This window comes from Psychromonas sp. (genome assembly GCF_047632955.1).
In the GTDB taxonomy this organism is placed as follows: domain Bacteria; phylum Pseudomonadota; class Gammaproteobacteria; order Enterobacterales; family Psychromonadaceae; genus Psychromonas.
Window position 1 is genome coordinate 173,015 of record NZ_JBLIED010000001.1, and the last position, 57,671, is coordinate 230,685.

Annotated in this window: 41 protein-coding genes and 1 tRNA gene (2 of these 42 running past the window's edge); 27 read left to right on the top strand and 15 right to left on the bottom strand. The window is 38.6% G+C overall.

The window, feature by feature from the left end:
- Positions 1 to 92, top strand: partial view of a YceH family protein gene (locus ACJAZP_RS00735; RefSeq protein ID WP_415228813.1) — the end only. 556 nt of this gene lie to the left of the window's left edge; only the last 92 of its 648 coding nucleotides appear in the window; its start codon lies beyond the left edge, outside the window; it ends in the stop codon at positions 90 to 92.
- 348 nt (positions 93 to 440) lie between these two features.
- Here the strand turns inward: ACJAZP_RS00735 and ACJAZP_RS00740 are convergent, their stop codons facing one another.
- Both ACJAZP_RS00740 and ACJAZP_RS00745 read right to left on the bottom strand, forming a co-directional pair.
- Positions 441 to 635, bottom strand: a complete 195-nt coding sequence (locus tag ACJAZP_RS00740; protein WP_415228814.1) for a hypothetical protein — start codon at positions 633 to 635, stop codon at positions 441 to 443.
- Positions 636 to 1,201: 566 nt separating this feature from the next.
- The gene (locus tag ACJAZP_RS00745) at positions 1,202 to 2,503 is read right to left on the bottom strand and encodes a DEAD/DEAH box helicase (RefSeq protein WP_415229015.1); all 1,302 of its coding nucleotides are present in this window, start codon (positions 2,501 to 2,503) and stop codon (positions 1,202 to 1,204) included.
- A 370-nt stretch (positions 2,504 to 2,873) separates the two neighbouring features.
- Here ACJAZP_RS00745 and ACJAZP_RS00750 point away from each other — a divergent pair, with 370 nt between their 5' ends.
- Positions 2,874 to 3,764: a pseudouridine synthase gene (locus ACJAZP_RS00750; protein ID WP_415228815.1), complete on the top strand. Its 891-nt coding sequence runs from the start codon at positions 2,874 to 2,876 to the stop codon at positions 3,762 to 3,764.
- A gap of 341 nt (positions 3,765 to 4,105) precedes the next feature.
- Positions 4,106 to 5,191 carry a sodium:calcium antiporter gene (locus ACJAZP_RS00755; protein WP_415228816.1) on the top strand — a complete coding sequence of 362 codons (1,086 nt, stop codon included), beginning with the start codon at positions 4,106 to 4,108 and terminating at the stop codon, positions 5,189 to 5,191.
- Positions 5,192 to 5,445: 254 nt separating this feature from the next.
- On the opposite strand, the gene ACJAZP_RS00760 is transcribed toward ACJAZP_RS00755, so the two are convergent.
- The 4 genes from ACJAZP_RS00760 to ACJAZP_RS00775 all read right to left on the bottom strand — a co-directional run bounded on the left by ACJAZP_RS00760 (position 5,446) and on the right by ACJAZP_RS00775 (position 8,674).
- Positions 5,446 to 5,685, bottom strand: coding sequence for a hypothetical protein (locus tag ACJAZP_RS00760; protein ID WP_415228817.1), 240 nt, complete (start codon positions 5,683 to 5,685; stop codon positions 5,446 to 5,448).
- Positions 5,686 to 6,250: 565 nt separating this feature from the next.
- Positions 6,251 to 6,871 carry a glutathione S-transferase family protein gene (locus ACJAZP_RS00765; protein ID WP_415228818.1) on the bottom strand — a complete coding sequence of 207 codons (621 nt, stop codon included), beginning with the start codon at positions 6,869 to 6,871 and terminating at the stop codon, positions 6,251 to 6,253.
- Between the two features lie 23 nt (positions 6,872 to 6,894).
- On the bottom strand, positions 6,895 to 7,926 hold the full coding sequence (locus ACJAZP_RS00770; protein WP_415228819.1) for an NADP-dependent oxidoreductase: 1,032 nt from the start codon (positions 7,924 to 7,926) through the stop codon (positions 6,895 to 6,897).
- 151 nt (positions 7,927 to 8,077) lie between these two features.
- A complete protein-coding gene (locus tag ACJAZP_RS00775) occupies positions 8,078 to 8,674 on the bottom strand; it encodes a TetR/AcrR family transcriptional regulator (RefSeq protein WP_415228820.1) in 597 nt (198 codons plus the stop codon).
- Positions 8,675 to 9,053: 379 nt separating this feature from the next.
- Between ACJAZP_RS00775 and ACJAZP_RS00780 the strand changes: the two genes are divergently transcribed.
- Complete coding sequence (locus tag ACJAZP_RS00780) at positions 9,054 to 9,827, top strand: sulfite exporter TauE/SafE family protein (RefSeq protein WP_415228821.1); 774 nt, start codon at positions 9,054 to 9,056, stop codon at positions 9,825 to 9,827.
- Positions 9,828 to 10,218: 391 nt separating this feature from the next.
- Here the strand turns inward: ACJAZP_RS00780 and ACJAZP_RS00785 are convergent, their stop codons facing one another.
- From ACJAZP_RS00785 to ACJAZP_RS00795, 3 genes are all read right to left on the bottom strand, one after another.
- The gene (locus ACJAZP_RS00785) at positions 10,219 to 11,334 is read right to left on the bottom strand and encodes an ice-binding family protein (protein ID WP_415228822.1); all 1,116 of its coding nucleotides are present in this window, start codon (positions 11,332 to 11,334) and stop codon (positions 10,219 to 10,221) included.
- Between the two features lie 797 nt (positions 11,335 to 12,131).
- Positions 12,132 to 13,124: a type I glyceraldehyde-3-phosphate dehydrogenase gene (gene gap, locus ACJAZP_RS00790; RefSeq protein ID WP_415228823.1), complete on the bottom strand. Its 993-nt coding sequence runs from the start codon at positions 13,122 to 13,124 to the stop codon at positions 12,132 to 12,134.
- A 321-nt stretch (positions 13,125 to 13,445) separates the two neighbouring features.
- Positions 13,446 to 14,351 carry a D-hexose-6-phosphate mutarotase gene (locus ACJAZP_RS00795; RefSeq protein ID WP_415228824.1) on the bottom strand — a complete coding sequence of 302 codons (906 nt, stop codon included), beginning with the start codon at positions 14,349 to 14,351 and terminating at the stop codon, positions 13,446 to 13,448.
- Positions 14,352 to 14,647: 296 nt separating this feature from the next.
- Here ACJAZP_RS00795 and malQ point away from each other — a divergent pair, with 296 nt between their 5' ends.
- The 4 genes from malQ to ACJAZP_RS00815 all read left to right on the top strand — a co-directional run bounded on the left by malQ (position 14,648) and on the right by ACJAZP_RS00815 (position 21,724).
- A complete protein-coding gene (gene malQ / locus ACJAZP_RS00800; protein WP_415228825.1) occupies positions 14,648 to 16,846 on the top strand; it encodes a 4-alpha-glucanotransferase in 2,199 nt (732 codons plus the stop codon).
- A gap of 35 nt (positions 16,847 to 16,881) precedes the next feature.
- A complete protein-coding gene (gene glgB / locus ACJAZP_RS00805) occupies positions 16,882 to 19,185 on the top strand; it encodes a 1,4-alpha-glucan branching protein GlgB (protein WP_415228826.1) in 2,304 nt (767 codons plus the stop codon).
- Entirely contained in the window at positions 19,186 to 21,294 is a 2,109-nt protein-coding gene (gene glgX / locus ACJAZP_RS00810; protein WP_415228827.1) for a glycogen debranching protein GlgX, read from the top strand. It abuts the gene before it with no gap.
- A 148-nt stretch (positions 21,295 to 21,442) separates the two neighbouring features.
- A complete protein-coding gene (locus tag ACJAZP_RS00815) occupies positions 21,443 to 21,724 on the top strand; it encodes a YeaC family protein (RefSeq protein WP_415228828.1) in 282 nt (93 codons plus the stop codon).
- Between the two features lie 114 nt (positions 21,725 to 21,838).
- Here the strand turns inward: ACJAZP_RS00815 and pyk are convergent, their stop codons facing one another.
- Entirely contained in the window at positions 21,839 to 23,269 is a 1,431-nt protein-coding gene (gene pyk / locus ACJAZP_RS00820; RefSeq protein WP_415228829.1) for a pyruvate kinase, read from the bottom strand.
- A gap of 72 nt (positions 23,270 to 23,341) precedes the next feature.
- Positions 23,342 to 24,196, bottom strand: coding sequence for a MurR/RpiR family transcriptional regulator (locus ACJAZP_RS00825; protein WP_415228830.1), 855 nt, complete (start codon positions 24,194 to 24,196; stop codon positions 23,342 to 23,344).
- Positions 24,197 to 24,545: 349 nt separating this feature from the next.
- On the opposite strand from ACJAZP_RS00825, the gene ACJAZP_RS00830 reads away from it, so the two are divergent.
- The 15 genes from ACJAZP_RS00830 to ACJAZP_RS00900 all read left to right on the top strand — a co-directional run bounded on the left by ACJAZP_RS00830 (position 24,546) and on the right by ACJAZP_RS00900 (position 48,144).
- The gene (locus ACJAZP_RS00830; RefSeq protein WP_415228831.1) at positions 24,546 to 25,508 is read left to right on the top strand and encodes a glucokinase; all 963 of its coding nucleotides are present in this window, start codon (positions 24,546 to 24,548) and stop codon (positions 25,506 to 25,508) included.
- 86 nt (positions 25,509 to 25,594) lie between these two features.
- Positions 25,595 to 25,682: transfer RNA gene (locus ACJAZP_RS00835), tRNA-Ser, on the top strand.
- 1,737 nt (positions 25,683 to 27,419) lie between these two features.
- The gene (locus ACJAZP_RS00840; RefSeq protein ID WP_415228832.1) at positions 27,420 to 27,728 is read left to right on the top strand and encodes an acyloxyacyl hydrolase; all 309 of its coding nucleotides are present in this window, start codon (positions 27,420 to 27,422) and stop codon (positions 27,726 to 27,728) included.
- Positions 27,729 to 28,142: 414 nt separating this feature from the next.
- On the top strand, positions 28,143 to 28,925 hold the full coding sequence (locus ACJAZP_RS00845) for an ABC transporter permease (RefSeq protein WP_415228833.1): 783 nt from the start codon (positions 28,143 to 28,145) through the stop codon (positions 28,923 to 28,925).
- Positions 28,922 to 29,587 (top strand): ABC transporter ATP-binding protein, encoded by a 666-nt coding sequence (locus ACJAZP_RS00850; protein WP_415228834.1) that lies wholly within the window; start codon positions 28,922 to 28,924, stop codon positions 29,585 to 29,587. The genes ACJAZP_RS00845 and ACJAZP_RS00850 overlap by 4 nt, the downstream gene beginning before the upstream one ends.
- Positions 29,577 to 30,782 carry a lipopolysaccharide biosynthesis protein gene (locus ACJAZP_RS00855; RefSeq protein ID WP_415228835.1) on the top strand — a complete coding sequence of 402 codons (1,206 nt, stop codon included), beginning with the start codon at positions 29,577 to 29,579 and terminating at the stop codon, positions 30,780 to 30,782. Before ACJAZP_RS00850 ends, ACJAZP_RS00855 begins: the two co-directional genes overlap by 11 nt.
- Before the next feature lie 432 nt (positions 30,783 to 31,214).
- Positions 31,215 to 31,625 (top strand): hypothetical protein, encoded by a 411-nt coding sequence (locus ACJAZP_RS00860; RefSeq protein ID WP_415228836.1) that lies wholly within the window; start codon positions 31,215 to 31,217, stop codon positions 31,623 to 31,625.
- Positions 31,626 to 31,627: 2 nt separating this feature from the next.
- Entirely contained in the window at positions 31,628 to 33,352 is a 1,725-nt protein-coding gene (locus tag ACJAZP_RS00865) for a polysaccharide biosynthesis/export family protein (RefSeq protein ID WP_415228837.1), read from the top strand.
- Between the two features lie 42 nt (positions 33,353 to 33,394).
- A complete protein-coding gene (tagD, locus tag ACJAZP_RS00870; RefSeq protein ID WP_415228838.1) occupies positions 33,395 to 33,814 on the top strand; it encodes a glycerol-3-phosphate cytidylyltransferase in 420 nt (139 codons plus the stop codon).
- Positions 33,815 to 34,139: 325 nt separating this feature from the next.
- A complete protein-coding gene (locus tag ACJAZP_RS00875; protein ID WP_415228839.1) occupies positions 34,140 to 37,982 on the top strand; it encodes a CDP-glycerol glycerophosphotransferase family protein in 3,843 nt (1,280 codons plus the stop codon).
- 238 nt (positions 37,983 to 38,220) lie between these two features.
- Positions 38,221 to 39,912 carry a glycosyltransferase gene (locus ACJAZP_RS00880; RefSeq protein ID WP_415228840.1) on the top strand — a complete coding sequence of 564 codons (1,692 nt, stop codon included), beginning with the start codon at positions 38,221 to 38,223 and terminating at the stop codon, positions 39,910 to 39,912.
- Between the two features lie 81 nt (positions 39,913 to 39,993).
- Entirely contained in the window at positions 39,994 to 41,241 is a 1,248-nt protein-coding gene (locus tag ACJAZP_RS00885; protein WP_415228841.1) for a CDP-glycerol glycerophosphotransferase family protein, read from the top strand.
- Entirely contained in the window at positions 41,234 to 43,753 is a 2,520-nt protein-coding gene (locus ACJAZP_RS00890; protein WP_415228842.1) for a CDP-glycerol glycerophosphotransferase family protein, read from the top strand. The genes ACJAZP_RS00885 and ACJAZP_RS00890 overlap by 8 nt, the downstream gene beginning before the upstream one ends.
- Positions 43,754 to 44,700: 947 nt before the next feature.
- Positions 44,701 to 46,830: a capsular polysaccharide biosynthesis protein gene (locus ACJAZP_RS00895; protein WP_415228843.1), complete on the top strand. Its 2,130-nt coding sequence runs from the start codon at positions 44,701 to 44,703 to the stop codon at positions 46,828 to 46,830.
- Between the two features lie 60 nt (positions 46,831 to 46,890).
- On the top strand, positions 46,891 to 48,144 hold the full coding sequence (locus ACJAZP_RS00900) for a capsule biosynthesis protein (RefSeq protein ID WP_415228844.1): 1,254 nt from the start codon (positions 46,891 to 46,893) through the stop codon (positions 48,142 to 48,144).
- Between the two features lie 710 nt (positions 48,145 to 48,854).
- Here ACJAZP_RS00900 and ACJAZP_RS00905 read toward each other — a convergent pair.
- The gene (locus ACJAZP_RS00905) at positions 48,855 to 49,913 is read right to left on the bottom strand and encodes an SPFH domain-containing protein (RefSeq protein ID WP_415228845.1); all 1,059 of its coding nucleotides are present in this window, start codon (positions 49,911 to 49,913) and stop codon (positions 48,855 to 48,857) included.
- A 2-nt stretch (positions 49,914 to 49,915) separates the two neighbouring features.
- Positions 49,916 to 51,628 (bottom strand): hypothetical protein, encoded by a 1,713-nt coding sequence (locus ACJAZP_RS00910; RefSeq protein WP_415228846.1) that lies wholly within the window; start codon positions 51,626 to 51,628, stop codon positions 49,916 to 49,918.
- Positions 51,629 to 52,082: 454 nt separating this feature from the next.
- On the opposite strand from ACJAZP_RS00910, the gene ACJAZP_RS00915 reads away from it, so the two are divergent.
- Entirely contained in the window at positions 52,083 to 52,535 is a 453-nt protein-coding gene (locus ACJAZP_RS00915) for a host attachment protein (protein WP_415228847.1), read from the top strand.
- A gap of 87 nt (positions 52,536 to 52,622) precedes the next feature.
- Here ACJAZP_RS00915 and ACJAZP_RS00920 read toward each other — a convergent pair whose 3' ends face one another.
- Positions 52,623 to 53,780 (bottom strand): GGDEF domain-containing protein, encoded by a 1,158-nt coding sequence (locus ACJAZP_RS00920; protein WP_415228848.1) that lies wholly within the window; start codon positions 53,778 to 53,780, stop codon positions 52,623 to 52,625.
- A 311-nt stretch (positions 53,781 to 54,091) separates the two neighbouring features.
- Positions 54,092 to 54,715 (bottom strand): thiol:disulfide interchange protein DsbA/DsbL, encoded by a 624-nt coding sequence (locus ACJAZP_RS00925; protein ID WP_415228849.1) that lies wholly within the window; start codon positions 54,713 to 54,715, stop codon positions 54,092 to 54,094.
- A gap of 469 nt (positions 54,716 to 55,184) precedes the next feature.
- On the opposite strand from ACJAZP_RS00925, the gene ACJAZP_RS00930 reads away from it, so the two are divergent.
- The 3 genes from ACJAZP_RS00930 to ACJAZP_RS00940 all read left to right on the top strand — a co-directional run.
- Complete coding sequence (locus ACJAZP_RS00930) at positions 55,185 to 55,841, top strand: response regulator (protein ID WP_415228850.1); 657 nt, start codon at positions 55,185 to 55,187, stop codon at positions 55,839 to 55,841.
- Positions 55,831 to 57,264 (top strand): ATP-binding protein, encoded by a 1,434-nt coding sequence (locus ACJAZP_RS00935; RefSeq protein ID WP_415228851.1) that lies wholly within the window; start codon positions 55,831 to 55,833, stop codon positions 57,262 to 57,264. Before ACJAZP_RS00930 ends, ACJAZP_RS00935 begins: the two co-directional genes overlap by 11 nt.
- A 106-nt stretch (positions 57,265 to 57,370) precedes the next feature.
- Positions 57,371 to 57,671 carry the 5' end (the start) of a DMT family transporter gene (locus ACJAZP_RS00940; protein WP_415228852.1) on the top strand. The gene runs 680 nt beyond the window's last position, so 301 of the gene's 981 nt are visible here — the first part of the coding sequence; its start codon is at positions 57,371 to 57,373; the stop codon falls past the right edge of the window.

The window sequence follows — 57,671 nt, forward strand, 5'->3', positions numbered from 1 at the left end:
GCGAGCAGCACATTGAACAATTAGAAAAAGAGTTGTCTGCACTGAAGAATGAAGTGTCTGAATTAAGGCGTCTTATTGAGCAGAATTTATAAAATCAATGACAGTTAGTTGGGCTGAAAAAATACGCTTTATTACGGAACACCGACTTAAAGCGTAGATTCAGAATGCATTGACAATATAAAAAACGCAAGCGCTAAGGGGAAATGGATGAAAAACAGCGGTTAATACTGCCGTATTTCAGTCCGTTTTTTCCGTACCCTCAGAAACCTGTAAGGTTATGCTGCTCGCTATTTATTTAAAAAAATATTATAACGCTTTCCGTGAACACCTTTTCTGAATGGGATCGGGTTGCAATTAAAGGGGCTTTGACTGGATTTAATCAATTCCGCTCTATAGCTTGACAATAGCCCTCTGCTCATGGAACGTTTGTTGCTAAGACATTACTTTGCTTGTCGACGTTTATCAATAACCTGTTGAGCGTGTGTTACTACACTTTCCATAGCAAGCTCTGTTGCTAGGTATCTGATACGGTACAAAGACATTAGTGGTAAATCTTCAACAGGCTGGTCAAGTAAGGCTTTAAGCTGGTTTCGTTCGCTGTTCGGGTTGATATCCTGATTGTTTAAATCTGACATTTATAGTTAGTTCCTTATGTTGTTAAAATAGTTACCCCAAAAGAGGGCTTGGGTATAACCGGTGTTGTGTATAAATTCGTTTTAGATACTACCTGAGGTTAAACATAAAAAGCGGGGTATACGCTAAATTTTATTATTATTTCCTCACGGATTGTCTGTACTGCCATAGATGTTTTTAAGCAGACATAAATTCCATGTGTATGTGATCTTTTGTAATAGGTGATCACTTTTTCAATTAATTTTACCTTACCACTACAAATAATCATAGCGTGTGATTGTGCTATATCTTGATTCGGCGAATATCATGCATGCTCAGAGCATGTTTTTCTGATAAAAAATTCAAATATTTACGTCAGTTATGGTTATTCGGCACAAATCATTAGTCATACCCTTTGCTTTTACACTTAGCTTTTGCTTAAAACATCTGATTTTTATTGATCACAATCAGATATTTTGACAGCATCTTAACTTAGTTTGTGCCCATGGCAAGTTACAAATTACAAAATCATGGTCATTTTCACTTGATCACTTACCGGGTTATTAAACAGGGTTAAATTTTATTAAGGTTAATCTTTTCTTAACCAGATATCTGCATTCACCTGCTCTTTATTTTTGCGTTTTTTCTTACCACTGCCTTCAGGCTTTGCGGTCGGCTTATCTGCGCCTGAAAATACATCTTTTATAAATTCAACGGTTTCAAAACCCGCTACTTGCTCTCGTTCAAGGCGCAGTTTGTTCTTCTTTTCAATGACGTTAAAATGGTGAAAATCTTCATGATCAATAATCGACAAGGCTAAACCCACTTCACCGGCACGGCCACTTCGGCCAATACGGTGCATGTAGTCCGATGGACTTCTTGGTAAGTCAAAATTGATTACCACGGGCAGTTTTTCGATATCCAGACCACGTGCTGCAATATCGGTTGCAATTAACACATCAATCTCGCCTGCTTTAAATGCCTCAAGGACACGGCTACGCGCACCCTGACCTTTGTCGCCATGAAATACTTCTGCGCTAATGCCTCGTTTAGAAAGTTTTTCAGCTAAGTGATTACAGCTGTTTTTTGCATTGACGAAAATCAGCGCTTGTTGCCATTGATGCTGCTTGATTAAATGTGCTAACAAGGCCGTTTTTTGCCCTTTGTTAACCGTAAAAACGCGCTGCACTAAGGTGCTGGCGTCGCTGCTTTGCAATTGTATTTCAACTGGATTGTTGAGCAATTCGCGGGTTAACGCCTGAACTTGTTCAGGAAAGGTCGCTGAAAAAAGTAGGATTTGTTTTTGCTTTGGCAATAATTCAAGCAGAGCAGATAACTCGTCAGTAAAACCCAGGCTTAACATACGATCGGCTTCATCGAGCACTAAGGTTTTAACCCGGTCGAGCTTAATGGCATTACTTGAAATTAAATCCAGTAATCGACCTGGCGTTGCCACCAAAATATCAGTGCCACCGCGTAATGCCAGCATTTGCGTATTTGCAGATACGCCACCAAAAACAGCCTGGGTTTTAATCGCGCCGTTAAAATGCACAGCATAGGATTTAATACTGTCAGCAACTTGCTTGGCAAGTTCTCGAGTAGGCACCAAGATCAGTGCGGTAACATAATTACCTTCACTACTTTTACGACTCAATGTTTTATTAATAGGTAATTGCTGTCCCAGTTGTTGTAAAAGTGGCAGTGCAAAGGCGGCAGTTTTACCGGAACCTGTATTTGCCCCTGCAATTAAGTCTCGTCCTGCTAATACGCTTGGAATAGCTTGTGCTTGGATAGGCGTTGGTTGCTGATATTCCAGCTCAGTTAACCGCGTTAACAGGGGGGAAATAAGGCCAAGTTCTGTAAAGTTGGCTGGTGCTGTGACAGTAGTCATTAATATAAAGTGCTCAAAGCGAAGATAATAGTCCACTATTTTAGCCTATTTATGCCCTGTTAAGTTAGTAAATAGTACAAACCCTTGTTAATGTCATTAAATCTCCGTAGCGATCGAGTTTGACGAGTCAAAAATAAAGCGCTATTAGATCTCGTTTATTATATTTCTAACTTTGCCAAAACGTTGATGAAATTCTGAATATTCACGTATCTTGTTGATTTTTGCAAAAAAGAGGGCGGTGACAAACAACTATCATTTATTGTCTATTCCACTTTTTTTAAAATCCATTAAAAGGATAATAAAACTTAAGCGGATAACTTACAGCCTGTCGTTATTAGCTTATGTTATAGTCCCAAGTTTGGTTCACTAAATGATAATATCCGAGCACCCCTCAAAGCTGAGTTTACCGCAGACTAACCCCGGCGTCGCCACCGTGCTGGAATACCTGATCATTAAATTCCCCTATATCGATGCTCAGATTTGGCGGCAACGGATCAATGATGGCAAGGTACACTGCCACGACGGCGCTCTGATAACTGCGCAATCACTTTTTATACCCCAGCAACGGATTTATTATTACAGGGAAGTCGAAAGTGAGCCCTGCATCCCCTATAAAGAAACAATCCTCTTTCAGGATGAGCATATTTTAGTCGCCTATAAACCCCACTTTCTGCCAGTAACCCCCGGCGGTATCTATGTTAATGAATGCCTGCAAAACCACTTACGAAGCACAACTGGTATTGATGCCTTACAAGCGGTGCACCGTTTAGATAGAGTGACAGCCGGTTTGGTGATGTTCTCGGTTAACCCGGAGACCCGTCATCGTTACCATTATTTATTTGAAACACGAAAAATACACAAAACCTACCAGGCAATTGCGAAAATCCGTGAAGGTGAAAACCTGATAGGTCTGGAGTGGCAAGTGAAAAATCGTATCGTACCATCCGAACCTCGATTTCGCATGCAGGTATCTGCGGGCGAGACCAATAGCCACTCTGTGATCCGCTGCCTGCAACAATCGACAACCAAGGCATTATTTGAATTAAACCCCGTGACAGGTAAAACGCATCAATTACGTGTTCACATGCAGGCACTGGGCTGGCCCATACTGAATGACAAATACTATCCGCAATTACAACCACTGTCTGCGGATAACTATTCAATACCATTACAGTTACTGGCAAAAGAGCTTGAATTTATTGATCCCGTGACGCAGCAACCAAGGTCCTTTTGTTACGACGGTAACTTATCACTGAAATGAGGTAAAACAAGCAACGGCGAATAAAAGGGAAATTCTCGAAGTAAGCGAGATATTCCCCGCTTATTGGCATTAATAGTGCTTTATTAACTCCTCCTGCTTTATGTTTTTATTTGACTGACCGACAAAATATAATTAGATTATCCTTTTTAATACAACAAGTAATAATTAAATTTGGTTTAAATATTACTCATTGTTTAGTTCATGAACTAAGCTCTTTGAAATAACTCAAGTTTGATTGAACAAGGTTATAATTTAATGGGCGAGAGCGATGACTAATTTACTAAAGTTGCAAATCCTTTTTCATGTTATTTAAACGCACTGAATATAATTAGAGAGATAAAATGAACACAATACAAAACCTATGGCCATTTTTATTAATTATTTTTTCATGTTATTTATTAAAATACGCATGTGATACTTTTGAGCAAGCCGCTTCTTATTTAGGGAGGAACTTCCCGCCGGGCGTGAAGGGAGCAACTGTTAATGCCATCGGTTCAAGTATGCCGGAAATGTGCGTAGTGATTGCAACTTTGTTCTGGTTTGGCGACCCGTCATTGGTGATGGTTGCATTAGGTGTGACAGCCGGCTCTGCTATATTCAACGGCTGTGTTATACCGGCGCTTTCTATTATTATGGCAAAAGATGAGAATGGCGTAAGGGTTCAATCAATTCAATTAACCAAACGAACCTTAATAAGAGACGTATTTTGGGTGCTAACGGCAGAAATTGCATTGATCATCTTTCTTGGTTTTAATCATTTTACGCTGTGGATGGCTGTCGTCTTAAACGTCATCTATTTCTTTTACGCCGTTCATCTATATATTGATGCAAAACGTCATCAGCAAGGTGAAGACATATATGAGTATGAAGAAATTGATGATCGCGGGGCGTTTCTAAATTTAATTACCTTTAACTTCAATACATTATTTTTCTCAAATAGACCCTTTACGCTGCTGCCGGCGCTGGTTGTTTTAAGTTTAGCGATTGCGGTTATTTCCGGCTCTTCCTATCTATTAGTTGAAGGTGTGTTGGGCAGTGCATCGGTGCTCGGTGTACCTGAGTTTTTTGCAGGATTAATATTTGGATCTGCAGCATCTTCTGTTCCGGATTTGATGTTGTCGGTAAAAGATGCGCAAAAAGGAGAATATGAAGATGCGGTGGCTAATCCGCTGGCATCAAATACTTTTGATACTACGGTTGCCTTTGCATTACCTTTGCTGGCTTGGTTTTTAATCAATGGTGTTGATTCATTACCCTTGGTTCAAGATCAAAGTTTGACCTTATTACGCTGGTCTATTGTCGGTATTACAGGAGCAGTCGCAGCAAGTTTACTTTTTAACTATAAAAAAGTAACTCGAAATGTTGCATACTTTCTGTTAGCCATGTTCTTTTTTTGGGCTGGTATTATGTATGTATTGATCGGCTAAGTTAATCAAATCAATCTGAGTGTTGGAGCTCCAATACTCAGATGTTTTAAAGGAGCATCTCATTCCTAAGTGCAATAAATAAACGGCTGTGCCAGTTAAAAACTATTGGGTATCTATTATTTGATGCGAATGTTTCAGACTTAACTAACAAGAATATGAACTGATACTAGAAAGGATGTTAATTCAACGCTGAAATATTGTATGCTAGTTGCAGTTAATAGCGACAGGGTTACCTTTAATTACGTCGCTATTTATTAGCTGTCGAGATAATATTCTACTAACTCTAAAATAGTGGAATCGGCTGATTGTAAGGCGTTAAACACCAACCAAAGATGAGGATCTTGCTCATACCAACGCAGACGAGTAGAGTCAAAACGAAAATTTGAAGCCTTTTCAAAAGTAAGAAGACTTGGTTGGTTTTTTTCCACCAAATCTATTATTCCGTTTAAAATAGGCTCTCTAATTTTTTGATCCATTTCTTTAAACTTATCCAATCGCTTTCCTAAACGAGGTCTTTTATCATACCATCTGCTCATTGGTTCCTACTTATATCCATATGAATCATATAAAAATCATTTAACAGTCAAAAAAAGACTATACCAGCATGCAATATAAAACAAGTTTTATATTCTATGAGTCGTTACTGAACATTTTACTATGGCCTAATACCTTGCTCTGTAAGGGGATAGATTCAATAGACCTAAAAATTCAAGGTGCCGAAAATTTTTGAACGGAGCTGTAGATAAAATTGTGGAATATTTATTAGCGTGAAAAAAGTTTTGAGTGTTTACACTTTTATTGTTAAAAATAATGGCGCGTAATATACGCATTATGTGAGGTTTTTACGCGGGCAGTTAAAGACGTTTGATGGTGCACATTAAATTGTTGTATTAAAGGAGGTGGTCAAAACAGCGAGTTAACGCTGTCAATAATTTACTTTATTAAGGCGCAGAAGAGCACAAATAACCGGCCAAAATCCCCCATTACTCTAAATGTTTAAACTGCCCATGTAAAAACATGAGCAGCTTCATTTTTGGGAAAAACAGTTTACTTAATGAATTATGCCTGTGCTTTTAATTCAATATGATCTGCTTGAATAAAGGCAGGGTGTGTGGCTAATTGATCGGCATAAGCTGCAATATTTTTATACTTTTCAAATTCGCCATTATTTTTCACTATTTCAACAATAAATGACATCATTATATCCGCACCGCTGAGCTGGTCTGCGACCAAATAACGCTTACCTTTTAAGGAATCATCAAAAAAGCGAATCACTTTTTCGGTCTCCAGATCCGCATAATCTGCCAGGAAATTAGTTTCGCAGCCGTCTTTTGCGACAAACATTTTTAACAGTAAAGGTAAAATCGCAGAGCTTTCCGCAAAGTGGATCCATTGAGAATACTCAACATACTCTTTGCTTCCACGCTTCGGAGCAAACTGTCCATCAGCGTATTTATCAATCAGGTATTCTGTTATCGCACCCGACTCAGACACTATTAGACCATCATCTTCAATAACCGGCGACTTACCTAACGGATGAACTGATTTAAGCTCCACCGGCGCAAGGAAGGTCAGACTGTCACGTTGATACGGAATTACCTCGTACTTTATCTTAAGTTCTTCCAGCAACCAGATGATACGTTTGGAACGAGATTTATTTAAGTGATGTAATTTAATCATTAATATTTCCCTTTAATTTATTGTTATAGCGGGTTGTTTACTTTAACAACCAACTTACCAAAGTTCTTACCTTCAAGCAGTCCTATAAAGGCTTCAGGCGTATTATCTAAACCTTCTATTAGTTGCTCTTTATATTTCATTTTGCCTTCTTCAAGCCAGGTTGTCATATCGGCAGCAAATTCGTCATAACGATCTGCATAATCATCAAAGATGATAAAACCCTGCATTTTAATGCGTTTCACCAAAATTGTACCCATCAGCATAGACAGACGATCCGGACCGTCAGGTAATGACGTTGCATTGTATTGAGAAACTAAACCACAAACAGGTACTCGAGCGCCTACATTGAGCAGCGGCAGAACCGCGTCAAATACTTTTCCGCCTACATTTTCATAGTAGACATCAATGCCTTTATCACATGCGGCAGTTAATTGCTCTGCAAAGTCTTCTGCTTTATGGTCAATACATTCATCAAATCCCAGCTCTTCTTTAGCATAACGGCATTTTTCTTCACCACCTGCAATGCCAACAACCCGGCAGCCTTTAAGTTTACCAATCTGGCCAACGGTTGCGCCAACAGGACCGGTTGCCGCTGCAACCACAATAGTGTTGCCTGATTTAGGTTTGCCAATATCTAACAATCCCATATAAGCCGTAAATCCGGGCATTCCCATAATACCAAGCGCATAGGAGGGGGCCGTCGGATTGGTACCAAGTTTCAGCAGTCCTTCACCATCAGATAGGGCATAGCTTTGCCAACCCGTGTAGGCTAATACCCACTCACCGACTTGGTAATCATCGTTATGTGACTCTTCTACCTGGCAGACCGTGCCGCCAACCATAACGTCATCAACTGCGACCGGATTGGCGTAAGATTTCGCATCACTCATTCGTCCTCTCATATAAGGGTCCAGTGAAAGATAGACAGTGCGAAGCAGAACTTCACCTTTTGCGGGAATCGGTTTCGCTGTATTTTCAAGACGAAAGTTGTTTTGTGCCGGTGCACCGACAGGGCGTGAAGCTAAGACGATACGTTGATTAGATTGAGCAGTCATAAATGTTCCTTAATAAGTGTTATCGTTTTTATCTAACGAAGTTGTAATAAGTTGTGACAGCTAATATTTAGCCTTATCAATTAGACCGGTCGTCTATTAGCAAGGGGTAATAAAAACCCGTAATAAATAAGTACGGATTTATGTTACTTTCTTAAAATATTAACTTACCTTGTAAAATCTGTTCCGTTTGCTGCAGCGTACGCTGTAAGCCAGAAACGTTTTTACTGAGTTTGTATAAAATGGATCCTCCTAACCAAATTTGATATAAAATTTCGGCGGTTTCCTGGGCGTTTTTAACTTTTATAGAGCCTTCCTGTATGCCACTTTCAATGCACTGAGCAATGGTCGAAACGATATCATTAGCCCCTTTATTTAAGGCTAAACGCATCGGCTCTGAAAGATCGGATACTTCAGATCCGAGCTTGACGATCAAACATCTTTGCGCGCCACAGATACCCTGATTAAACTCAATCCAGTGCCGTAAATAGGTTAAAAGCCGTTCGTTGGCAGGTAACTGTTTATTACTAAGCAGCACATTTAACCATTCCATGTACTTTTCAAAGTAATCTGTAATAAGTGTTTCACCAAACTGTTCCTTCGATTTAAAATAATGATAGAAGGAGCCTTTAGGAACCTGCGCATGCTTTAACAGCATTGATAAACCAACACTTGTAAACCCTTTTGCCACGATTAACTCATAACCTATGTCTAAAATATGCTGGCGTGTTTCGTTTGTTTGTATTTTCATGGCTATTACGATAGCTTAAAATAGACCGGTCGTCTAGTGGTGGTTGGAAATAAATATAATTTAATAGATTTAAGCCTTTATTTGATCAAAAATTCATAAAACTAGATTTTAGTCTTTGCAATTTATGTGCTTCATAATATCTTATGATTCTCCGTTTTACGGGTAGATGAGGCCTTTCAAAATGCTTCCCCACTAGTAATTACCATGATTTTTTTTGCATTTTTGTTTCCTTGTTCTTCCATTTTTCTTGCCAGAAATAGTTGCTTTTTAATATGGAATATTTGCATGGTTAAATATATATGATATCTGTATCTACTTGAGTTGATGACGATGTGCTATCGTCTTGATCCTTTGAGTCTTGGTAGGTCTTTTATCTGTTATGTTATTTGAATTAGTATTTCTGTTCCTGGCTGGTTTTTTTGGTGGGGTGCTTAACTCCATTGCCGGAGGAGGCAGCTTTATCACTTTCCCTGCGCTTATCTTTGTGGGGATTCCGCCTATTACAGCGAATGCCACCAACACCTTTGCCTCATGCGCGGGTTATATGAGTGGTACTTATGCGTTGCGTAAAGAGATAGCCCTGCATAAGGGAGAACTGCTGCGGATCACTGTGATCAGTTTGATCGGCGGTATTCTGGGCGCATGGTTACTGTTACAAACACCCGAAACAGTTTTTAAAGAAGCTATTCCCTGGTTAATGCTGTTTGCAACGCTATTATTTATATTTGGCGGGAAAATCAATACAGGCCTCAAAAAACTGGCATCCCGCCACCGCCATGCATCGTCAATTGGCGCGTTTTTACTGTTAATCATATTGCTGGGTGTGGCGACCTACGGTGGTTTTTTTAATGCAGGTTTAGGCATTATTACCTTGAGTTACTTAGCTTTGGCAGGGTACTCCAATATCAATGCCATGAATGGCTTGAAGTTATTAGTCTCTTCGACTGTCTCACTGATTGCCATTACGTTATTTATTTATAATGATGTGATTGCCTGGCATGAGGGCACTATTGTGTTGTTTGGAACGCTGGCGGGGGGCTATGGTGCGGCGCAACTATCACGGCGGTTACCACAAAAGCAGGTAAGAAACTTTGTCATTGCGGCAAGCATTGTCACCACACTGTACTTTTTTATTGATACTTATATCAATTAGTACATGCCAACTCGACATTGTCATCTTCGAGGTGTTTTAATCGAAGATCTCGACGAGATAAGGTTTATTCGAATGAAAACTATTTTTATATTTTTGAGATTTCAGCTAAAACACTGTTGGAATGATCTAATCAAGTGTTTTTCTTTACGACGTGCTCAGGGTAATTGTCTTAACTGGCTATTCATTTTGATTGATGCAGTCTAACATCGGCTATCTAACAGCAATACGGCATGCTAGTTAATCTTAAGTTGATCGTCAGACGGAATTACCTTCCCATTCTTATGTAAAATAATGAACCCGCATTTGAAAAAGGGAGCTTAAATAGGGGAGGGCTCAATGATAGAATGCTCATGGACCAAGCGGTGAAACGCCAGGCCCAGCAAGTAAATAACTATTTACGTTTTAATTTAGGAGCTAACAACAGTAAAACGAAACTGAACATCATTAAACCTGTTGCTGGCTCGGGCACTGAGAATGAGCTGTTTGAAACGATTCCATCAGTAATATCAATATTACTGGCAAAGCCATCAATTGATCCTGCCCACGTTTCTGTGGCGATGCAATTCGTAGAGGTAACAGAGCCTATTCCAATGGCAGCCGTAGCATATATGTTACCGCAACTAATACTTGATCCGGCACCGCCGGATACAGCTCCTCCGGTAAAAACAGTGCCAATGAAAGAGGTCTGGGCACCCAATGACAGAGCATCTCCGATATTCCAAATGACGCTAGCCCCTACACCTGCGTTGGTTATTTCGAATATATTGTTGGCACCAACTGTCATTGCTTCACTAAGATTAAAAATCCAAACTGGGTTTTCTTCATCCAGTCCATCAAGCGTAATGGTTGAACCTGCAGCTACGGTCAGGGCTGAACCTTCATATACTCCGGGAGTAAAGGTATAATCTGCTAATGTCGTCGCCAGAGAATAATCACTGTCGAGGTTAAATAAGGAACTCTGCGCATCAGTTATTTGTTGCATCGCGTTGTCGATGTTTAAGTTTTGCGCATATGAACTGATCTCAGGAGCAGTATTAGCAAAAGGTGTACTACTATTTGCGCCATTTCCTGTGATGGCGGCCGCCGCATATATGTCTCCCACCGTTGCACCTGCACCCAAACCGATTGCTGCACCAGAATAGATGTCTGTCGCGCTAGCTCGCGCACCTAATACAACCGCGGCGCCAGCATAAATATTTTCAGTGCTAGCATTCGCTCCTATACCGGCTGCGTTGCCGGCATATATGTTTGTCGCAGTCGCCCCTGCACCTAAATTAGCGGCGGCGCCTGCATATATATTTGCTGTATCAGTATTGGCACCGATAGCAACGGCAGCTCTTGCCGCGAGATCACTACTTACGACGGAGTCTGCTGCTATATTTAGGGCTGCACCTGATAATGCAGAATAACTTGATAAATAAGGACTAAGCAATAAGCCAGCCACCGCAGTTGTCGAATTAAATAATAATGTACTGGATAAAAAAATAGTTGACCATTTGTGGTTCATTGAGTTGCTCTAATTGAAATATAAATGATATTGATGTTTTTAGATTACCGCTTTTACCAAATATCGACTTACATACAATTAACGGTCTTGTTAAAAGTGCAAAAATCAACCTTTTTCTCGGTGTTATCTACATGATTTCTTTGAAAATTTATTCTACGAAGCTTTGATGTTAACAGTATAATTATTACTCACCTAATATTTCTTTTCTAATTATTTTTAGCTGAATGCTGTATTCATAAAATAAATCATCTATTCGATACTGAATTTGACCGTATGAATTTATCTCGCTCGAATTTCAGATACAAAAAAGCCCGCGTAAACGCAGGCTTAAAACAAATTTTAACTAATTAAACTTATTTAGAGATAAGAGCAACTAGGTCAAGAACTTTGTTTCTTGGGTTAAAGGACCCGATTTGGTTATCGTATCAAGATGCTGAACTTGACTGTACGAATTTATCTCGCTCGAATTTCAGATACAAAAAAGCCCGCGTAAACGCAGGCTTAAAACAAATTTTAACTAATTAAACTTATTTAGAGATAAGAGCAACTAGGTCAAGAACTTTGTTTCTTGAGTTAAAGTACCCGATTTCGATATTAACAAATTTTGGGTACAAAAAAGCCCGTACAGAAGTACAGGCTTAAAGTATTAACTTAATAGCTTCTTATTTAGAGATAAGAGCAACTAGGTCAAGAACTTTGTTTCTTGAGTTAAAGTACCCGATTTCGTTATTAACAAATTTTGGGTACAAAAAAGCCCGTACAGAAGTACAGGCTTAAAGCATTAACTTAATAGCTTCTTATTTAGAGATAAGAGCAACTAGGTCAAGAACTTTGTTTGAGTAACCGATTTCGTTATCGTACCAAGATACTACTTTAACGAATTTGTCAGTTAGTGCAACACCAGCTTTAGCATCAAAGATTGAAGTAAGTGTTTCACCATTAAAGTCAGTTGAAACAACAGCATCTTCAGTGTAACCAAGAACGCCAGCCATTTCGCCTTCAGAAGCTGCTTTCATTGCTGCACAAATTTCTTCATATGTAGCAGCAGTTTTTAGGTTAACAGTTAAGTCAACAACAGAAACGTTAGCAGTTGGGACGCGGAAAGCCATACCAGTTAGAAGACCGTTAAGTTCAGGAAGAACTTTACCTACTGCTTTAGCAGCACCAGTTGAAGATGGGATGATGTTTTGAGAAGCACCACGACCACCGCGCCAATCTTTCATAGAAGGACCGTCAACAGTTTTTTGAGTTGCAGTAGTTGCATGAACTGTAGTCATTAGACCAGATTCAATACCGAAGTTATCGTTAAGAACTTTAGCGATAGGTGCTAGACAGTTAGTAGTACAAGAAGCGTTAGAAACGATATCTTGACCAGCATATTTAGAGAAGTTCACGCCATTAACGAACATTGGAACGTCGCCAGAAGGGCCAGTAAGAACAACTTTCTTAGCGCCAGCTGTGATGTGTTTACGAGCTGTTTCGTCAGTTAGGAAGAAACCAGTTGCTTCAGCAACGACTTCAACGCCAGCTTCGTTCCATTTTAGATCTGCAGGGTTACGCTCAGCAGTAACACGGATTGTAGTACCGTTAACAATTAGGTTACCGTCTTTAACTTCAACAGTACCGTTGAAACGACCATGTGTTGAGTCATATTTAAGCATGTAAGCCATGTATTCAACATCGATCAAGTCATTGATTGCAACAACTTCAACATCAGCACGTTCACATGCTGCACGGAATACGAAACGGCCGATACGACCGAAGCCGTTAATACCTACTTTAATTGTCATTTTTATAGATCCTTTTGGATGGTTTGATTTTAAAAACTGTGGTTATTATAGGTGCCACTGACACCGGAAACTTGATGTTAGTCAAGTAAATTGCCTTGAATGATAAGTTTTGAATAAAAAAGAGTAAATAATATCTTTTTTGTATCAATGTACTTATAAAAAAATCATTTTCAATTAAATAACGCTGCCATTTTAATAGCTAACACACAGAAAAGAAAGCTAAACAGATATTTAACCAGAATTTATGGTACCACATCTGCTATCTGCTTGTGAATATGCTGTTATGTGCACATCTAAAAACGCAGAGGTGCACAAACGTCTTTACTCTGTAATGGAGCTTATTGTGGTCGTCAGGCTGTGCGAATGACCCGGTTGAACAGCCACCCCGGTTTTGCTGGTAATCGCAGATTCAATACAGAACATGGTTTGGTAACCATTATCGGGCATATCGGCAAAAGCTTTTGCGCCCGCTACCCAGGGAGTCCATAAAACTTCAGAGTCATTACCTGAGTTTTCTATAATGAGTTGGCGGTTGAACTGTCTATCTGACAATGTAACCGACGAGGGAGCTTTTTTATAGATTGCATCAATAGGGCCGGTAATTTGTAATGTGCTTTCACCGGACTTTGCCAGGCCATTATCGAGTGAATCGTTATAGTGGTTATTTAAACCAGAAACAGTGCAAGACTCCGGCGCGCTAATATTTAAATAAGTGTGTAAAGCACTCCGGTATGAGAAAGGAGTGTCACCGGTGTTTTTACTGATTAGTTCAAGTTTTATTTGATCGGTTAATGTTGCCTTTAACACTAATTCAAACTGGAAGGGCCATATTTTCCGTGTGGCAGCACTGTCTGTTAAACGCAGTTCAATCTCAACACCGTCGAGAGATTCATTATGTGCGGCAATCTCCCACTTGCTGGTGCGTGCAAAACCATGGCCGGGTAAATTTTCACCTAGCGATTTGTCAGCAGCTCCAAACCACGGCCAGCAAATAGGTACGCCGCCTCGGATTGCCTTTTGCTCATTAAAAAGGGCCGTTTTACTCAACCAAATAATAGGTGGCTGATCTTTTAATTGGAAATGCACAAGATGACCGCCATGAAGTGTAAAAGCGGCATCAAATTTTTTGTGTTCGATGGTTAAAAATTGATAACCAGCTGCATCTGCTTGAATGCTAACTGCATTTGATAACGTCTTGATTTTATCTAAAGAAATGTGACGAAGCATGAAAAAATCCTATGTAATGAAATGTGCTAATGGGGTAATATAAGGCCTTTGATACTTGCTCATTTGAGCCATATGTTCAAAATGCCAAATCGATATGTGTACGTCGTAGTAATAATTTGTTCAGTAGATCTATTGGTATTACTTGTACACTAAATCATAAAATGTTTAGCTATTCTAGTGATGGATATTAAATCTTTTATTTTAAACTGCTATTTAGTTTTTAGCAGATAGGGTGTGAGAAATGCTTAATAATACCGATAGGTTGAATTTTTAGATAAAAATAAAATAGGTGTCATATGACCAACTCAGCTTTAAATATGTTTATGGAATTAAAAGGAATTGAGCCCAATTTTATTGATGCCTGGGGGAAACCGGCTAAAGTTTCCGACGAAAAGATTAGAAATATTATCCACAAAATGGGCTATGATGCCAATAATGATGATTCATTAACTGCGCATTACCTCGAACAGGAAAATCAACATTGGTTATCTTTATTACCGCCTGTTTCTGTTTATCAAAAACACCATAGCTACATACTGGATGTCTGTTTACCGATTGATTTTGTAACCGATGATTTAGTTTATAAAATCACCACTGAAGATAAATGTGAAATCACCCAAACTCTATCTGCCATAAAATTTCCATTAATCGCGATTAAAGAAATTTCAGATGTGGAATTTCAATGTTATCAGATCCCGCTGACCGTAGAATTACCTTTTGGTTATCACTCCTTATCACTTTATGAGCAGGGTAATGATGAAGCACTGGCAACAATGCCTTTGATTATTACGCCCGAACGTTGTTATACACCGAAGGCGATGCTTCAGGGGAAAAAAGTTTGGGGCGCCAGTGTCCAGCTTTATTGTATTAAAAGTGAGGTTAACTGGGGTATTGGTGATTTTGGTGATTTAAAAATTCTGTTAAAAAATACAGCCGAAAATGGTGGCGATTTTATCGGCCTAAACCCTATTCATGCTCTATCACCTTCCCAACCTAAGCAGCCAAGCCCCTATAGTCCCTCTTCAAGAAAATGGCTCAATATTTTATACACAGACCTTACTGCGGTCGATGAACTCAAACGTAATAACGCCTTAAAAACAAAAATAGAAAGTCATGAATTTCAGAATCAGTTAACAACTTTGCGTGAGACTGATTGGGTTGATTACGAAAAAGTGACCGCACTTAAATTGGAAATATTAAAAGAATTATTTGCCACGCTTAATGATGACAGTGCAGCAAGTAAAAAACGCCTAGCAAGTTTACAACATTATGTTGAGCAAAAAGGCGATTCGTTACTGCAGCAGGCAAGTTACGATGCTCTGCAGTTTAAATTTCTTGCTGAAAATCCTGATTCATGGGGATGGCCGTCATGGCCTGAAGACTTTCAGTCCTTTCAAAGTGACGGATCACAGGCATGGATAAAAGAAAATAAGGATGAGGTGTTATTTTGGTGCTATTGCCAGTGGATTGCTGAGCTGCAGCTGGAAGAAGCGCATCAATTAGCTCAATCTCTGGGAATGACCTTGGGTATTTACAGGGATCTTGCCGTTGGTGTAGGTAAAAGCAGCTCTGAGATTTGGGCGAACCACGCTCTATATTGTGAAAATATCAGTATTGGTGCTCCGCCGGATGTGCTTGGTCCGCTCGGACAAAGTTGGGGGTTACCGCCGATAGCACCGGATCAAATGATCAAAGCGGGTTACCGGCCATTTATCGATCTGCTGCAGTCTAATATGAGCCATTGTGGTGCACTGCGTATTGATCACGTGATGGCCTTATTACGACTTTGGTGGGTACCGGAAAATTGTTCCGCTGATAAAGGTACATACATTTATTATGCGGTAAATGACATGCTTAATTTATTGGCACTGGAGAGTGTTCGTAACGAGTGTCTTGTTATTGGCGAAGATCTGGGCACTGTACCTGAAGGGATGGATGTTTTATTAAAGGATGCCGGTGTGTATTCCTATAAAGTATTTTTCTTCGAAGTCGCCGCAGATGGGGGTTATACATCACCTTCCCATTACAGTAAGCAAGCAATGGCAACGCTGGCGACCCATGATATGCCAACCATCAAAGGTTTCTGGAATTGTGAGGATCTCTACCTTGGTAGAGAGTTGGGCCTGTACCCGGATACCACCGTTTATCAACAGCTAATCGAAGATCGTGTGCGCTGCAAACAGCAAATATTAGACAGTTTGCATGGGCATCATCGTTTACCAGATGATTTTTCTCGCGATGCTAATACTGCAGCGATGGATAAAACCTTAAACTTTGCGTTGCAAACTCATTTGGCTACCGGTAGTTCTGCATTATTGAGTCTGCAACTGGAGGATTTTTTAGAAATGGATCAACCGGTTAACGTACCCGGGACTTTTGACGAATATAAGAATTGGCAGCGTAAACTGTCAAAAAATATCGAACAGATATTTACCGATCAAGACATAAATAGATTATTCAAAAAATTATCACAGGCACGTAACGATCAAATGTAATCGAAATTTATCATTAACAATTAGGCTCTGAAATTATGAATAAAACAGTAAATAAAGCCGCTAAGCCGGCAAAAAAAGTAGCTAAAAAAGCAGCGGTTAAGGTTGCGAAAAAAAATGAACCTGCGCATAACGTCCAGGCGTCTTTAATTTCATTGTTGAATGAAGCAAAATTACCTAATCCTTTTGAGCAGTTGGGTTTACTTGAAAACCCTACAGGCAAGGGTTTTATTATCCGCGCCTGGTTACCCGATGCCCAAAAAGTAGAGCTCTATGCTTTATCTGAAGAAAAGCCGTTAACTGAACTGAAGTTAATCGATGCCGCCGGTTTATTTGAAATTGAATTGCCGGAATTGACTGAAAAATTCACTTATGAATTTAAAGCTATTTATGACGATGCAGAGCATCGTTTTGTCGATCCTTATCAATTCCATGATATCGCTTTTGATGGTTTATCTACTCTGCATGAAGCTCCGCAAAATGTTTATAAAACATTAGGCGCACAACTTAAAACAAATTATGTGGGCGACGTTGCTATTTCCGGCGTCCGTTTTATTGTCTATGCTCCGAATGCCTCAAGTGTCAGCCTGATAACTCAATACAATCATTGGGATGGACGACGTCAACCAATGCAGCGCAGCTGGTGTGGACATTGGGTTATTTTCGTACCGGATTTAACAGCGGGCTGTGCTTATAAATTTGAACTTAAAGATGGATTAGGCAATCGTCTACCTCATAAAGCCGATCCTGTCGGTTTTCAAGCTGAGCTATATCCGTCGCATTCATCGGTTGTTGTTGACCATGATCTCTACCAATGGAACGACCAGGAGTGGTGTGCATCACAAACCGGAGACAAACGTTTTAGCGCAATGAGCATCTATGAAGTGCATTTAGGTTCATGGAAACGTAAGCACGAAAATGGTATTGACCGTATGCTTAGCTATCGTGAACTGGCTGCTGAACTTATCCCTTATCTGGTTGAATTGGGTTATACGCATCTTGAAGTCATGCCAATTTCTGAATTCCCGTTTGATGGTTCATGGGGTTATCAGCCCGTTGGTTTATTTGCAGCAACCAGCCGTTTTGGTGATGCTGATGATCTTAAATATTTTATTGACCAATGTCATCAGGCTGGTATTGCTGTCATTGTTGACTGGGTGCCTGCCCATTTCCCGGCGGATCCGCACGGTCTAGCAAGATTTGACGGAACACCTTTATATGAGTATGAAGATCCGCGTCGTGGTTGGCATCCGGATTGGAACTCATACATTTATGATTTCGGGCGTGATAATGTCCGTCAGTTTCTGGTTGCAAGTGCTTTAATTTGGCTTGATAAATTTCATGTCGATGGTTTGCGTGTTGATGCCGTGGCTTCAATGCTGCATTGGGACTATTCACGTGACGAAGGTGAGTGGGTACCTAATGTTGATGGCGGTAACCATAACTATGAAGCTATTAGCTTACTAAAATGGTTTAATGAAGAAGTATACGGTCAATATCCAAATGCAATGACCATCGCAGAAGAATCAACGGCCTTTGCGGGTGTGTCTAAACCTACTTTTGAAGGTGGTTTAGGGTTTGGTTTCAAATGGAATATGGGTTGGATGCACGATACGCTAAGCTACATGGAAACAGATCCTATGTATCGTAAATACCATCATCATGAAATGACCTTTGCGATGGTTTATCATTACAATGAACATTTTGTTTTACCTATTTCTCACGATGAAGTTGTGCACGGTAAAAGAAGTATGATTGATAAAATGCCGGGCGATGAATGGCAAGCTGCTGCCAACTTACGTGCTTATATGGGTTATATGTACGCTCATCCGGGCAAAAAATTAAACTTCATGGGCACTGAATTTGCTCAAACGAGTGAATGGAATCATAACAAAGAGTTAGATTGGTTTTTACTGGAATTTGATAAACATAAAGGTCAAAAGCTGCTGACCTGTGATCTCAATAAAGTGTATAAAAATAACACTGCATTCTATGAAGCAGATTACGATACCAAAGGGTTTGAATGGTTAGATCATTCCGATGGAGAAAAAAGTATCCTTGCTTTTGTAAGGAAAAACCTGGCTCAAGATAAGCAGGTGATCTGCCTGTCGAACTTTACCCCGTTACCCCGGGATGGTTACCGAGTGGCCGTTGATGAATTAGCTGATTATGAAGTTATTTTAAACACCGACAGTGAATATTACTGGGGTAGTAATTATGCAATGGGCGGTACAATGGGCGTCTTTGTTGCAGAAGAACAACCGTGGCAAGGTAAGGAATATTCAATTAAACTGAATTTACCACCTTTATCTACGGTGTATTTACAAAAAAAGGTGAAATAGTTGGAAGATAAATTATTAGAGTTGGATGAAAATAAACATCCCTTCTCTGCATCTCGCGGGCAGTTTCTGCCCCTTGGTGCGATTCTAGATGAAAAAGGCTGTCATTTTTCAGTGTACAGCTTAGGTGCTTACCGAGTTGACTTATGTCTATTTGATCAGCATGAAAAAGAAATTGCTAACTATCCCCTTGAAGTTAAACAAGGGTGTATGTGGAGCATTTATGTCGAACAGGTCAAAAAAGGACAGCTTTACGGTTATCGGGTACACGGTGATTACCAACCGGAAAACGGTCTTTTATTTAATCAGAATAATTTGTTGATTGACCCCTATGCAAAGGCGTTAAATCGCGTTCAGCATAACTTTGATCAGGCGCAGAGTGATAACGAGCACTCACAGGTTGCTAAGTCAGTCGTTATTGATGATAGTTTTGATTGGAAAAATGTCACTAAACCCAGTATCGCTGAGCATGATCGCATCCTTTATGAAGTGCATGTAAAGAGCTTTAGCCAACTTAATAAAAAGATGCCTTTGGAAAAACGTGGTAAATATCTTGGTTTATCACATCCTGAAAGTATTAAACATTATAAGCAGTTGGGCATTACCAGTCTGCAGATAATGCCAGTGTTTAGCTTTGTCAGTGAATTAAGACTTAAAGGTCTTGGTTTGACCAATTATTGGGGATATAACCCCATTAATTTCTTTGCGCCCGAAAATCGTTACGCGCAATTTGATGCTGTTAATGAATTTAAAACCATGGTGCGCGAACTTCACGCTGAAGGGATAGAGGTCATTTTAGATGTGGTTTATAACCATACCGCAGAAGCTGGAAATAATGGTCTGATCCTGAGTTTGAAAGGTTTTGATAATCGCAATTATTATACCTTTGAAAAAGAAGTTGATAACTTCCATTTTAATTATTCAAACTACAGTAACCATTCCGGCTGTGGTAACACCATAAACCTTGATTACCCCTGGTCATTAAAGTTAATGCTCGACTCTTTGCGTTATTGGGTGACAGAAATGCAAGTTGATGGTTTCCGTTTTGACCTGGCAGTCACCCTTGCCCGCGAAGCAAATGGTTTTAATACTCACAGTGCATTTTTTAAAGCACTGCTGCAGGATCCTGTTTTAAGTCGTGTTAAGTTGATCGCCGAGCCTTGGGATATTGGGCCTGGTGGATATCGTTTAGGCGGATTTCCCAGTGATTGGTTGGAATGTAATGACCGTTACCGCGATACCTTACGTTCTTTCTGGCGCGGAGATACAGGCAACGTAGGCGATATTGCAACACGATTATTAGGTTCTCGTGACGTATTTGCTAAGAGTTACCGTTCTATTTCCACTAGTGTCAATTACATTTGCTATCACGATGGTTTTACATTAACCGATCTTGTCTCCTATGATCGCAGGCACAATGAGGCTAATGGTGAAAATAGTCGCGATGGTCATGGGCATAACTTGTCTGCCAATTATGGTGCTGAAGGTCAAACTGAAAATGTTAAAATTAATCAAATACGCCAACAGCAAAAACGTAATTTAATTACCAGTTTATTTCTTTCTCAGGGCACGCCCCATTTTTTATCGGGTGATGAAATGGGTCATACTCAAACCGGTAACAATAATGCCTATTGTCAGGATAATATTCTAACTTGGTTAAGCTGGAATTTGACTGAGGCTGATAAACAATTATTTTCTTTTACCAGTGAGGTAATCAAACTGCGTAAAGAATCCCGGTTATTTGGCAGCCTTTCACTCAGTGACGATTGTATCGGCCGTTGTGAAAATTCGGATCTTGTCAAGTGGTATCATCCTAGTGGTGATCTGATGGAAGACACCGACTGGCACGCTAGTAATTCACAAGCGATAGCGGTTGAATTGCGCGAGGCAGAACAATCCGGTGAGCGTTGGTTTTTAATATTAAACTCATCCAGTTATGAAATTGCCTGCAAATTACCGGCCTTAGAGGTTGGTTTAGCTTGGAAAATGAAAATTAATACGATTTGTGCGTCGGGTGACTTAACTGATGAACAGACTAATATTACAAAAGTAGTTCAAGTTAGTTGCAGATCGGTTATTTTGTTAAAATGTGTACGTCATTTAACTTCATGATCCATCATAAATAGCAGCGAATAATTTATGGTAAAAGCAACTTAATTTAAAGCCCTGCCATCTTCTTTGTTAGGGCTTTTTTATGGAATATTATTTTGATTTTTGGTATCACTGTATAGAGCTTAAATTTCAGAAATGAGGATCCAGTATGACAGAGATGACGGATTATGCGAAGAGCATATCACCCGAAGTATACAAGCAAATCAAGCAGGCTGTTGAAACGGGTAAATGGGTAAACGGCGATCAATTAACAGAGCAGCAAAAAGCGCATTCGCTACAACTGGTGATGGTCTATCAAAGCCAGTTTAATGATAAGCCCGACCACTTTACGATCGCCAAAGGCGGTACCATTCATATGGAAAGTAAGAAGGTATTACAGTCGCAGTTTTCCGACGACTCTTCATCCGATGTGCATAAAATAAAGTTATAAATATGCTAGCCCGGTGAACATTTAAAAAAACTGGCGTGATACATTTTAATAATGATAAAAAAAAGCTTCTCAATGAGAAGCTTTTTTATTTTTAGCGTTCAAATCCAGATTGATTTAAACGGTAACGATTTTACAAGTATTGGTTGAGCCTGCAAAATGATTTTCACCGTGGGTGATTATGATCAGATCGCCCTCGTGCAGGTAACCTGCAGCTTTTAATGTATTTACCGCGTCGCGTGTAAATACCAGATTATTGTCGGAGTTTGAGTTAAACTTGATAGGTGTTACACCACGGTACAAGGCACAATAACTTAATGTTTGCGGGTTACTTGAAAGTGCAAATATAGGCAAACCAGAACTTAGGCGTGACATTAATAAAGCGGTGGTACCTGTCGCCGTTAGGGCGACAATCGCTTTAATACCATCGGTATGATTAGCTGCAAACATTGCGGTCATCGCTAATGCCTCAGTAGGGTCATCAAAGGTTAATTCCATGCGGTTTTTGGAAATATTAATGCTTGGGTGTTTTTCGGCGCCAAGACAAACTTCACTCATTGCTTTTACTGTTTCTACCGGGTAATCCCCTGCAGCTGTTTCGCCCGACAACATAACCGCATCGGTGCCATCTAATACTGCATTAGCCACGTCCATAACCTCGGCACGTGTTGGCATAGGGGCACTGACCATTGACTCCATCATTTGTGTTGCTGTGATAACAACACGGTTTAAACGACGTGCCGTACGGATCATGTTCTTCTGCACACCGACTAAACGTGCATCACCAATTTCTACTCCGAGGTCACCACGGGCAACCATGACTACGTCGGAAGCAAGGATAATCTCTTCTAATGCTTCTTGGGTTTCAACGGCCTCTGCACGTTCTACTTTGGCGACTATTTTCGCGTAACAACCTGCTTCTTTTGCTAAACGACGCGCATAATGAAGATCTGCACCATTACGAGGAAAAGAAACCGCTAAGTAATCACACTTAATTTCAGCCGCCGTAATAATGTCTTTTTTATCTTTAGGGGTTAACGCTGCAGCCGATAAACCTCCGCCTTTTTTGTTAATCCCTTTATTGTTGGACAAAGGTCCGCCAATGGTTACAACGGTATTTACTTTATTGCCAACCACACTTTCAACCTGCAGTTGCACACGACCATCGTCAAGCAATAACAGATCACCCGCTGCGACTTCCTGAGGCAGTGTTTTGTAATCAAGGCCAACCGCCTGTTGATCTCCTTGACCTTTTTCAATATCACTGTCCAGAGTGAATTTATCACCGACAGTTAATGTGATTTTATTATTCTTAAAAGTAGAAACACGGATTTTAGGCCCCTGTAAATCGCCCATAATGGCAACTTCTCTACCTAAACGGGCAGCTATTTCTCGCACTTCATTAGCACGTCTTACATGGTCAATGGCCTCGCCATGTGAAAAATTCATGCGCACCATATTGGCTCCGGCGGCAATGATTTTTTCCAAATTATTATCACGATCCGTAGCGGGACCTAAGGTTGTAACAATTTTTGTACGTCTTAACATAATCTACTCCTGTGATTAAAATTATTTTTCTGTATTAGGTTTTTAATATATTAAAAGTATAAATGACGGGCATTAATTTAAATTTATTTTGTCAAAGCGGGATTCTTTAATCCCCTCTTTGATGCGCTTCAAATGCTCAATAAATTCCGGACCTCGGCGTAACGTGAAACCTGTTGCTAAAACATCAATAACGACCATTTGCACAATACGGGATGCCATGGGCATATAAATATCAGTATCTTCCGGTACCGAAGCTGAGAGAACCAGATTACTTTTTTCAGCAAGTGGTGAGTGGTTTGGGGTTAATGCAATAACAAAGGCATCGTTTTCACGGGCGAGTTGAGCGACTTCCACCAGTGCTTTGGTTCGGCCTGTATGCGATATTAAAACAATGACATCGCCTTTACTACTGTTGATGCAACTCATTTTCTGCATGACAATATCGTCAAAACAGGAAACTGGAATATTAAAGCGGATAAATTTATTTAAAGCATCATGAGCCACTGCAGAGGAGGCACCCAAGCCAAAGAATGCAATTTTATTGGCTTGGGTTAATACCTCAACGGCACGCTTAATTGCGGCGGTATCGAGCATGTTTTTAGCCGAATCCAAACAAGCTATGGTTGATTCAAATATTTTTGCATTATAGGCTTCCGGGCCGTCATCCTCGTCAACATTTCGATTCACATAGGGAGTACCGATTGCCAGACTTTGTGCAAGCAGCAGTTTAAAGTCAGGAAAACCCTTAGTATCAAGGCGTCTGCAAAAACGATTAACCGTTGGCTCACTGACCTCTGCCATTTTAGCGAGTGTCGCAATGCTAGAATGGATAGTCACCTGCGGGGATGCAATGATAACTTCTGCAACTTTTCTTTCTGATTTACTGAAACTACCCAGATTTTTTTGAATTAACGCTAAAGTTTTCATATTGTTCCACTAAGATAATTATTTTTAAGGTAGACTTAAAATAACTACGAGATTGACTATCTGGAAGATAGTTTAAGGACTTTTGATTAATATTTTATTAAGCTGGAGTTAGCATGCCCAATTGTAAATAAATGACATAAATCTCCGATAAATTTGCGTTTATTATAGATAATTTATCTTCTTATGTCATTTTATTACAAATCAAAGTTGATGAAGATCAAGTTTAAAGTAAGAGAATTTTAAAACATAAGCAGGCACTTATTAGTATCGATACTCAAGGCACTTAGATAAGCCCTAAACTGCAAGTGCTTTGCGTATCAATATTATTTATAATTTTAGGAGAAACAATATGTTAGCAGTTGTTGCTGATGTTGGTGGAACAAATATTCGACTTGCTGTCTGTGATTTAACCACGGGTAAACTCAGTGAGTTAAAAGAATTTCCCTGCGCGCAATTTTTAAGCTTAGATGCCGCACTGATAGCTTATTTTGCAACCTTACAGGATGAAGTAAAGCATCTGTGTATTGGTATCGCTTGTCCGGTAGAGGACGATCTTGTTGCGATGACCAATTTAAGCTGGCAATTTTCTAAGGTGGCTTTAAAAGCGCAATTGCAGCTTGATTCTCTCCACCTTATTAATGATTACACCGCTATTTCACTGGCCGTGCCGTTTATTGCCGATCAAGACAAAATCAAAATTGGCGGCGGGAAAGCTAAAAAGAATGGCGTCACAGCGGTTTTTGGTCCGGGCACCGGTTTAGGTGTTTCGCACATTATCAAAGTGGCTAATAAATGGATAAGTCTCGATGGAGAAGGAGGGCACGTTAGCTTTACCCCCAACACCCGCGAGCAAACGGAAATTTTATTGTTACTGCAGCAGCAGTTTGGTCATGTTTCTGCGGAGCGTATTTTATCGGGGCAAGGACTAGTTAATTTGTATAACAGTCTGTGCAGCTTAACGGGCAAGCAGGCTGTTTTTAGCGAACCCAAACAGATAACGAAAGCTGCGTTAGAGGGCAGTTGTGAAACGTCTCTTCAAAGCCTTAATATCTTCTGTCAGGTGATGGGAGGCTTTGCTGGCAACCTTGGCTTAAACCTTGCTTGTACTGGCGGAGTGTATATCGCAGGGGGAGTTGTACCGCGTTTTGTTGATTTCTTTAAAGCCAGTGAATTCAGAGATTTTTTTGAAGCCAAAGGGCGTTTCAAAGATTATCTTTCTGGAATACCCACCTATTTAATCACCCATGATAATCCAGGTTTATTGGGCGCAACGGTTTATTTACGCCAAGAACTTGAAACTATTACAAATTAATCTTACTTAAATTGTTATTAGAGGTTGATTTTAGAAGCAGAGTTCATTATCATGCGCTCCGCTTTAGTCAGACAATGAAGCAACCTGGTGACGTGTCCGAGTGGCTGAAGGAGCACGCCTGGAAAGCGTGTAAGGGGCAACCCTTCGAGAGTTCGAATCTCTCCGTCACCGCCATATTCAGTACCGACAAGGTACGAGGAAAACCCGAACCGCTTAATAATAAAGGCGTTTCGGGTTTTTTTATGTCCAAGGGGTTCGAGCGGGAACGCTTGCATCCTGTCAAAAAAGTAATACCAGTATCATATACACAAAGTTGGTATTACTTTTATGGCTATAAAACCCCTTGCACCAACACAAGTTCAACAGGCTAAACCTAACGACAAAGTACAGACGCTAGCGGATAGGGGAGGATAAAACTTAGAATCATACCAAACGCATAGCTCGTAGGGTGCATTCTATGCACCGATTTTCGCTGCCCGCGGTGCATAGAATGCACCCTACCAATAACACCATATCAAATGCATTAATAAAGTGATCAGATTTACTATTCAAAATCATACCGACGGCTTTGTGATCGTAAATTTAATGCTTTTGGTATTAGTCAAGCATATAACCATGCAACTTATATGAACCAACGCATCTGGATTTATGTTTTAAAATTACATTTTGATTTTAAAAAGTAGTACAGGAGTCTCCCAACACAATCCCTAATCCTCTGATTAAACCGTATTAAAGGCTCGTTTTCAATTTATGAAAGAGAATTAAACTCAATTGACGGACAATAAGCTAAAATTACATTTTTGATATTATTTTTTTATAAATTTCTATTATTGTTGTTTTAAAGTTATATTTTTGTTATCTTCCGAAATATAACTAAATGATAAATAAACATTTATAATTCACGTCTAGTAAAATATAAAATATAAAAATACAAAAGGAAGTGTATGACTGACTGTAAATATTGTGGGGAAGAATTACCAATTCTTAAAATCCGACGAACCTGGAAAGAAAAAAATATTACTTGCAGAAATAAAGCCAAATATAAATGTAATAAATGTAATAAAATTACACTTATAGTTGTAAGATAGAGTCGTATAGACTAATTGTTGATAGATAAACCTTCTGCGGATCAATATGTTGGAATAGGGAATCTTACTTTTACCTTCCTGAATAATAAAAAGAGCTGATAGTCATATAGTAAGTTATTATTATTTACGTTCAAGTCTAGAATGTATGTAATACAGGTGCTTTCTTGGTTCACAACGGCATTAAGCACCGTGCAAAGCTTCACATCAAATACATCTTCCCGTACTCCTCATTCAACTGATTTATCATTAGATTCAATTCAATCAGGCTGTTATTCAAAATATAATAATCTTTTTAATATCAAGTGGAAGTCTTGAATTTTCAGAAACCAGATGAGACCTACAGTGCGTGCTGATAAACTGTTTTATACAGAGTACATATTTTCTGAGAAGCAAAAAACGGTTATTAAGCTTGCTCTTTGTATAAATTATTTTGATGATTTACACAGAAAAATGCTGCCGTAACTCATCCTAATAACGACTGATTTTGTGACTTTAAAGTTAACCGCTTTGTGCTTATCTTATGTTGCCAAATTCCAGCTTCGTGCCTAATCTCTAACTTATTGTTTCTCTTATTGTGATCTCAATATCTGGAGTCCATATGCGTAGTCTGTTAACTGTGTCAGTAATTTTTTCTACTCTTATATTTTCCCCATTTATCTTCGCTTCTGAAATTGAAAATCAGTTTCGCTGTTTATATTCCCAGGCGACGACAAGGCAAAATGTCGATATTAAGATTGCAGAATGCAGTTATTTGCAATACGTTGCTGTAGGCCAACTAACTGACTCGCTTAAACTCTACCCCGTTTTAAATTTGGGTGCAGTTATGTCAAAGCGTGATTACGGTGTATTGCTGGGAGGGGGACTGGGTATCAATTACAGCTTCTATGAAAAGGTTAATCTATATTTTGAGGGCGGACCCTCTTGGCTAAGTGATGTTGAATATGGCAAGCGGGGAGAAGCATTAAAAGATTACGGTGGTCATTTAATGTTTTTTGCAAAATTAGGTCTGCAGTATAGCTTCTTAGCAAACTGGTCCGTTGGTTACTCTTTTTTGCATTTATCAAACGGTAACAGATACGAGGTAAATCCCGCCTTTAACGGCAACAGTGTCAGTATTGCATACCGTTTTTAAGCTTAATAATTATTCGAATAGTTCTTAAATAATCTGATTTATCGTAGTCGATAGTAGCAGGAGGGATTATCTCATCCAATATACATCCGTTAAGCATTCTTAGAACTCCAATGTTGAAAAAATCATTAACCTTTTACTTTGTTTCGGAAGTACAATTTCAGGTGAGTATTGGGTTGGCTATATTCTAAAATAGCTCAATCGGTTTTACTGATTGTTATATCTATTTGAATTTTTTATATTTTAATGATTTTTTTTAAGCCCTTAATTGTTGATCCCCATCACGGTTTAATTTACACTAACTGCCTTTATTTCAGCCGGATAATACAGGTTGATTATTGACAGGGATGATAAAATGGCTTTAAGGATATTTTTCATTTATACATTTTGCATTTTTAAATATATTAATGAGCCATTGTGATAAAAAACAGAACTTCTCTAACAATAATGCGCGATACCGTGCATGCCTTAATGATGCGAGAGATAAAAACACGCTTTGGCGCTAACCGCTTAGGCTATTTTTGGGCGATTGCCGAACCCATTGCCTCAGTTTCTGTCATGGCATTGATGTTCTCTCTAATGGGACGGCATAGTGTCGCAAATATTCCCGTTGCGCTATTTTTGTTAACGGGAATGCTGCCGTTTAAACTGTTTACTAAATTAATGACCCAGCTTACCTCTGCGGTCAATGCTAATAAAGCACTACTGGCTTATCGACAAGTCTCTGCGATCGACCCGGTGATCACCCGAATTATTATTGAACTCGCTACTTACCTTATCGTCTACTGCATTATTTTCAGCTTTTTAGCCTGGCTGGGATTTAAGGTTTTACCCGATGATCTGCTTAAAGTACTGGCGGCCAGTGTCTTAGTTGCCTTATTAGCGACAGGACTGGGGTTAATGCTTTGCACTGCGAACAGTTATTGGGAAGACGTAAATAAGTTAGTCGGCATAATCACTCTGCCAATGATGATTATTTCCGGTGTGATGTTTAGTGCCTCTATGATTCCACCTCAATATTGGTATTTAGTTGACTGGAATCCCATCTTTCATGCCACAGAATTAAGCCGTGATGCTTATTTCAGCAGCTATGTGACCCCCTTGGGCAGTTGGTTCTATCTCGGAACATGTGCGCTAGTGATTTTTAGCCTCGGATTAACCAGCTTTTATGTCAATCGACTGAGGTTTATTACCGCATGATCCATTTGGAAAATTTAAATAAATATTACACCACCAAAAAGGGACGTCACTATGTCTTTAAAGACGTCAATATCAGCCTGCCGACGGATTGTAATATTGCGGTGTTAGGCCCAAATGGAGTGGGTAAATCAACGCTGATCAGAATGATGGGCGGTGCCGATATGCCTAACCGCGGTCGCATCCATTCAAAAAAGAAGATCTCCTGGCCCTTAGGGCTGCAGGGAGGGCTACAGGGCTCTTTGAGCGCGCGTGAAAATGTGCGTTTTGTGGCGCGTATTCACGGTTATAAAAATACTAAACCCATTGAACAGCAGGTTGAAGACTTTGCTGAAATCGGCAAGTTTTTTGATGAGCCGGTAAAAAATTATTCCAGCGGCATGAGATCGCGTATTACTTTTGGTTTAACCATGGGCTTTGATTTTGATTTTGATGTGCTGTTAATAGATGAACTAGGCGCCGTGGGTGATGCGAATTTTAAAAAGAAAAGTGAAAAATTATTATTAGAAAAATATGAAAAAACCAAGTTAATTATGGTCAACCATTCCATGGGGGAACTCAAAAAGTTTTGCGATGCGGGACTGCTTATCCATCAGCAGAAATTAGTTTTTTTCGAAAATGTGAATGATGCAATACAGGAATATCAGGATATCTATGTCAGATAGTGATAACAAAAAAAAGACCGGATCATTGCGTAAAATGCAGAAATTAAAACGTGATCCTAAGTTATTTTTGGTTGATTCAAAAGCCTATATTCATGCGCGAAAAACCATCTATATGGCGAGAGCCAAAATAGGATCCTTTGCCGTGGTACTGCTGGCATCTTTATTAGTGGTGGTTTACTTCACTTTAATCGCCTCGCCGCGTTATGTCAGTCAGGTACAATTTGTTATTAAACAAGCATCCAGCAGTGGAGTACAAATAGGATCGCTGATGGCGTTGGGCGGTGCTTCCTCTTCTTCAACGCGGGATGCGCTGATTTTACAGGAATATATTTTATCGCAGGAGATGGCCCAGGAATTGGATAAGACCGTTGGACTGAAAGCGCATTATCAGCAGAAAAATTGGGATAGCTTAAGCCGTTTAAGTGCAAACAGCTCCCGGGAAGATTACGTTAAATACTATCAAGAACATATCAATGTGCGTTATGACGAAATATCGGAAATTTTACTGATAGAAGCACAAAGTTTTGATCCGCAATATTCGCTTTTAGTGGCGCAAACCCTGTTGACCATCAGTAAAGAATTCATTAATAGTCTGGGTGACGATATGGCGCAGCAGCATCTGGATTATGCCAAAAATGAAGTGCAGCGTGCTTATTCCGATTTGAAAAAGCAGCAAATTAATTTAATCAATTTTCAGGATAAAAACTCACTTTATAACCCGGAAATGCGCAGCGCGGCACTGTTTGCGGCGATCAGCAACATTGAAGCTTCGCTGATAGAAAAAAAGACCACGCTTAAATCGCTGCAGGCTTATCTGCGTGAGGATGCCGCCGAAATAAAAGCCCTGGGTTATCAGATAACCGCCCTGGAAGCGCAGTTAAAAGAGGAAAAATCCCGACTGACTAGTCAGGATCAAGAGTCGCTTAATAAAGTTAATTTTGATTTTAAAGAATTAGAGCTTAATGCCGTTTTTGCTAAAGATTTATATAAATCAGCGCTGGCAAGTTTAGAAATGACCCGTGCCGAAGCCTTTAAAAATCTTAAATACCTGCTGGTTGTTGTCCATCCCAGATTAGCCGAAGATCAGAAATATCCAGAGCGCCTGTACAGTATTTTTACCTGGTTTGTGGCTATCACCCTTATTTATCTGGTGGGACAGTTAGTACTGTCAATTATTAAAGAGCATCAGGAATAGGGGCCGCTGACGGTCGTCGGCTGTCTGTCGTCGGTTGTGAGCTGTCGGCTGTCAGTCGTCGGCTTTCTGCTTCGAGTTTCGAGTTGCGAATTAGGGGCTTCGGGTTTCGTAGCTCGCCACTCGCGGCTCGCAGCTGGACTTTTCGCAGCTCGCCACTCGCAGCTGGACTTTTCGTAGCTCGGCACTCGTAGCTCTGGACTGACATCTGATAGCCGATAGCTGTCAGCCGATAGCCGTCAGCCGTCAGCCGTCAGCCGATTGCTGTACCCGATAGCCGATAGCCGTTAACTGACAGCTGCTTCTAGTCGATTTTCGTTTACATCGACGGGCGGTAGCGTGCCTGAAATAAAATTAACCGGGACAATTAAGCCGTTTTTGCTGATGTTTTGTTTCCTTATCATTATTTTTTAAAAGTATTTGAGTCTGTTTATTATGAACAAAAATTTTACCCGCCTTTTTATTAAAAAAACCGCGATAATTTGTGCGTTGTTAAGTCTCACCGCCTGCGCTAGCGGGCCGCGAAGTGTTAGTGCTTCGCTGCCTCTGGTGACATCTTCTATGGAAAAACCGGACAAAAAAATGGTGCCTGAGCAATACTGGCCGATCTTAGCGGATGCTCATCAGTCACGTTTACCACATAAGCAGTACCAAATCACCTTAGGCGCTATTTACCCTTCTGCCCTGGGGTTAACCTGCCGCGAGTTAGTGTTTCATGATAATCACCAGTTGATAAACAAGCGTATTGCCTGTGAAAATCATTTCCTTAATAAAAATAATAAAGCAGATAAAGGCTGGTTTCTTGAGAAAGAGATCATCGAATCTAGCCATTATGTGGAGATGTGAAAATGATAAGTAAAAAAATAAGTTTTCTGTGCCTGATTTTTATTACCCAGCCACTTTTTGCTGCCTTTGAGCCCAGTTCGGTTGATGCTCTACAGGCCAATAGCACCACTGAAATCCCGGAAATTGGCTCTGGTTCTGCTATCAACTCATTAAATGACGGCAGTTATAATAAGCAGGCAAGAAACGGTTTGTTACTGCCGGGTGAAGTGGATATTAAGCGTTTATTACCTTCTTCTGGCGAAGATTTACCGCCACCCTACGGGGCTAACTTATTTGCCGGCGGTTACGAGTCGGAAAGAACCGACGGATTAAATGCCAATTATCCGATTGCCGCGGGCGATAAAATTAATATCTGGTTGTGGGGCGGGGTGAGTTATTCGAATCTGGTGACTGTCGATAATCAGGGTAATATCTTTATTCCCAAAATTGGCCCGATTAAAGTGCGAGGGGTTAAAGCCAGTCAGATAAATGCATTTGTTACCGGAAAAATCAAAGCGACCTACACCAATAACGTTAATGTCTACGTTAACTTGCTGTCGACAACACCGGTCAGTGTGTATTTATCCGGTCCGGTGATCAGGCCCGGCCAATATGCCGGCATGGCGTCCGACAGTCTATTATATTTTCTAAAACGCGCGGGCGGAATCGATTCCGTACGTGGCAGTTACCGCGATATTCAGGTAGTGCGAAATAATAAGGTCATTGCCGACGTTGATCTGTACCGCTTTGTGCAGACCGGACAAATGCCTAATATTAACTTTAAGAATAAAGATATTATTCTAGTGAAACCGCAAAAATCAGCCATAAATGTTTCCGGTGCCGTGCGCAATCCGTTCAGGTTTGAGCTTAATCATAAAATTTCTACCGGCAGAGAGCTTTCTGACTATGCCAGACCGCTGGCTAAAATAAGTCATGTGGGAGTTTATGGTCACCGTGAAAATGGACCTTTCTCCGTGTATCTGGAAGAACAGGATTTTCAAGATTTTGAACTGCAGGATGGTGACAGTGTTGTCTTTAACGCAGATTTGCATGCTCAGGTGATCGATGTGCAGGTATCGGGCAGTTATTTAGGACCTTCCTACTTTGCCGTTAAAAACAGTACCAAACTGCATGATCTTTTAAACCATATCCCGATTAATCCGGCGTTAACGGATCAGAAATCAATCTACATTTTGCGTAAAAGTGTCGCGCAACGCCAAAAACAGCTCCTTAATGACTCACTCGACAGGCTCGAGCGCAGCGTATTTACCGCGCCTATTTCTTCCGATGGTGGCGCTTCTATTCGCAGCAAAGAAGCTGAAATGGTGATGAAATTTGCGGAAAAAGCCCGCAAAGTTCAACCGCTTGGCAAAGTGATTGTGTCAGATAACGGCGTAACAGCAAACATACTGTTAGAGAAAGGTGATCAGGTCGTTATTCCACATTATACCGATTTGATTCAGGTGGCGGGCGAGGTAATGATGCCGCAGGCGGTTGTCTTTAATGACGATGCCAAAATTGATGATTATGTTGCCTGGGCCGGCGGTTTTACCGACCGCGCAGAAGATCAGAAAATATCCATTGTTCGAGCAAACGGTACGGTTATCTTCAATACCGGTGCACAAATCCGTCGTGGTGACCAGATCATTGTAATGCCTAAGGTCGAAGCAAAAACCTTGCAGACGGTAAAAGACATCACTCAAATAGTGTACCAAATTGCCGTTGCCGCCAATGTCGCATTGGATTAACAGCAATGAATATAATTAACTACAAACTAAGGATAGATTTCAATGAAGACCATTATAACTTACGGAACTTTTGATTTATTTCATGTTGGGCATTTGAGATTGTTGCAAAAATGTAAAATGATGGGTGATAGATTAATTGTCGTTCTATCTACAGATGAATTTAACTTAAATATGAAAAGCAAAATAACGGCAATCCCTTATCAAAATAGAAAAGAAATATTAGAAGCTATTGCTTATGTGGATCTTGTTATACCAGAAAAAAATTGGGGACAAAAAGTTCGAGATATTATTCAGTATAATGTTGATACATTTGTTATGGGGGACGATTGGGAAGGTGAATTTGATTTTTTGAAAGCGCATTGTAAAGTCGTATATTTAAATAGAACTGAAAACGTATCATCCACAGAAATAAAAACTCATATTTCATCTGGTTCAAAGAGTCAACTTGCTATAGCCGGTTAATCAATATTTTGTCTTCAGGTGATTATATTAATGAGCATTATTAAGACCTTTTTAATAAAAATAGACTTTTAGAAACGAAATAAAAAACAATTAAAATTTAAAAGCTAAAACCAATTGACATATTTAAGAATATTTTAGAAGTGCGATATTTACCTCTAACCGCAGGTATATCTACCACTGAAGTGATCGGAATTTGTAAAATAAATGACTTGAATTCAACAAGCCTTGAAACTTTGCAACTAGACCAGTTGACACTATTACCCAATATTTTATTGTCCATTTGTTGAATGTTATTTGAACTACATGGTAATTGAAGCGAGGATTTATGTTACATAGTATTTATTACCTTAAGGGTAAACAGCACGAAAAAAAATTGGAATGGGTTAAAGCCGTAAAAGAATATAAAAAAATTACTGGCAAAGTAAATGTGAATTCAAAATATTATTACCGTCTTGGTTTTTCGTTATTCAAATTAAAAAAATGGAATGAAGCCGAAAGCTCTCTATTAGAGGCGATTGAACGTTCTCCTAAAAAAGCACAATGGCACTATAGACTGGCAGTTATTTTAGAAAAACAAAAAAGATGGAAAGAGGCAGTAGAACAGTATGATAGAGCTATCACACTGAAGCCTGAGGCTGCAGATTGGCACTACAGAAAAGCAGTTTGTTACTGCAATACTCATCAATGGGGAACGGCTGAAAATGCAATTCGCAAAGGACTAGAGATAAAAAATACATCTGCACTTTGGTATTTTAAACTTTCTGAATGCTTGCGAAAGCAAGGAAAATTAAAGCTTGAAGCCGATGCACTCGAGGTAGCCGTTAAACGAGATGATAAAAAAGCAGGTTGGTTTTATCGTTTAGGTGAAATATTTGATGAAATGCAACAATACAAAACCGCAATAACATATTATTCTAAAACTGTTTCATTATCACCTAAAAATGCTAATTATCATTTTCGACTAGGATTGTCATTTGAAAATAACGGTGATTTTTTCAGATCAAAAAAATCTTTTGACTCAGCAATAATGAATGACGATAAATTAGATGCCAAGATTTATGGAATTGGTGTTTTTCATCAAAGTAATGGTGATTGGCAGCGGGCAAGCGCTGGATATGAAAAATTTTTGTTTCATAATCCAATCAATGCTGAATTACGATATAGGCTTGCATTGTCATACGACAGAAGTTACCGATGGGACAAAGCGTTACATTTTTATAAATCTTCACTAGCTTTTGAGCCAAACATTGCTTATAGAAATGCGCGGCTTGGTTTTTGTTATGAACGATTAAATGAATGGGGAAATGCCGCCGCTGCTTATGCTAAAGCCTATACTCTTTCAAAGAATACAAAGTCTCAGTGGCGTTATAGAGAAGGCTACTCACTCTTCAAGGCTGGGAAGGCGAAAGAAGCATGTAAAGCTTTTATAGAGACCTTTCCTAAAGTTGCTAAGGAGTTTGTCGGTGTATATGGTAAAAATAGCGACTACAGTAAAGAGAGCCTTAAATTACCTGAGTTAAAGAAAGCAGTAATATTGTTTGATATGCTTGAACTTGACAGTAGTGATCCTAAGTTACATTTCTATCTGGCAAAAGAATATCAAAATCATGGCTTTTGGAAGCTGGCTGAAGAATACTATGAACAAGCTGTATCTAGAACCAACGACTTTAAAAGCGAATGGTACTACAGATTAGCATATGTACAGTATAAGGCCGGAGATTTAGAAGGAGCCTGTAATAATTTTAGAAAAACTCGCATATTACAAAGAGCTTCTGGTTTTGACGAGAATAATTGGAATAACTCAATTCAGACAGAACGCGCTGCAAAATATATCGAATATTCAGAAGTCTTTGACTTAAAGAACCAGACTGTATTATACGAGAGCTTTATGGGCAGTAAAATGTCGTGTAATCCTTTTGCCATATTCAAGGGACTGTTGGATGATAGTAAGTTTAAAAACTGGATACATGTTTGGGTAATAAATGACATATCAGTTGTCCCTTTCAAGTATAGAAAATTAAATAATGTTAAGTTCATCAAAAGAGGAACTGATCTCTATTTACGTTATTTAAGTGAATGCAAATATTTAGTAAACAACGTCACTTTTCCCGATTATTTTAGTCGAAGAAAAGATCAAATATATTTAAATACTTGGCATGGAACACCGATTAAAAGTCTTGGTACAGATTTAAATGAAAAGTTACTGGAACACCAAAATGTTTCCCGAAATTTCCTTCATGCTAACTATATACTCACTCAAAACAAACATACTACGGATATTTTAATTGGTAGATATGATATAGAAGGCATTTATAGTGGTGATGTATTAGAAGTTGGTTACCCTAGAACCGACCTGACTCTGAACCTTTCACAGGAAGACCGTGACCAAATATCAAATCGTTTGAAATTAAAGGCGAATAGCAAAGTCGTGCTTTATGCTCCAACTTGGAGAGGAGATCATGGACAAGCTAATATTGATGTTAACAGGTTAGAGCAAGATTTAGCTGCCATGAATGTCGATGGTGTTCAATTGTTATTTAGGGGGCATCACCTTATAGAAGGGATGTTATCCAATATTAATTTGGCAGTAACAACAGTTCCTGCTGACATTGATACCAATGAACTACTAGGTGTTGTCGATGTACTTATCACTGATTACTCAAGTATTGCTTTTGATTATATATGTACAGGCAAACCAATAATTTATTACATTCACGATTTGGAAGAATACAAAGAGCAGCGAGGTTTATATTTAGATTTTGATAGAATGCCAGGATATCAGTGTAGAACAGCTAATGAATTACATACAGTGATTACTTCGTGCTTACATGAAAATGTAAATGTACCGAACTGGGATCAAGCCAAAGCTGATTTTCTTCCTTATGATAACGGCCAAGTTACGCAAAAAGTTATCGAAGACGTTTTTTTAAATTCTGAAAGTTCAAGTACAAAAATAAATAAGCCTCATAAAACATCAATACTTTTTTATGCAGGGCCTTTCATACCGAACGGTATAGCAAGTTCATTTCTTAATTTGGTTAATCATATAGATAAAAATAAATACGATGTAACCGTTGTAGTCGATACACAACATGTAGCCAATTTCCCTGATAGGCAGAAAAAATTTGAGGAGTTGCCTGATGCCATAAAGGTTATTGGGCGTTTTGGCGGCTTACTCCAAACCCAAGAAGAAAAGTGGTTAACAGGAAAGTTAAATACTTTCAAACAATTACATAATCAAGAGATGAAAGACATATACAAAAAAGGTCATGTCAGGGAGTTCGTTCGAACATTTGGATATGGGCATTTTGACAATATCATCAATTTTGAAGGGTACAACCGCCTCTGGTCAGGCTTATTTTCGAGCATTAATAAACATGATTATGGGACAGATATAAATAAACTTGTGTATATGCATAATGATATTTTCAGCGAATGGAAAATTAGATTCCCTCACCAAGAGATTAATATCAGGCAGTATGAGCATTTTGACAAGTTAATATCTGTTTCAAAGGCCAACCGAGATGTTAATAGAGTCAATCTTGCTGGTCTGTTCAGTTTGCCAAAAGATAAGTTCGCCTACTGCGATAATGTTCAAAACCCTGAGATAGTCAAATCATTATCTTTAGAGCCTATACAACCTGAACACGAGTTTCTTTTTAACGATAATGGGCCTGTATTTATAACTATGGGCCGCTTATCGGTAGAAAAACGTCAGGACAAGTTAATTGAAGCATTTGCTAAAATAGCTCCAGAAAACCCAAAGGCTAAATTATTATTATTAGGCTCAGGCCCATTATTTAATGAACTTCAATCTATGGTGAAGAGATTAAGAATACAAGAAAAAGTGTTTTTTTTAGGGCAAATAGATAACCCATTTTCATTGCTGAAAAGAGCCGATTGCTTCGTATTATCGTCAGATCATGAAGGGCAACCAATGGTTTTATTTGAAGCGATGATTTTGAAAAAAGCAATTATTGCTACTGACATAAAATCTTGTCGAGGCGTGCTTGAGGGCAGAAGTGGTCTCCTCGTTGACAATAACTCTGATGGCGTAGCCCATGGGATGAAAGCGTTTGTAGATGGTAATGTTCCGGTAAATGATTTTGATGGACAGCAATATCAAAACAACGCATTAAACATGTTTTACGATAAATTAAAGCATTGATTGGCAATAACGGAAAAACATTTAAATAACAAGATAAATGGTGTTGAAAAATTTAATTCTAACAACACCATTTACAAAACAAATTGTAGGATATGAAAATATGATTTTTGCGAACTTGGAACATACTGACGGTAATAAAGACGTTAGTAACCTAAAAGTCATTTTAGTTTCTGCTACTTTGACTTTTGAGATTTTTACAAATATTTAAAATTAAAGATGGAAATTAATAAGGTAAATAATGAAAAGAACAATCAAAAAGGCCTTAAAAAGAACAAGTTTTTTAAATCCATTCAGAAGCTCCCCCCTTTTTAGTCAAGGAGTAAATGAAAGTATTCAGGAGGAATTCCCAGAAATGGAGGCAGAAAAAAAAGGTGGAAATAGATTATTTATTAGTTGTTTAGGGAAAATAGCTTCTTTTAACGGAGGATTAACAAATTCAGCTATTAAACGTTTGAAAATTCTTTCAGAAATTAATGATTATCATGATGATCGTTTTGTTGTCTTTTATTGTTCTGAAATTGAAAAGACTGATTTTATTAATTCTTTTTTTAGAAAAAAACACAGTTTAAGCGATAAAATAGAGTTTATTAACGCGCATGATTTTGTCGGTAGTTCAGAACATGGAGAAATTGAGGTGATACCTCACAAAACATTAACAGATCGTAATGAAGGGTATCGCGTAAACCAAATTAGATTGGAGTACAGTCATTTTTTAAGCCATTTACTCGGTTTATTTATTTCTATGCAGAATGAATCTATTGTGTACATGTTTATGGATGTCCCTCTTACGCCTGAGTATAGATTGTTATTAACTGACCCTCGAATCCGACGTGTTTTCTTCACTCATAATGAGCATTTAAAAGTTATTGATAATGATTACCATTGGAAGAAAACTTTTTATAAAGCTCGAGCATATTTCCATCCAATTCAGGATCCGAGAACATATACTGTTTCGTTTACAAAACTTCAAAATAAGTGGATAAAGAACCGAGAAGGGAATAAAAAGAACTATAAATATATTCCTCATTTTTATGAGGCAAGTAAGGAACTAGAAATAGCCCGTGAAAATAAAATAATCTGGGTGGGTCGTATAACTAATGAGCAAAAATTAATTAAGTTAGCGATTTCATCTTATTTACTGAGTGGGGTTAATATTCCGTTTGAAATATATGGTACAGGTCCAGAGCTTGATGCGATGAGCAAATATGTCGAGGATCAACAAGCCACGGATAAAATAAAATTTTTAGGAGCAACTAATAAAGTTGATGAAGTATTTAAATCTGCAAGCCTCTCTTTATGTATCTCACAATATGAAGGTTTTGGTTTGTCTATACTCGAATCACTAGCTAATGGTTGTCCTGTTATTTGTAGTAATGTTGTATATGGTCCTCTGGAGATGGTAGATAATGATAAAAATGGTTATCTAGTTGAAAATAATGAAGAAGTTATTGCTGAACACATAAAAAAATTCTTTGACGAAGATAAATATTCTGAATTTTCTATAGCGGCTAAAAAGTCTGCTGCTAATTACTCTCGTAATAACTTTGTCAATAAATGGAAAGCATTTATATCCGAAGCAGATAAGCCAATGGAGATTAAGCCTTTAGCTACTCCAAATTGCGTAGCAACAGTAAGTTTGGAGAGCCTCTTAATTGAAATTCCTAATTTTTCACAAAAAACAGATGTACTTCTGAGGATTTACACTCCTTGTCTTACTGATTTCGATGAAATATCTCTTGAAATTGGAGTCAATCAGATTAGTTTGAATAGCCTGGAAGGGAAATTATTGTCTGTTACTGCAAAAAATGATTACCGCTTTAAAGAATATGAAATTACTCTTTTAGAGTGCCAAAAAGTAAAATATAACTCATTAAAAATACCCTCTCCTGATAATCGAATGGCAGTTTTTAGATTTTTATCTGTGAGTTAATTAACCCTGTTTTTTTGATAAACGAGTTAGTTTAAATATTTGCTTAAACCCGATTTATTTAAAACACACAAAGGTAAGCGCATGGTATTTCCCAAAATTTCTGAGGTTAATATTACCGAGATGAAAAGAAAAGCTATAAGGAGATTTGTGCAATACTCTAAATTACTCAGGCTCTTAGCTAGGTTCAAAATTTTGAAAATAGTCGATATGTTATTTATAAAAAAAAACAATAAATATATCGTTGTACCGAAAAAGCAATACGGATATAAATGTAATGTACGATTAATTGCTGAAGCGTTGGCGCTTAACAATAAAGATGTCACTGTGTTTTGGGAAGGCAATTTAGAGCCCATGATAGAGCGGGATTTAATTAAGAAAGGCATTCGCTTTATCAATAAATATAATTTGTCTTATATATTTCATCTTGTTACATCAAAAAATTTACTGCTAAGTCACTCAATTAGGGATGCTTACCTCTCATATAACAACCCTAAGCGCAATGTTATAAACTTGTGGCATGGAGTGCCTATCAAGAATATAGAGCAAGCAATTCCAAAGTATGAAAAGTTCCAAAATCACCAACAAACTTCGATTAAAAAACAAAATAACGTATTGGTTGCGAGCAGTATTACAGATCAAACCGCAATGGCAAAATGCTTTGGATTAGCTAAATCTAATGTCTGGGTTACTGGATTGCCCCGTTATGATTACTTGTTGGATAAGGTTGTGTTGCCCAGTGATTTATTAGTTGATGAAAGTGAACTTTTGAAGCTACTGTCTGGTAGAAAGCTAATATTGTATGCTCCAACTTTTAGAACAAATCAGACTGGTTCAGTTTTTACTGAGGAGTTAAAGAAAGATTTATTATCTCTAGCAGATTTTTGTAGTGGGCTTGGTTTGGTATTTGGTATAAGAAGTCATATATCAGATCCTGTAGGCCGACTCTTTAATGATAATAAAATTTTAAACTTAAACTCAATTATTATTCAAGAAACTAACTTGTTATTAAAGCATGTTGATTGTTTGATTACCGATTTTTCAAGTATCTGGATCGATTATTTACTACTAAATCGTCCGATAATCTGCTTTGCTCAGGATAAAGATGACTATCTTCTTAACGACAGGGGAGTGTTATACCCGTTCGATAAAATTTTCCCAGAACCCTTTGTTGATTCAGTTGAATGTGTAAAATCTAGATTATTGAGTTTACATAACAATGGGAGCTGGGTAGCACACTATCACGAACAATTAGAGATGTTTCATACGTCGATTGATCTAAATGAGAATTATACTAACCGCGTCGTAGAGAGCATTCTTAATCATGAGTAAGTGGACAAAAATAAAAAACAACCCGTTGCGGTTCTTCAAGGATGCAAAGCTTAATCCTTATTGGCTATTTCATGATAGAGATTTAGAGGGGGCTGCAAATGTGCACGCGGCCAAATATCTCAAATCCTATGAAAGTATAAAAACATGTCCATTTTCAATATTGTATGAAAGCTACCATGGAACGTCAATATCGTGTAACCCCTATGCAATCTTTAAGTATTTAATAAATCAAGAAAATTATGAGAATTACACACACTATTGGGTCGTAAAAAAAGGTACTTATATTCCCCAAGAGTGCCTGAATGTTCCGAATGTAAAATTCATCATTCTAAATTCAAAGGAATATTGTGAGAAGTTAAGTAGCTGTAAGTATCTAATCAACAATACAACTTTTCCTGACTATTTTATACGAAAAACCGATCAACTTTATCTTAATACTTGGCACGGAATACCTTTAAAAACGCTAGGTAAAGATATGAAAGGGGAAATGGGGCAATATAAAAATATCCAGAGGAATTTCCTGCAATCAACACATATTTTGTCACCTAATAAGCACACAACAGAAAAATTGTTGGTAGCTCATGATATTGATGGACTATATCCAGGTAAAATTATTGAAGGGGGTTACCCTCGTTGGGAACTTTCTTTAACAGCACATAAACAAGAGTTGCGAGAATTCTTAAATTTAAAATCAGAAAAGAAAGTCATTTTATATGCCCCCACGTGGCGAGGGGAACTTGGTTCAATAAACTCTGAGAAAGATGACACAATCAAGAAGATAAAAGAACTAAGCGCACTATTATCAAATGAGTTTGAGCTAATCGTTAAGACGCATTACTTAGTAAGTGCAAATTTAAAAAATTTGAATTTGGGCTGTCATTTAGTGGATTCTAAAGTGGATTCAAATGAATTACTTTCTATTGTAGATATCCTGATCACTGATTATTCAAGCATACTGTTTGATTTTATTCTCTTAGATAAACCATTAATTATATTTGCAGACGACGAGGACGATTATAAGAGTAATAGAGGCTTGTATTTTGAACTTGATCGCATCCCAGCCAAATTATGTCGTGATATCGTCGATGTTGCAGACTCAGTAAGAGATACAGATTGGCACAAAAAACTTCGATTAGATATTATAAACTTCAAACAGCGTTTTCTAGAATTTGGCAGCCATAACGCTTGTAAACTGGTCGTTGACAATTTTTTTAACAGTTGTGAAAAAAGTCAACAATCCGACTCGCTAAATAAAAAGGAAAATATTCTTTTTTATGCTGGTGGTTTTAGAAACAATGGAATAACAACATCAATTATTAACCTCCTGAAAAATATTGATTACAATCGTTATAACGTGGTGATAGCTGAAGGTGCAAATTATCACTTTGAAAAAGAAATTAACTTTAAACAAATAGACGAAAGAGTGAAAATATTTGTCCGTTGTGGAAACCTAAATTTATCTAAAAATGAAAGAAAATGTTTAAATAGGTTATATACCACAGGAAAGGTGGATAGCAATAATGATGAGCTAAAGCACATGTTTTTGCGAGAAAGGCAAAGATTGTTTGGAGATGTTAATTTTCATGTTGTCATAGATTTTAGTGGATACGTGAAATATTGGACGCTGTTATTTGCCTTTGGCGGTTTCGAAAGAAAAGTTATATATCAGCATAATGATATGCTTTCGGAAAGCCTTAAAAAGATTGGAGGAAAATACAAACATAAAAGTAATTTAAACGTAATTTTTTGTTTGTATAAATATTTTGATAAAATTATTTCGGTATCTGAACAGACAAAAGAACTGAATTTGAATAATATTGGAGAACTTGTTCCAAATGCTAATTGCAAATTTGATTATGTCAATAATGCTATAGACTTTAAAGGATTACTCACTGCGTCTAAGGATTCTATTGAAAGTGACGATGGTACGTTTTTTGGGGGAAAGGTAAGTAAAGAATCTGATTTTGTTTGGAATGGGAAATACTTGTTGTCAAATTCCAGATTGAAATTTATACATATAGGTAGATTTAGCCCTGAAAAACGGCACGACAAGCTTTTAAAAGCATTTAAAAAAGTATGTGAAATATATCCAGATTCATTACTTTTTCTTGTTGGTAGTGGCCCTTTAATTACTCAAGTTATGCTCCATGTTGAACAGTTTAAATTAACAAATAATGTTGTTTTAACTGGCCAACTAAAGAATCCACATTCACTTTTGGCTCGTTGTGATTGTTTAGTAATGTCATCAGATCACGAGGGACAACCGATGGTTCTTCTAGAGGCTATGATACTAAATAAACCTATTATTTCTACAGATATAGCTGGAACGCGAGGTGTTTTGGAAAAAAAATATGGTCATCTAGTTTCCAATGACGTTGAAGGGCTTTATAACGGGATGAAAGATTTTTCTGATAATCTTCTGATTTTTAATAGGTTTGACTATAAAGCCTACCAAGAGAATGCGATTACTCGATTTAATAATGTAGTGTGCGGTAGGAATGAAGGAGTCTAGATATTGCAATTAGTTATTAAATATTAATGAACTCTATTAAGCGATATGGAAAAATAAGAGGTTCTAGATTACCCACTAGTAAGTTCCGGTCAAGTAAGTATGTTAAATTCCTTGGGACTTTTTTACCAAGTATTAAAATGTATATGAACTGCTAATTTGTTGCTTATTAATACACACATAGAAATCACAATGCTAGTGTCAATACGCACCAGTCACCCATCTGAATTAAAGTGGTGTAGTCAGGTCTTTCATTTTTTATTCTAATCAATTTAGTTAGATTTATATTATTAATTTCTAGTTTAATTGGATGACATATGAACCAACCTTTACGTTTAGAATTTTCTGGGGCGCTTTATTATATTACATCATGGGGCAATGCTCGGAAGTTAATCTATCATGGTAAATTCCTTTGATGAGTGGTTATGCTCGAGTTGGCATTGTATGCTGGGAAATATTGATTCTCCTGCTCGGTTATCTACAGATGCGTTACAACATCAGATATTTTTAGGTGACGAGACTTTTGTTTCCAGAAATCGAGTCACTGATAAAAATCAAAAAATATATAATGCTTATTGCTTTGGTGGTTATACGTAAAAACAGATTGGTGATTATTTTGATTTGCATGATCCCCAAGTTAGCCACATTCTTACAAAATACAATACTTGATCCGAATGTTCCGAATAATGTTGATACTTAAGAAGCTTTAGACCGTTTTATTGTTATTTTTAAGCAAGCTAAAGCTTAACATCATTTAATTAAAAAGGTCTGCTCCAATTAAATTGAGCAGACATCTTACCTAAATTCATTCAAAAAAACTGCCATAAAGAGGAGGAATAATTTCCTCTATTAAGTGGGGTTTTTACATCTTCCTTGACATAAAAAACCGAATAATTATTTATTTAAATTTTCCTACTGTTCGTTAATGTGTTGCTAATTAGAGCGTTAAAATGCCTGTATCAGAAAAGTGTAAAAATTGGACCGCGTCAAACGGTATTGCCAAAAATCCTTATTTAGCCTTGTTTTTAGGCTCGGATATCAAAAAAATTGACCGTCGATTTGCAAAAAAACAAACTATCGCAGTCAATGATCAAATTGTTGGTTGGGGTAATAAAGCCAATACGCACAAAGCAAAACAACTTGCGAAGCAATTAAATGTCGCCTATCTGCACCTTGAAGATGGTTTTATTGGTTATTTAGGCCATCCGACTGATAAATCAAAACGTTTGTCATTAATTCAAGATAAAACCGGCATCTATTACGATGCGACCCAAGCGAATGAGCTTGAGTTATTGTGTCTGTCGTCTAAACAATGGTTTAGTCCTGAGTTGGAAAGCCGAGCTGAAATGTTGCGTAGCCAAATCATTGAATCTGGTATTTCAAAATACAATCATCAGCGTGATAATTTACCCGCCTGGTTAGCTGAACAGGATAACCATAATGCCATTTTGGTCGTGGATCAAACAGCGGGTGATATGTCGGTTGAATGCGGTTTAGGATCAAGGTTAGCCTTTACACAAATGATTGAAGATGCTTTAAACAATCATCCTGAGCAATTGATTATTGTTAAAACCCATCCCGATGTGATTAAAGGTAAAAAGCAGGGCTATCTTGATATTCAAGCCTGTTCGCATTCACGGGTGCGTTTACTGGGTGAGGATTGTTCATTAAAAGCGCTGTTTAATAAAATTGAACGGGTTTATACGGTGACTTCGCAGTTAGGTTTTGAAGCCTTGTTATATGGGTTACCTGTTTTTTGTTACGGCCTGCCGTTTTATGCGGGTTGGGGATTAACAAAGGATAAGCAGGTTTGTGAGCGTCGTAATATCAGACTGACACTCAATCAGTTAATCAGCGCCGCTTTAATTCAATATCCAACTTACCTTGATCCTGAAACGCATAAGCTATGCGAAGTTGAAACTATTGTCGACTGGCTGGCTTTACAACTGCCAACGCAGAATCAATCCGTGAAAATCTGTTATGCATTTGGTTTTTCGCTTTGGAAACGCGCTTTTATTAAGCAGTTTGTTGGCCGTACGGCGAAAAGAGTTATTTTTATTAACAAAAAAGAAAAGTTGAAAAAGTTAGTTTTATCGCAGCCCAATGCAGCGGTTTTGTTGTGGGGTGCAAACCACAGTGACTGGGCCATACAGTTAAAACAGTCTTGTCCAGTGTGGTTTATAGAAGATGGTTTTATTCGCTCGATAGGATTAGGCGCAGATCTGCGCCGGCCTTCCTCATTGGTCATTGATAAACAAGGTATGTATTACGTTCCCGATGTGCCCTCTGATATTGTTTCTATTCTTAATGAAATTGAGTTAAGTGAAGCACAAAATAAACGTGCGCAGCGATTAGCGCAGTTAGTCGTTGAACGTGCTTTAAGTAAATACAATGTCGGGCAAAAGAATCTATCGGCTGCTGCGTTGACGACCCTGCAGAGGTTAAATCAATTATCGGCAAGCAAACAACAAATTATTCTAGTGCCGGGGCAGTTTGAGCAAGATCAGTCGATTGCTAACAGTCGCGGCAATATAAAAACCAATTTAGCTTTGTTAAAACAGGTGCGCCAAGATTATACCGATGCTTTTATTGTCTATAAAGAGCATCCTGATCTCTATTCCGGTGTTCGACCGGGCGCGTTAGGCGAAGAGGCGGCTTTAAAGGTCGCGGATTTGTACCTTTCTGATGTTGATATTACCTCGTTACTGGATCTCTGTGATCGTGTTTGTACTTTGACCTCTTTGACAGGATTTGAAGCGTTATTACGTAACAAAAAAGTGAATACTTACGGTTCTCCTTTTTATGCAGGCTGGGGATTAACCGAGGATCAATTGGATTTTCCCGAGCGCACTCATCAATTAACCTTGAACCAGATGATTTTTGCAACGTTAATCTCTTACCCAAAATACGTTGATTGGACGACGGGATTATTAACCTCGCCTGAGCGGGTAATTGATTTATTAAGTGAAGAACGCAATCGCTATGAATTAAAAAGTGGTGCTGAACGCCGTTTAAATAGTTCATGGTTATCAAGGTTCAGTCGTAAAGTGACCTATTTCTACGAAGCAACGCGTTTTTAAGCAAGCCCTCTTTTATTTTTTTCCTTCCTCGTCTTGTATCCATTTTTAAGGTTTATCTTCATGAGTCATATTCTGTTTTTACAGGGGCCGCTGGGTCCATTTTTTAAAAAATTTGCACATTATGCATCAGCACAAGGTCATCAAACCTATAAAATCAATTTTAATGGGGGAGACAGACATTATGGCTGGGCGGATCATGAATTTGACTATGTTGATTCCTATGAGATGTGGCACTCATACTTAAGCGCATTTGTTAAAAAGCATCATATTGCCCGAATAGTTGTTTATGGTGATTGTCGTTTTTACCATAAAGTTGCCAAGCAAGTGACCGTTGAATCCGGCATCAAATTTTGGGCGTGGGAAGAGGGTTATCTAAGAGCTGGTTTTGTTACCCTTGAAAAAGAGGGGTGCAATGCTAACTCTAGTCTATTTAATGATGCAGAAAGCTTTAAAAAGGTTAAAGCGCAGAATATAAAAAGCTCGCTTTCAGTCGGCCCAACTTTTGCGCGGCGTACTTGGTTTGCTTTTTGTTATTACACTTTTCTGCACTTTTCCAAAAATACTTTTGCACATTATCATCACCATAGGCCTTGGACTCCAATCCAGGAACCGGCGTTCTGGTTGAAAGGCTTTGCGCAAAAATGGGTATCTAAATTAACTGACCCGAGACGTTATAAAAAAATTGTAGAACAATATAGTGGGAAACTTTATCTGCTTCCCCTGCAGGTTGAAGTTGATTTTCAGTTAAGAGATCATTCCCGTTTTAGCTCTGTTGCACAAGTTGTCTCAGAAGTGATGCATTCTTTTGCTCTGCATGCAGATAATGATCAGGCATTACTTATAAAACATCATCCGCAGAACCGTGGTTTTGCACATTATGGTAAATTAATTGCTCAACTTGCGGATGAGTTAAACCTTAACGGGCGGGTGCTTTACGGGCATGATTTTCATTTACCTGATGTTTATCTACATGCTGCGGGTGTTGTTACTGTTAACAGTACGGTGGGGATTTCAGCATTAGTACACCATCTACCAACGGTCGTGTTAGGGAGAGCAATTTATGATATTGAAGGAATTACCTACCCTAATAAGTTGGATGATTTTTGGCAGGATGATTTTAAAGTAGACAGAAAATTATTTGAAAAATTTAGAACTTACTTGTGTCAGCAGAGCCAGATATCCGGTGATTTTTATAAAAAATCAGAAAAATTGATTGAAATTGCCTATCCGAGAATTTCTGACAAGATTAAATCAACCTCAATTGAGGACGACGATTTACAAGTATCAGTAAACAGTCAGAGTACTGCTTACTGAATTTTCATGCCAATCTGCAAAATTTATTCAATTTATTCAATTTATTTAATTTAGCTGTATATATCGCTATATGTTAGATCGAATTGTTAACGGTTTTAAAGTGATGCGGTATAGGTCTTAGTCACTTTTAATACTAGGTGAATAAGAGGGATTTTTAATTTAAACTATTGATTAGGTATTTAATTTTTTTAATCAGCAGGTTACGTGTCGTGTTTGCAAGATTCTGTCACCGCCACATTAAGTACCGACAAGGTACGACTAGAACCCGAACCGCTTAATAAAGGCGTTTCGGGTTTTTTTATACCTATAGAGCGTGGACAAGAACGCTTGTATCTTTAAAAAATGTAAGCGTGATTCACACTGGTAAAATAAATCTTACAATTATAGTTAAATCCCCACTTACAAATTCACTGACATGGTTTAATAGATCCACATACCCCAGTTAATAGATAATCAGCTTCACTAGAGAAGTAGAATGACAACAGGTTCGCTGCAACTATCTAAAAAACGCGCATTAATGATTTACGAGAATAGTTAACGCGTTTGGCTAAAAGCAGCAAAGTGAGTCAAAACCCTAAGCTGGAATTAATGTTCATTGATAAAGAACGCAAAAGTTGTAGATTGGACCTCATAAAGAGATCCATTAGGCAACTGTATTGTAACGACTACAATCCAAACGCAACTAAGTTCAATGAAAACCTAATTGAGTATCATTGTTTAACACCACAGCTTGAGCAAAATTTTGCATTGGGTGATTTTTCTGTGCCGCACTCAGAGCAGAATTTAGCGACAGATTTTTGCTCGGTGCCACAATTAGGGCAGAATTTAGCGTTTGCAGGTAAGGTTTGTGCACAGCTGATACAAGCCGGGCCGGTATTTTGTAATGCTGCGTTATTACTGGGTTGCTGATCCATTAAACCCGCACTCATATTGCTCATCTGTTGGCCGATACCCATACCCACACCCATGCCAACACCTGCACCAGCAACACCTTGCCCCTCATTAGCCGCCGCTTTTTCGGCTACATCAAACATTTTTACTTTGTCATAGTCTTGTCCATATAAATCAAATTCGGCTTTTTTAGTGAGCATCTCTTTGAGTTTAATGACACTTGTATCGTCTTGTGGAATATTAATTGAGCTTAAATAAAAATTAACGATTTCAATGCCAAAGCGTTCAAATTCATCTTTGATATCATGTTCAAGTGCCTCTGAGAATTCATTTAGATGAGCACTTATTTGCAACAGAGAAATCTTATCTTTGATCACTTTATTAGAAATATAATCCTTAATCCGGGTCATCAAGTGACCACGGAAATAATCCAGTACTTGCTGTTGATCAAACTCCTGTACCGTTCCTACTAAGCTGGTCACAAACTTTTTCGAGTCTTGGATTTTAATTGCAAACTGTCCAAAGGCGCGCACGGGTAAAAAAACATTATAAACGGGTTCTAAAATTGGAATAGGCTCTCGCGTACCCCATTTCATATCCATATTGACCGCTTTATTAATGTAGTAGATCTCCGCAGTAAAAGGGGATTGGTTATCAAAAGGCAGATTAACAATATGCTCAAGTAGTGGAATATTCGCTGTTTTTAAGGTGTGCCGGCCTGGGCCGAATAGGTCTAAGGCTTGGCCATTTTTAAAAAATAGCGCTTCCTGTGCTTGGTTAACAATAACCTGTGTTCCCAACACTAAGCTGTCGTGTGGCCATCGCCATACAAAAACATCACTGGGGCCATCGTATTTGACGCGATCAATAATATTCATATCTATTCCTTATGATTTGAATTTAGGTTTTTTAAAATATGTTTGTTTTGTAAATACATTTTTTGACGAATCCGTTTAATACGCAGGTTGATATCAATTGCTAAAATATTAAATTTGGCACCAAAAGCGAGTAATAGTTTTTGCTCTTGTGCACAAACTTGACCATCTGCTAAACACATTTCAATAAGTTTATTTAACCAGTCAGAGGCATCTAAGGTTTCATCGGGAGTGAGCATCTTCAACTCTCCTGCTTCAGCAGCTTTCATAATATCGTCGAGTACCTTTTGTGGAATGCGGCGATTTTTTACAAATTGATCAAGGTATTTCTTCTCTGCAGCATCTACTTTGCCATCGGCAAATAATGCTAAAACCAAACTAGAAAGTAGCGATACGGGATCAAAAATGCGATCCGTTTTTTTATTGGGTTTGTAATCGACAGCAAACTGTTGTCCTTTAATCTTGATGATATGTTCAAGGTGCGGTAAAAAGTCTTCTAGAACCCAATCTGTCTCGCCTAAATTAAAAGGGTTACCACAGTATTCACAGCAGTCTTGGTAGTTTTTACTTTGTGGTGCGCCACAGCTAAAACAGTGTAAAGAATGTAACCCTTTTTTGAGATCGCTGCTTAAGCCTGTTTTACGAATAAGGGTTAGGTGGTGAGCATAAAACCCGCAATCACTACTGTGATTGGTGTTTAAATCTATTTTATTTGCCTGCCATTTTAGCAGCAGGTAAACCCTGTCAAAGTCTTCACCAAATTCAATATTACTGACTTCACAAAGCTCTAAATTGATATTGTCAAAACAGAATTTTTTAAGATGTTGCTGTTGAAATTGAGCAATAAAATCAGGGTGTGCGATGGATAAAATGGGGTCTGTATTTTGTGTTAACCAGGCTTTTTGTAAACGCCAAAAAATCGAACTTACTCTATCTTCAATCAGTGAAATATTAAAAGCAGGATCAACTACTTGGTAGTCCGATACCCCCGCAATTTGTCGTTTAGCATTTTGAAAACGCCATTGCATTTCACTGGTTATTTTAGCCAAGATCCAATCGTATTCACCGGATCCGACTAACGAACCACAAGATTCACACAATGCAAATTGGCTAAGGTTTAATGTATTCCCGCAATTCGGGCAATAGCCCTCAATTAAACCAGGTGTGCTGCGGGTTTGTGTTCCGGGTAAGCGTACAAAAGTCCAATACTCAGTGTGCAGGGTAAGTGCTGCGTTAGAATACATTTTATTGCTACCTGCACTTTTATCTATGATCGGATAACGGGCACTTGAGTCGAGTTTAAAGTGCAGAGTTTCAAAGTGTTTATCGGCTTCCATGCCTACCAAATCACAGGCTCTTAAATTTAGGTCTTCAATTTTACGTTGGCGCTTTCTTTGTTTTTGAATCTGAAATGCAATTTGCATTGACTCTGCTATACCATCGCTAAGAAATGCGGTTGCAGGGCGAATGTTATGGGATGAATATGCCTGTTTGATGATAAAAAATGCTTGTTCTACGCGGCTTTTAATAAGTGCTTCTGAGAAGTATTTATCGCGTTGTTTTATCTTATTATGCTGAATCTGTTGTTTTTGTTTATTCTGTTTTTGCAGTCCACGCACAATGGTATTTTTAATACGACGTTGCTTGTATCTATGCCCTTCAAATAATCCGGCGAGCATACTACTAAGTGCAATAATGAGAGTGAATAATGTAGACATGAGAATGCTAAACCTTGATATCATTAAGATAAAGTTTAGTTATATCAGATTTCAAAAAATCCTGCTTAAAACTGCTTTTGATTTTTAGCCGCAATCACATTATTGAAGCTGCTAATCGTTATTCACTTTAATCAGTGGAAATGATTAAAAGTTTGTTGTTAACAGTGAAACGAGTTTCGGCGCTTTTGGTCGTTATATCTTGCTGGTACTTCTATACAAATAACCTAAGAGCGTTATATGGCAGAAGAGTATTATTGCTTGTTTTTATTAATATAACGGTTGTTTGGTTAATTTTCTCTTGCTATCAAGCGGTCACTTCCCTTAGCGCTGTCATGCCCTCCAGGCAAACTACAACCATTACTTTTTGTTTATAGCACCGGGCGAGTGACTCTCCTCTGCTAGCAATAACGTCTATACTGAAAATGAACATGTTGAATCATAGAGGAGAGATGTTATGTCAAAGACGTTGGTATTGGTCACAAATGCAAGTACGGCTAGGGTTTTTAGCTACCAAGCGCACGAAGAGTTCAGTTTACTTAAAGAGTTTAGCCATCCCGAAAGTCGTCAGAAAGGGATTGATCTGGTCAGTGACCGTCCCGGACACAGCAATGGTAAGGGTGGGGGGCATGGCGCATTTGTCCCGCCTCGTAACCCCAAGCAGGTTGAAGTGGAACGCTTTGCCCATGAACTGGCAAGCTGGTTGGATGACGAGCGCAGGCAAAATCGTTGTGATCAGGTGATGTTGGTCGCCGATCCCGGTTTTTTAGGGGTACTCAATAAATCCCTTAATAATCAAACTACGCAGTTAGTTTTCAAATCTCTGAACAAAGATTACTCACAGGTCGTTCAACGTGATCTTCCTGAGATGTTGGGGCTTGCAGGCCCGAAGAAAAATCCGTATTTTTAGCGTTGCTCTTGTAGTGAACGTCCCTGCATAATAACGTTAAAGTTGGTGCAGTGACTGTTTTTGAATCTATAATTATAATGGCTGTTCTTATGCACTTTTGTCTGACGACAACTTATCAACAGCACCTTTATTATTTGCCGGGTAGATACTTCTGACGCAGTTTTTCCCGGCCGCTTTAGCCAAATAAACACCTTGATCGGCTACCTTAATTAACTGATCGATGTCGCGCATATTATCCTCTTTACTGGCAACACCAATGCTGATACTCCCAAGCCACGTTCCCTTTCCAATATCCACCTGCATCTTAGCCACCGTATCACACAATATTTGTGCGGCATGCATCGCGCCTACAAAGCCGGTATTTTCACAAATAACTAAAAATTCATCTCCCCCTAATCGGCAGACAATATCGTCATTGCGTAATGTTTCCTGAAGTTTCTTGGTTAATGCTGTTAATACCTGATCTCCTGCATCATGCCCATAATTATCATTCACCTGCTTAAAATGATCGGCATCGATCATTAAACATGAAAGGGGGACGTTTTGTTGCTGTGCTTTTTCCCATAGTGCAGAAAGATGCAGCATTGCATGACGACGATTAGGTAAATTAGTCAGCGCATCGGTTATAGCAAGCTGTTCAAGGTCTTTATTGGCTTTTTGCAGAGCTTGAGTACGTTGTACAACTTGCATTTCCAGGGTTTGATTTAAAAGCTGTAACTCTTTATTAGATTCTGAAACTTGTTGAAATAGATTATCTAAAGTGGTTAATAATGCTTTAGTCGCACCGTTAAGATCTATCCGCTCTGCTTCAAAGGCTTGGGCTGCGCTGCTGCCATCTTCAATTGCAGCAAGTTGTCTGGATAAATTTTGATCCATGCCCAAAATATGATTCGCTAACCAATTACTCAAAAAAGTTAATAGAAATTTTGAAGTGGAAGGATTTCCCTGGCTTAGCTGCTCGTGCATTTCTGTCACTGTCAGTAAAAAATCCCGATGAACTTGAATATGCTGAGATAAAGAGCGTGGATCGATGCCCGCTTTTTTCATCAGCGTTTCTTCTTCATCAAAATGATAAATAGCATAGGCTTGCAGCTCTTGAAAAACATGAGTTGTATCTTCTATCTGTAACTTATTTTGTGTCAGCAACCTGCCAAATTCATTTATTAACCCAACAAGGTGAAAATGTTGTTGGTCAACCGCTGCCAAACCTGTTTCAAAATATGTATCCCAACGAAATGCTTCCATCTGCCACCTGAGATCAATTTAAAAAAATATTAAACCTGATTATACCCATTCTTAGCAGTTAAAAAGAAGCATGATAGTTGTAAATATTGATGCCAAACATGACTTTATAGAATATATTTGTTTAAAATCATGTTTATGGACACCTTCTTTAATTGTGTCAATGTGCTCGATTGGTAATTCACGCGCATCTTTCGCCGAGAAAGCGCATTAAAGGCAGCCGTGGTGGTTTTATTCTCAGAAGAAAGCGGCTTTTATAAATGGTCAGTGTCACTATTGCCAGGTTAGTTGTGAACACCCCCAAAATAGCGGTTTTATTTATTGAGCAAGTAGTGAATCGTGTCTGCTATCTGCTGCGGATCATCATGACCTGCAACGAGGACCTGGTAACGGCCTTTGACAATAAAAGTCGGTACTGAGTTAATACCTAATTGTGTTGATAAACGCGCGGCAAGAGCAACTTTCTCCATTAATTGCTGGTTTTGCTGCGGGCTAAATTGCGCGGGGCTGATAAGATCCCGTGACCTGAATATCTTTTCAAGGGTGCTTTCTCTTTGCGCTGCCGGTGTGTCGTTTGCCATCTGTATTGCTGCAAACAGCTCATCCATAAGCGCCTCTCCCGGCTTGTCATTTAACTGCATTTCAACGGCATAATAGACGGTCGCTGCTGCGCGTGCAGGCTGGTTAAATGCAACGTGTATTTTAGCGATATCAGCGCCAGCCTGTTTGCTTATCTGCTCAATAAAATTTTCCATATTACGGCAGTGGCTGCAGGTTAACGAGAAAACTTCCGTGACCGGCTGCAGCGTTTTATCTACTATCTGCGTCGGCAGAGTGACGTATTGTTTACTCTCCATTGGAATAGCGGGATCACCACATGCGCTTAACAACAAAATTGAAGAAAGTGCAATCAAGGTACATTTGTTAAGAAATCTCATTTTATTCTCGCTTAATTATTTTAAACAAACTTTAACATATTGTAATAATGACAAAATATTCGATAGAAAAATGCGGTTAGTGTAGATCTTTTGTGCAGATTTTTTTCTAAAAGAGAGGGAAATAAACCCCAAGGATTGTTCAGTAACCTTATCGAGTATAGCTGTATATACTGATCAAATTTAGATTATCATGGAGGTTATGACAAAGATAATGACCACTATCTTGTGTTGTTTAAGTTGTATCTCATCAAGCCTGCTTTGCCCGCAGAGCCTATCTGATTCGATCATGCTTTTTAATACATAGCTTCATATTACTAATAACTCAGCAGGGAATAAATTAAGGGGGAGGCAGAGTGATAAATTAAGGGATTAAATTCCCGCTCAAGGGGAGGGATGGTAATATACTCCGTAAAAATTAAGCGAGAGAAAATAAGTTTTAGAAATCAAAAATGAAGGGGATAGATGATAAATGCGCATTTTATTAGTTGAAGACGATATTATGTTAGGCGAATCCATGGTGGTTTCATTAAGCCGTAACGGTTACACCGTTGATTGGCTGCAATTGGGCGCTCCGGTTGAGACAACCTTAAAAACTGAAAACTTTACGGCGATAATTTTAGATTTAACGCTGCCTGATAGTGATGGTTTAGATATCCTCAGTCGAGTCAGAAAAGCAGGGCATACATTGCCGATTTTAATTTTAACTGCGCGAGATGATATTGATGATCGTGTCAAAGGTCTTGATGGCGGGGCGGATGATTATTTGCTCAAACCCTTTGCTTTACAGGAACTGCTTGCCCGTTTACGGGTTATTGTCAGACGGATATCGGGTTATGCTGAATCAACGATTGAACTGCATGGTTTGGTTATCTCTTTGGCAAAAAATACGGTTGAGTATAATGGTGTTGCCATAAAATTAACCAATACTGAATTTAAATTGCTGACAACGTTAGTGACAAAATCGGGTCGAGTATTAAGCAAAGAATATTTACAGCAAAGTTTGTACGGCTGGGATGATATGGCCAGTGATAACGCGATTGAAGTGTACATCTATAATTTGCGTAAGAAGATTGATAATCAGTTAATTAAAAATATCAGAGGGGTTGGGTATATCATTGAAAAATAATATTCGCGCAGCAAGATCCATTCAAAAACGCTTAATAGTCTCAACGGTCAGCATTGCAACCCTGTTGATTTTGACCTCCTGGATTTTGGTCTTTGATGCAACTAAGAATGAAGTCGATGAGGTTTATGATGCACGCTTGGGGCAATCGGCTAAAATTCTGGCGCTTAGTATGCCCAGTGTGATGGCGTTGGCGCCTGATCTTCGAGATAAAGTCTATGCTGACTGGTCGAAGGTGATTAGTAATGTTGATAACGATACAATTGATTCATTTCCCAGCGCTGGGGACCCGGATGATCAAAATTTGTTTTTCCAAATTTATACCGATGGTCATATTGTCTTTAAATCTCTCGGAGCACCCGAGCCGCTCAATATGGAAGAGCTGTATTCTGGTTCCGTTAACCTAAAGCGTCAGGAGTGGCGCTATTTTAAATTAAAAATTCTCTCACGGGTCAATCCTAATTCCTATGTAGTGGTGGCTGAAAAACAGTCAGTCAGAGATGAGGTTGTCAATGAAATTGCTTTATCAACCAGTTTACCGCAACTATTATTAATTCCTATCTTGGCATTTATCCTTTTATTTTTAATTAAAAAGTTTTTACGGCCCGTTAATGAATTACGCTTAGCCGTATCGCAGTGTGATGTTAATAAATTAGAATCAATAAAAATAGCTCACCCGGCAGTTGAACTCGAACCTCTGGTAAAGCAACTCAACTACCTGCTAAGCGAATTAAACAATGCATGGGAGAGAGAACGCCGCTTTACCCGCACCGCAGCGCATGAGTTAAAAACCCCACTCGCGGTGTTAAGATTAAATATTGAAAATGCATTAGCAAGTGAGGATCAGATATCACAGGCTAATGCTCTTAACAACATCGTTAGAGGGGTTGATAGAACCGATCGGTTAATTCAACAATTGTTGATGCACTCGCGCATTGAAGCTAAACAACAAAGTCTTTTCAAAAATATAAATGTTGGCGCATTGATTCGAGAGGTTATTGCTTTACTGGCTCCATTGGCGCTAAAGCATCATCAGGATATTTCATATACGGGACCCGATGAATACATTATTCAGGGAGACAGTATGTTGATTTCTATTTTATTCAGTAATTTAATTGATAATGCGATTCGTTATTCGGGTGAAAATAGTGAGATAAAAATAATCCTAAGCGTTGATCAATCCAAACCCCATCACAATACGGTCGAAGTATTTGTTCAGGATAATGGCCCGCAAATACCGTCGGCCGTAAGAGATAAAATATTTGAAAAATTCTTCCGCGCACATAGCGAAAAAGGCGATGGAGCAGGGCTTGGAATGTCGATAGCAGCCGAGGCAGCCAAGTTGCACGGAGCTTCAATAACTTTGTTACCCTATGATAAAACGTCGCTTAATACTTTTTGTTTCAGCATGGATTGTGGTAAATAAAGGCCTCATTTTATAAACAAGGTCACACTCTTTTATTTGCAACATTATGTTAATGATATCTATTTCACTCATCAGTTAAGTCAGTCAGGCTTCGGGACTTTTTTTTATGGAGATAAACGTTTTTAAGCAACGTACTTTCTGGCTTGCCTTTTTAGGGTTAGTTGCTACTAATCTGTTTTGGGCGATCAATGCAACCTTAGCGCGAGGTTATATGGATGAGGTCGCGCCCATTGCGATCAATCTTTTTCGCTGGCTGGGCGCTTTTGTACTGCTTACACCTTTTGCACTGCGCGGCACAATAAAAAATTGGCATGTAATTCGTCCTAAGCTGCTGCCCTTGACGGGACTTGCGGTATTAAGCATTACTCTTTATAACAGCCTGCTTTATCTTTCTGCTAATTTTACCA

What these genes read in the sequence shown, in the direction of transcription:
- ACJAZP_RS00740 (WP_415228814.1), bottom strand. Translation starts at nt 635, where the DNA reads ATGTCAGATTTAAACAATCAGGATATCAACCCGAACAGCGAACGAAAC.
- ACJAZP_RS00745 (WP_415229015.1), bottom strand. Translation starts at nt 2,503, where the DNA reads ATGACTACTGTCACAGCACCAGCCAACTTTACAGAACTTGGCCTTATT.
- ACJAZP_RS00750 (WP_415228815.1), top strand. Translation starts at nt 2,874, where the DNA reads ATGATAATATCCGAGCACCCCTCAAAGCTGAGTTTACCGCAGACTAAC.
- ACJAZP_RS00755 (WP_415228816.1), top strand. Translation starts at nt 4,106, where the DNA reads ATGAACACAATACAAAACCTATGGCCATTTTTATTAATTATTTTTTCA.
- ACJAZP_RS00765 (WP_415228818.1), bottom strand. Translation starts at nt 6,871, where the DNA reads ATGATTAAATTACATCACTTAAATAAATCTCGTTCCAAACGTATCATC.
- ACJAZP_RS00770 (WP_415228819.1), bottom strand. Translation starts at nt 7,926, where the DNA reads ATGACTGCTCAATCTAATCAACGTATCGTCTTAGCTTCACGCCCTGTC.
- ACJAZP_RS00775 (WP_415228820.1), bottom strand. Translation starts at nt 8,674, where the DNA reads ATGAAAATACAAACAAACGAAACACGCCAGCATATTTTAGACATAGGT.
- ACJAZP_RS00780 (WP_415228821.1), top strand. Translation starts at nt 9,054, where the DNA reads ATGTTATTTGAATTAGTATTTCTGTTCCTGGCTGGTTTTTTTGGTGGG.
- ACJAZP_RS00785 (WP_415228822.1), bottom strand. Translation starts at nt 11,334, where the DNA reads ATGAACCACAAATGGTCAACTATTTTTTTATCCAGTACATTATTATTT.
- gap (WP_415228823.1), bottom strand. Translation starts at nt 13,124, where the DNA reads ATGACAATTAAAGTAGGTATTAACGGCTTCGGTCGTATCGGCCGTTTC.
- ACJAZP_RS00795 (WP_415228824.1), bottom strand. Translation starts at nt 14,351, where the DNA reads ATGCTTCGTCACATTTCTTTAGATAAAATCAAGACGTTATCAAATGCA.
- malQ (WP_415228825.1), top strand. Translation starts at nt 14,648, where the DNA reads ATGACCAACTCAGCTTTAAATATGTTTATGGAATTAAAAGGAATTGAG.
- glgB (WP_415228826.1), top strand. Translation starts at nt 16,882, where the DNA reads ATGAATAAAACAGTAAATAAAGCCGCTAAGCCGGCAAAAAAAGTAGCT.
- ACJAZP_RS00815 (WP_415228828.1), top strand. Translation starts at nt 21,443, where the DNA reads ATGACAGAGATGACGGATTATGCGAAGAGCATATCACCCGAAGTATAC.
- pyk (WP_415228829.1), bottom strand. Translation starts at nt 23,269, where the DNA reads ATGTTAAGACGTACAAAAATTGTTACAACCTTAGGTCCCGCTACGGAT.
- ACJAZP_RS00825 (WP_415228830.1), bottom strand. Translation starts at nt 24,196, where the DNA reads ATGAAAACTTTAGCGTTAATTCAAAAAAATCTGGGTAGTTTCAGTAAA.
- ACJAZP_RS00830 (WP_415228831.1), top strand. Translation starts at nt 24,546, where the DNA reads ATGTTAGCAGTTGTTGCTGATGTTGGTGGAACAAATATTCGACTTGCT.
- ACJAZP_RS00840 (WP_415228832.1), top strand. Translation starts at nt 27,420, where the DNA reads ATGTCAAAGCGTGATTACGGTGTATTGCTGGGAGGGGGACTGGGTATC.
- ACJAZP_RS00850 (WP_415228834.1), top strand. Translation starts at nt 28,922, where the DNA reads ATGATCCATTTGGAAAATTTAAATAAATATTACACCACCAAAAAGGGA.
- ACJAZP_RS00855 (WP_415228835.1), top strand. Translation starts at nt 29,577, where the DNA reads ATGTCAGATAGTGATAACAAAAAAAAGACCGGATCATTGCGTAAAATG.
- ACJAZP_RS00860 (WP_415228836.1), top strand. Translation starts at nt 31,215, where the DNA reads ATGAACAAAAATTTTACCCGCCTTTTTATTAAAAAAACCGCGATAATT.
- ACJAZP_RS00865 (WP_415228837.1), top strand. Translation starts at nt 31,628, where the DNA reads ATGATAAGTAAAAAAATAAGTTTTCTGTGCCTGATTTTTATTACCCAG.
- tagD (WP_415228838.1), top strand. Translation starts at nt 33,395, where the DNA reads ATGAAGACCATTATAACTTACGGAACTTTTGATTTATTTCATGTTGGG.
- ACJAZP_RS00875 (WP_415228839.1), top strand. Translation starts at nt 34,140, where the DNA reads ATGTTACATAGTATTTATTACCTTAAGGGTAAACAGCACGAAAAAAAA.
- ACJAZP_RS00880 (WP_415228840.1), top strand. Translation starts at nt 38,221, where the DNA reads ATGAAAAGAACAATCAAAAAGGCCTTAAAAAGAACAAGTTTTTTAAAT.
- ACJAZP_RS00885 (WP_415228841.1), top strand. Translation starts at nt 39,994, where the DNA reads ATGGTATTTCCCAAAATTTCTGAGGTTAATATTACCGAGATGAAAAGA.
- ACJAZP_RS00890 (WP_415228842.1), top strand. Translation starts at nt 41,234, where the DNA reads ATGAGTAAGTGGACAAAAATAAAAAACAACCCGTTGCGGTTCTTCAAG.
- ACJAZP_RS00895 (WP_415228843.1), top strand. Translation starts at nt 44,701, where the DNA reads ATGCCTGTATCAGAAAAGTGTAAAAATTGGACCGCGTCAAACGGTATT.
- ACJAZP_RS00900 (WP_415228844.1), top strand. Translation starts at nt 46,891, where the DNA reads ATGAGTCATATTCTGTTTTTACAGGGGCCGCTGGGTCCATTTTTTAAA.
- ACJAZP_RS00905 (WP_415228845.1), bottom strand. Translation starts at nt 49,913, where the DNA reads ATGAATATTATTGATCGCGTCAAATACGATGGCCCCAGTGATGTTTTT.
- ACJAZP_RS00910 (WP_415228846.1), bottom strand. Translation starts at nt 51,628, where the DNA reads ATGTCTACATTATTCACTCTCATTATTGCACTTAGTAGTATGCTCGCC.
- ACJAZP_RS00915 (WP_415228847.1), top strand. Translation starts at nt 52,083, where the DNA reads ATGTCAAAGACGTTGGTATTGGTCACAAATGCAAGTACGGCTAGGGTT.
- ACJAZP_RS00920 (WP_415228848.1), bottom strand. Translation starts at nt 53,780, where the DNA reads ATGGAAGCATTTCGTTGGGATACATATTTTGAAACAGGTTTGGCAGCG.
- ACJAZP_RS00925 (WP_415228849.1), bottom strand. Translation starts at nt 54,715, where the DNA reads ATGAGATTTCTTAACAAATGTACCTTGATTGCACTTTCTTCAATTTTG.
- ACJAZP_RS00930 (WP_415228850.1), top strand. Translation starts at nt 55,185, where the DNA reads ATGCGCATTTTATTAGTTGAAGACGATATTATGTTAGGCGAATCCATG.